This is a genomic window from Bhargavaea cecembensis DSE10, assembly GCF_000348905.1.
GTDB classification, from domain to species: domain Bacteria; phylum Bacillota; class Bacilli; order Bacillales_A; family Planococcaceae; genus Bhargavaea; species Bhargavaea cecembensis.
Map to the genome: position 1 here is coordinate 1 of NZ_AOFT01000004.1, position 57,671 is coordinate 57,671.

50 protein-coding genes (1 of these 50 running past the window's edge) are annotated in these 57,671 nt (G+C 53.9%); 9 read left to right on the forward strand and 41 right to left on the reverse strand.

Annotated elements, in window-relative coordinates; translation table 11 throughout:
- Window positions 1–3: 3 nt before the first annotated feature.
- From rsgA to C772_RS04850, 9 genes are all read right to left on the reverse strand, one after another.
- Window positions 4–1,086, reverse strand: coding sequence for a ribosome small subunit-dependent GTPase A (gene rsgA, locus C772_RS04810; protein ID WP_008297858.1), 1,083 nt, complete (start codon window positions 1,084–1,086; stop codon window positions 4–6).
- Window positions 1,087–1,354: 268 nt separating this feature from the next.
- Window positions 1,355–2,557: an NRAMP family divalent metal transporter gene (locus tag C772_RS04815; protein ID WP_008297860.1), complete on the reverse strand. Its 1,203-nt coding sequence runs from the start codon at window positions 2,555–2,557 to the stop codon at window positions 1,355–1,357.
- Between the two features lie 51 nt (window positions 2,558–2,608).
- On the reverse strand, window positions 2,609–3,382 hold the full coding sequence (locus C772_RS04820) for a LamB/YcsF family protein (protein ID WP_008297862.1): 774 nt from the start codon (window positions 3,380–3,382) through the stop codon (window positions 2,609–2,611).
- Window positions 3,383–3,384: 2 nt separating this feature from the next.
- Window positions 3,385–4,392: a 5-oxoprolinase subunit C family protein gene (locus C772_RS04825; protein ID WP_008297863.1), complete on the reverse strand. Its 1,008-nt coding sequence runs from the start codon at window positions 4,390–4,392 to the stop codon at window positions 3,385–3,387.
- Window positions 4,379–5,077 (reverse strand): 5-oxoprolinase subunit PxpB, encoded by a 699-nt coding sequence (pxpB, locus tag C772_RS04830; protein WP_008297865.1) that lies wholly within the window; start codon window positions 5,075–5,077, stop codon window positions 4,379–4,381. Before pxpB ends, C772_RS04825 begins: the two co-directional genes overlap by 14 nt.
- 145 nt (window positions 5,078–5,222) lie before the next feature.
- The gene (locus C772_RS04835) at window positions 5,223–5,729 is read right to left on the reverse strand and encodes a DUF3231 family protein (RefSeq protein WP_008297866.1); all 507 of its coding nucleotides are present in this window, start codon (window positions 5,727–5,729) and stop codon (window positions 5,223–5,225) included.
- A gap of 70 nt (window positions 5,730–5,799) precedes the next feature.
- Window positions 5,800–6,246 (reverse strand): DUF4385 domain-containing protein, encoded by a 447-nt coding sequence (locus tag C772_RS04840; protein ID WP_008297868.1) that lies wholly within the window; start codon window positions 6,244–6,246, stop codon window positions 5,800–5,802.
- Window positions 6,236–6,988 (reverse strand): ABC transporter ATP-binding protein, encoded by a 753-nt coding sequence (locus tag C772_RS04845; RefSeq protein ID WP_008297869.1) that lies wholly within the window; start codon window positions 6,986–6,988, stop codon window positions 6,236–6,238. The genes C772_RS04840 and C772_RS04845 overlap by 11 nt, the downstream gene beginning before the upstream one ends.
- Window positions 6,985–8,076: an ABC transporter permease gene (locus C772_RS04850; protein WP_008297872.1), complete on the reverse strand. Its 1,092-nt coding sequence runs from the start codon at window positions 8,074–8,076 to the stop codon at window positions 6,985–6,987. The genes C772_RS04845 and C772_RS04850 overlap by 4 nt, the downstream gene beginning before the upstream one ends.
- 190 nt (window positions 8,077–8,266) lie before the next feature.
- Between C772_RS04850 and C772_RS04855 the strand changes: the two genes are divergently transcribed.
- The 4 genes from C772_RS04855 to C772_RS04870 all read left to right on the forward strand — a co-directional run bounded on the left by C772_RS04855 (window position 8,267) and on the right by C772_RS04870 (window position 11,604).
- On the forward strand, window positions 8,267–9,139 hold the full coding sequence (locus C772_RS04855; RefSeq protein WP_008297874.1) for a putative RNA methyltransferase: 873 nt from the start codon (window positions 8,267–8,269) through the stop codon (window positions 9,137–9,139).
- Between the two features lie 200 nt (window positions 9,140–9,339).
- Window positions 9,340–10,137, forward strand: a complete 798-nt coding sequence (locus C772_RS04860; RefSeq protein WP_008297875.1) for an ABC transporter substrate-binding protein — start codon at window positions 9,340–9,342, stop codon at window positions 10,135–10,137.
- A 92-nt stretch (window positions 10,138–10,229) separates the two neighbouring features.
- Window positions 10,230–10,895, forward strand: coding sequence for an amino acid ABC transporter permease (locus C772_RS04865; protein ID WP_008297877.1), 666 nt, complete (start codon window positions 10,230–10,232; stop codon window positions 10,893–10,895).
- A complete protein-coding gene (locus tag C772_RS04870; protein WP_008297880.1) occupies window positions 10,882–11,604 on the forward strand; it encodes an amino acid ABC transporter ATP-binding protein in 723 nt (240 codons plus the stop codon). The genes C772_RS04865 and C772_RS04870 overlap by 14 nt, the downstream gene beginning before the upstream one ends.
- A gap of 353 nt (window positions 11,605–11,957) precedes the next feature.
- Here the strand turns inward: C772_RS04870 and C772_RS04875 are convergent, their stop codons facing one another.
- Window positions 11,958–12,953 (reverse strand): ornithine cyclodeaminase family protein, encoded by a 996-nt coding sequence (locus C772_RS04875; RefSeq protein WP_008297882.1) that lies wholly within the window; start codon window positions 12,951–12,953, stop codon window positions 11,958–11,960.
- A 28-nt stretch (window positions 12,954–12,981) separates the two neighbouring features.
- Entirely contained in the window at window positions 12,982–14,295 is a 1,314-nt protein-coding gene (locus tag C772_RS04880; protein ID WP_200858840.1) for an MFS transporter, read from the reverse strand.
- Window positions 14,296–14,442: 147 nt separating this feature from the next.
- On the opposite strand from C772_RS04880, the gene C772_RS04885 reads away from it, so the two are divergent.
- Window positions 14,443–14,985, forward strand: a complete 543-nt coding sequence (locus tag C772_RS04885) for a helix-turn-helix domain-containing protein (protein ID WP_008297886.1) — start codon at window positions 14,443–14,445, stop codon at window positions 14,983–14,985.
- Window positions 14,986–15,031: 46 nt separating this feature from the next.
- On the opposite strand, the gene C772_RS04890 is transcribed toward C772_RS04885, so the two are convergent.
- From C772_RS04890 to C772_RS04960, 15 genes are all read right to left on the reverse strand, one after another.
- Window positions 15,032–16,003 carry a bile acid:sodium symporter family protein gene (locus C772_RS04890; protein ID WP_235046373.1) on the reverse strand — a complete coding sequence of 324 codons (972 nt, stop codon included), beginning with the start codon at window positions 16,001–16,003 and terminating at the stop codon, window positions 15,032–15,034.
- Between the two features lie 58 nt (window positions 16,004–16,061).
- Window positions 16,062–16,328, reverse strand: coding sequence for a Zn-ribbon domain-containing OB-fold protein (locus tag C772_RS04895; protein WP_235046374.1), 267 nt, complete (start codon window positions 16,326–16,328; stop codon window positions 16,062–16,064).
- 38 nt (window positions 16,329–16,366) lie between these two features.
- The gene (locus C772_RS04900) at window positions 16,367–17,503 is read right to left on the reverse strand and encodes a thiolase C-terminal domain-containing protein (RefSeq protein WP_008297893.1); all 1,137 of its coding nucleotides are present in this window, start codon (window positions 17,501–17,503) and stop codon (window positions 16,367–16,369) included.
- Window positions 17,500–18,981: a class I adenylate-forming enzyme family protein gene (locus C772_RS04905; RefSeq protein ID WP_008297895.1), complete on the reverse strand. Its 1,482-nt coding sequence runs from the start codon at window positions 18,979–18,981 to the stop codon at window positions 17,500–17,502. The genes C772_RS04900 and C772_RS04905 overlap by 4 nt, the downstream gene beginning before the upstream one ends.
- 1 nt (window position 18,982) lies before the next feature.
- Window positions 18,983–19,468, reverse strand: a complete 486-nt coding sequence (locus C772_RS04910; protein WP_008297896.1) for a PPC domain-containing DNA-binding protein — start codon at window positions 19,466–19,468, stop codon at window positions 18,983–18,985.
- The gene (locus C772_RS04915) at window positions 19,461–20,207 is read right to left on the reverse strand and encodes an SDR family NAD(P)-dependent oxidoreductase (protein ID WP_008297898.1); all 747 of its coding nucleotides are present in this window, start codon (window positions 20,205–20,207) and stop codon (window positions 19,461–19,463) included. Before C772_RS04915 ends, C772_RS04910 begins: the two co-directional genes overlap by 8 nt.
- An 18-nt stretch (window positions 20,208–20,225) precedes the next feature.
- Window positions 20,226–21,548, reverse strand: coding sequence for a TRAP transporter large permease (locus C772_RS04920; protein WP_008297900.1), 1,323 nt, complete (start codon window positions 21,546–21,548; stop codon window positions 20,226–20,228).
- Window positions 21,545–22,057: a TRAP transporter small permease gene (locus C772_RS04925; protein WP_008297903.1), complete on the reverse strand. Its 513-nt coding sequence runs from the start codon at window positions 22,055–22,057 to the stop codon at window positions 21,545–21,547. The genes C772_RS04920 and C772_RS04925 overlap by 4 nt, the downstream gene beginning before the upstream one ends.
- Window positions 22,058–22,069: 12 nt before the next feature.
- Window positions 22,070–23,074: a DctP family TRAP transporter solute-binding subunit gene (locus C772_RS04930; protein WP_035001567.1), complete on the reverse strand. Its 1,005-nt coding sequence runs from the start codon at window positions 23,072–23,074 to the stop codon at window positions 22,070–22,072.
- A gap of 31 nt (window positions 23,075–23,105) precedes the next feature.
- Entirely contained in the window at window positions 23,106–24,413 is a 1,308-nt protein-coding gene (locus C772_RS04935; RefSeq protein WP_008297905.1) for a (Fe-S)-binding protein, read from the reverse strand.
- Entirely contained in the window at window positions 24,406–25,812 is a 1,407-nt protein-coding gene (locus C772_RS04940; RefSeq protein ID WP_008297906.1) for an FAD-linked oxidase C-terminal domain-containing protein, read from the reverse strand. The genes C772_RS04935 and C772_RS04940 overlap by 8 nt, the downstream gene beginning before the upstream one ends.
- 154 nt (window positions 25,813–25,966) lie before the next feature.
- Window positions 25,967–27,049, reverse strand: coding sequence for a CdaR family transcriptional regulator (locus C772_RS04945; RefSeq protein WP_008297907.1), 1,083 nt, complete (start codon window positions 27,047–27,049; stop codon window positions 25,967–25,969).
- 250 nt (window positions 27,050–27,299) lie between these two features.
- On the reverse strand, window positions 27,300–28,250 hold the full coding sequence (locus tag C772_RS04950; protein ID WP_160162835.1) for a DUF7309 domain-containing protein: 951 nt from the start codon (window positions 28,248–28,250) through the stop codon (window positions 27,300–27,302).
- 205 nt (window positions 28,251–28,455) lie between these two features.
- A complete protein-coding gene (locus C772_RS04955; RefSeq protein ID WP_008297909.1) occupies window positions 28,456–29,760 on the reverse strand; it encodes an MFS transporter in 1,305 nt (434 codons plus the stop codon).
- Window positions 29,761–29,866: 106 nt separating this feature from the next.
- Window positions 29,867–31,057, reverse strand: a complete 1,191-nt coding sequence (locus C772_RS04960) for a MalY/PatB family protein (protein ID WP_008297910.1) — start codon at window positions 31,055–31,057, stop codon at window positions 29,867–29,869.
- Between the two features lie 775 nt (window positions 31,058–31,832).
- Here C772_RS04960 and C772_RS04965 point away from each other — a divergent pair.
- Both C772_RS04965 and C772_RS04970 read left to right on the forward strand, forming a co-directional pair.
- On the forward strand, window positions 31,833–33,737 hold the full coding sequence (locus C772_RS04965) for an ABC transporter ATP-binding protein (RefSeq protein WP_407637184.1): 1,905 nt from the start codon (window positions 31,833–31,835) through the stop codon (window positions 33,735–33,737).
- A 23-nt stretch (window positions 33,738–33,760) separates the two neighbouring features.
- A complete protein-coding gene (locus C772_RS04970) occupies window positions 33,761–34,597 on the forward strand; it encodes a serine/threonine-protein kinase (RefSeq protein WP_008297916.1) in 837 nt (278 codons plus the stop codon).
- A 63-nt stretch (window positions 34,598–34,660) separates the two neighbouring features.
- Here the strand turns inward: C772_RS04970 and hemG are convergent, their stop codons facing one another.
- Window positions 34,661–36,043 (reverse strand): protoporphyrinogen oxidase, encoded by a 1,383-nt coding sequence (hemG, locus tag C772_RS04975; protein ID WP_008297919.1) that lies wholly within the window; start codon window positions 36,041–36,043, stop codon window positions 34,661–34,663.
- 161 nt (window positions 36,044–36,204) lie between these two features.
- Between hemG and C772_RS04980 the strand changes: the two genes are divergently transcribed.
- Window positions 36,205–36,750 carry a phosphoribosyltransferase family protein gene (locus C772_RS04980; RefSeq protein ID WP_008297922.1) on the forward strand — a complete coding sequence of 182 codons (546 nt, stop codon included), beginning with the start codon at window positions 36,205–36,207 and terminating at the stop codon, window positions 36,748–36,750.
- A 155-nt stretch (window positions 36,751–36,905) separates the two neighbouring features.
- On the opposite strand, the gene C772_RS04985 is transcribed toward C772_RS04980, so the two are convergent.
- From C772_RS04985 to C772_RS05025, 9 genes are all read right to left on the reverse strand, one after another.
- Complete coding sequence (locus C772_RS04985) at window positions 36,906–37,814, reverse strand: DNA-3-methyladenine glycosylase family protein (RefSeq protein WP_008297923.1); 909 nt, start codon at window positions 37,812–37,814, stop codon at window positions 36,906–36,908.
- A 42-nt stretch (window positions 37,815–37,856) separates the two neighbouring features.
- Window positions 37,857–39,029, reverse strand: a complete 1,173-nt coding sequence (nagA, locus tag C772_RS04990; protein ID WP_008297924.1) for an N-acetylglucosamine-6-phosphate deacetylase — start codon at window positions 39,027–39,029, stop codon at window positions 37,857–37,859.
- A gap of 220 nt (window positions 39,030–39,249) precedes the next feature.
- Window positions 39,250–40,617: an SLC13 family permease gene (locus tag C772_RS04995; RefSeq protein WP_008297925.1), complete on the reverse strand. Its 1,368-nt coding sequence runs from the start codon at window positions 40,615–40,617 to the stop codon at window positions 39,250–39,252.
- A 57-nt stretch (window positions 40,618–40,674) separates the two neighbouring features.
- On the reverse strand, window positions 40,675–42,183 hold the full coding sequence (tcuA, locus tag C772_RS05000; protein ID WP_008297926.1) for an FAD-dependent tricarballylate dehydrogenase TcuA: 1,509 nt from the start codon (window positions 42,181–42,183) through the stop codon (window positions 40,675–40,677).
- A gap of 18 nt (window positions 42,184–42,201) precedes the next feature.
- On the reverse strand, window positions 42,202–43,695 hold the full coding sequence (locus C772_RS05005) for a tripartite tricarboxylate transporter permease (protein WP_008297927.1): 1,494 nt from the start codon (window positions 43,693–43,695) through the stop codon (window positions 42,202–42,204).
- Between the two features lie 15 nt (window positions 43,696–43,710).
- Window positions 43,711–44,160, reverse strand: a complete 450-nt coding sequence (locus C772_RS05010; protein ID WP_008297928.1) for a tripartite tricarboxylate transporter TctB family protein — start codon at window positions 44,158–44,160, stop codon at window positions 43,711–43,713.
- A 39-nt stretch (window positions 44,161–44,199) separates the two neighbouring features.
- Window positions 44,200–45,174: a tripartite tricarboxylate transporter substrate binding protein gene (locus C772_RS05015; protein WP_008297929.1), complete on the reverse strand. Its 975-nt coding sequence runs from the start codon at window positions 45,172–45,174 to the stop codon at window positions 44,200–44,202.
- A 159-nt stretch (window positions 45,175–45,333) separates the two neighbouring features.
- Window positions 45,334–46,002, reverse strand: a complete 669-nt coding sequence (locus C772_RS05020) for a response regulator (RefSeq protein ID WP_008297930.1) — start codon at window positions 46,000–46,002, stop codon at window positions 45,334–45,336.
- Between the two features lie 11 nt (window positions 46,003–46,013).
- Window positions 46,014–47,609, reverse strand: coding sequence for a sensor histidine kinase (locus C772_RS05025; RefSeq protein ID WP_008297931.1), 1,596 nt, complete (start codon window positions 47,607–47,609; stop codon window positions 46,014–46,016).
- Between the two features lie 370 nt (window positions 47,610–47,979).
- On the opposite strand from C772_RS05025, the gene C772_RS05030 reads away from it, so the two are divergent.
- A complete protein-coding gene (locus tag C772_RS05030) occupies window positions 47,980–52,530 on the forward strand; it encodes an endonuclease (RefSeq protein WP_008297932.1) in 4,551 nt (1,516 codons plus the stop codon).
- A gap of 103 nt (window positions 52,531–52,633) precedes the next feature.
- On the opposite strand, the gene C772_RS05035 is transcribed toward C772_RS05030, so the two are convergent.
- From C772_RS05035 to C772_RS05055, 5 genes are all read right to left on the reverse strand, one after another.
- On the reverse strand, window positions 52,634–53,710 hold the full coding sequence (locus C772_RS05035) for a YkvI family membrane protein (RefSeq protein WP_008297934.1): 1,077 nt from the start codon (window positions 53,708–53,710) through the stop codon (window positions 52,634–52,636).
- Window positions 53,711–54,031: 321 nt separating this feature from the next.
- On the reverse strand, window positions 54,032–55,162 hold the full coding sequence (menC, locus tag C772_RS05040) for an o-succinylbenzoate synthase (RefSeq protein ID WP_008297936.1): 1,131 nt from the start codon (window positions 55,160–55,162) through the stop codon (window positions 54,032–54,034).
- A 22-nt stretch (window positions 55,163–55,184) separates the two neighbouring features.
- Complete coding sequence (locus C772_RS05045) at window positions 55,185–55,985, reverse strand: GNAT family N-acetyltransferase (RefSeq protein ID WP_008297938.1); 801 nt, start codon at window positions 55,983–55,985, stop codon at window positions 55,185–55,187.
- A 20-nt stretch (window positions 55,986–56,005) separates the two neighbouring features.
- A complete protein-coding gene (locus C772_RS05050) occupies window positions 56,006–56,851 on the reverse strand; it encodes a MurR/RpiR family transcriptional regulator (RefSeq protein WP_160162836.1) in 846 nt (281 codons plus the stop codon).
- 348 nt (window positions 56,852–57,199) lie between these two features.
- A protein-coding gene (locus C772_RS05055; RefSeq protein WP_008297941.1) for an NAD(P)/FAD-dependent oxidoreductase crosses the window boundary here: on the reverse strand, window positions 57,200–57,671 show its end. It continues 593 nt past the right edge of the window; only the last 472 of its 1,065 coding nucleotides appear in the window; its start codon lies beyond the right edge, outside the window; the stop codon is at window positions 57,200–57,202.

The window sequence follows — 57,671 nt, forward strand, 5'->3', positions numbered from 1 at the left end:
GTTTCATCGTTTCTTCTGTTTTTGTGCGCGGCGCACGGCCTTGGTCAGGTCCTTGCGCTGCTTTGCGCTTGCCATCCTGGCACGGGCATCGGATTTCTGTTCGATATAGGCGATTTCCCGCTGGAGTTTAAAATAGCTTGTGAGCCTTTCTTCCGGCAGCCGGCCCTCTTCAACCGCTTCGCGGACCGCGCAGCCCGGTTCTTTTTTGTGTCCGCAATCGCGGTACCGGCAAGAATCTGCCAATTCATCAATATCACTGAAACCGGATTCCAATCCCTCGCTCTGATCCATCAGCTGGAGTTCCCGCATTCCCGGTGTATCGATCAGGCAGGCCCCGCCCGGCAGCGGGATCAGTTCGCGGTGGGTCGTCGTATGTCGTCCCTTTGCGTCATCTTCCCGGATGTCCTGCACGGCCATCATTTCCTTGCCCGACAGCGCATTCGTGAGTGTGGACTTGCCTGCCCCGGAAGAGCCGAGAAGCGCGGCCGTCACCCCTTCACCGAGAAAGGCGCGGACTTCGTCGAGCCCTTCCCCGGTCACAGCACTCACGAGCACCGTATCCACGCCGAACGCGACACCTCCGAGCTCATCCAGATAGTCGGACGGATTCTCGCACAGATCCTTTTTCGTCAGCACGATCACCGGCCTCGCCCCGGAATCCCAGGCTGCAACCAGATACCGCTCCAGCCTGCGGGCGTTAAAGTCGGCATTCAGGCTCATGACGAGAAAGACGATGTCCACATTCGCCGCGACGATCTGTTCCTCCACCCGCTGCCCCGCTTCCTTGCGTGTAAAGACCGAAGTCCGGTCAAGCAGCGCATGGATAATTCCTTTCTCCTCGCCGGGCATCTGCTCCACGAGCACCCAGTCCCCGACTGACGGGAAATCCATCCTTCCGGCTGAATGGAACGCAAAACTGCCCGAAACCGCCGAGAGCCATTCCCCATGCTCCGTCACCACGCGGTACATCCGTTTGTGTTCAAGGACCACCCGGCCCGGAATGCACCGTGAAAACTCGGGTGTCGCCATCAGGCTCTCCGCCTGCGTCTTGAACGGATCTTTAAAACCATATTGGGTCGTATTCAAATTCATTTCCTCCTGTTATGTCCGTGACCATAAGAAAAACCTCCGACAGCACCGTCAATCCGGCGGCTGTGGAGGTTCTCAGGCACGCGAAACAGGAGAACGCGTCAAAACGCGCCCCGCAGGCGTGTGATTCCAGGCCGACCGGATTGTTTCACTGCAATCTCTACTTTAGCCATCTCACATCACCTGCTTTCCGTTGTCTGTTAAATTTAGAATACCAAGTTGGGGCTTGTCCCGTCAATCGGGTTCTGAAAAATATTAGTCCGAATCACTTAAACAACTGAGGGATTCCATTGATCAGGGAATAACCGCCCATCAAAGCCATTGCGATGACCGTGATGATACCGAGTACTGTCAGCCACGCCGGATGCTTGTAATCACCGACAATCCGCGTCTTGTAGGCGGCAATCAGCATGACGCCGAGCGCGAGCGGCAGGATGAGGCCGTTGAGCGAGCCGACGAGCACGAGAATCTTTACGGGCTGCCCCACGATAACAAAGACGAGAGTGGAGATCAAAATGAATCCGATGATGAACTTTTTCGCATGCCGGTCGATCCATGTGCTGAACGACCGGATAAAGGAGACGGATGTGTAGGCCGCTCCTACCACCGACGTGACCGCGGCCGACCACATGACAACGCCGAAGATCTTATAGCCGATGTCCCCTGCCGCCAGCTGGAAGACGGATGCCGGCGGGTTGCCCGGATCCAGCTTCAGCCCCTGGGATACGACACCGAGAACGGCAAGAAACAGAAGGATCCGCATAAGCGAGGCGACCCCGATCGCGGTGACCGCACTTTTCGAGACAACGGGCAGATACTCCTTCCCCTTGATGCCGGCGTCAATAAGCCGGTGACCGCCCGCGAAGGTGATATAACCGCCGACTGTCCCCCCGACAAGCGTGACTATGGCCAGGACATCCAGCTCAAGCGGGGCCACCGTACGCAGCGCTGCTTCCCCGTATGGCGGCTGTGCGGTGAACATGACATAAAGTGTCAGCGCAATCATGACAAAGCCCAAAATCTGTGTGAACCGGTCCATGGCACGGCCCGCTTCCTTCACGATAAAGATGCCGATGGCAAGAAGGCAGCTGATGATGGCGCCTGTTTTCGGATCGAGGCCGAACAGCACATTGGCGCCCAGGCCCGCACCCCCGATGTTGCCGATGTTAAAAGCCAGGCCGCCCATAACGACAAGCAGCGCGAGCACATACCCCAGGCCCGGCAGCACATCGTTTGCGATGTCCTGCGCCCGTTTGCCGGAAACGGCGATGATCCGCCAGATGTTCAGCTGCGCGGCAATGTCAATCAGAATTGAAATCAGGATGACGAACGCAAAGCTCGCCAGGAGCTGTTCGGTAAATACTGTCGTCTGCGTAAGAAAACCCGGTCCGATGGCCGAGGTGGCCATCAGGAACGCGGCACCGAGCATGACGCTGCGGATTTGTTTTTGGTCCACTGTCTGATTCATTGGTCTCCCCCTACATTTCCCCTATTCTCTAGCGAATGTTTTACCGGACAGTCATGAAAACCGGCTGCCGATCTTCTCCACTTTTACCCCTTCCTCGGGCAGCAGGGCTTTGAGCCGGCGGGCAAACTCCAGTGCGGTGACGCCGTCGCCATGGATGCAGACGGTGTCCGCGCGCAGTTTGAAATCAGTCTGGTCGACTGTCTTCACTTTGCCCTCTTTGACCATCCGGACCACCTGTGCTCCTGCAGTTTCCGGATCCGTGATGAGCGCGTTCGGTTCCCGGCGGTTCGTGAGTGATCCGTTCGGCTGATACGTCCGGTCCGAAAAGACTTCGCTCGCAGTCCGGAGCCCGATTTTTTCTCCGGCCCTGATCAGTTCGCTGCCCGACAGTCCGAAAAGGATGAGTTCGGGGTTCACGGCATACACCGCTTCCGCAACCGCATCGGAAAGCAAAGCATCCTTTGCCGCCATGTTGTAGAGCGCACCGTGCGGCTTGACGTGCTGCATCACGCCCCCTTCCGAGCGGATAAACGCATCAAGGGCACCGATCTGGTACATCGTGAGGTCATACGCCTCTTCCGCTGAAATGGCCATGGCGCGCCGGCCGAATCCGGCCAGGTCAGGCGTTCCGGGATGGGCACCGATTCCGACGCCTTTTTCCATTGCCATCCGCACCGTTTTCTTCATGACGGACGGATCACCCGCGTGAAAGCCGCAGGCGACGTTTGCACTTGTGATCAGGTCAAGGATTTGTTCGTCATTTCCCATCGTATAGGCACCAAATGATTCTCCCATATCGCAGTTCAGGTCCACTTGATAATCCATGTTTATACCCCTTTCATTTTCAGCTCTACGGCCAGTTTCAGTTCCGCAAGCCGTTTTTTCCGTTGAATCAGAAGCTGTTGCGCTTCATCCACGGATACTTCCTTGAATCGGAGTTGGGCCCCCGGCTGCAGCTGGGCGACAAGCGGAAGGTCGACCGATGCCGCCTGGCCGATCTTCGGGTAGCCCCCGGTTGTCTGCCGGTCCGCCATGAGAAGGATCGGACTGCCGCCGGACGGCACCTGGACCGCCCCGGCCACGACACCTTCCGAAAGAAGCTCTCGCGGCTCGGACAAACGGAGCGCATCCCCTTTCAGCCGGTAGCCCATCCGGTCGGATTCCGAGGAGACGGTGAAGGTCCCACTGAAGAACAGTGACCTGCTTTCTTCGTCAAACCAGCGATGCTGCGGCCCTTTCATCATCCGTATTTCCGCCTGATTTCCGTAACGCGGAACGAGTTCATCCGAGACGGACCAGTCCGCGGCACAGAATTGCCTCTCTCCGGCTTTGGAAAGGGCTGTCGCGGCCCAATGCTTTGCGAGAATGGACGGCTTCCCGGCCTGAAGCATGTCGCCCTTCTTAAGGCACCGGCCTTCCACTCCGCCTATACGGGCTTTTGTATAAGTCGACCGGCTGCCCATCACTTCCGGCACATCGATTCCGCCGGCGACCGCGATATAGACCCGGCAGCCCGAGACCGGCTTTCCGAATGTAAGGACCGCTCCTGCCTTTACGGCAACCGGCCTCCACATCGGGACTGGTTCCCCATCAATACCCGGCGACAGGTCCCCGCCTGCAAGGGCAATCAGGCTGTCCATTTCAAAGCGGATGGACGGTCCGGCAAGAGCCGCTTCAATTGTGGCGCAAGTCTCGCTGTTGCCGGCAAGAAGATTTGCCACCCGGTGTGAATACGGATCCATCGCGCCGCCCGCAACCACCCCATACTGCTGGAAGCCCGGCCGGCCCAGGTCCTGGACAGACGTCTGGAGGCCCGACTTCTCAATGATGAGCATGGCGGTCCACCTCCATCTTTTTATATTCTTCGGTGGTGATCGGCCTGAACCTGACTTGGTCCCCCGGCCGCAGAAGGCTCGGAATCTCCTGATCCGGCAAAAACAGTTCGACCGGCGTCCTGCCGATCAGCTGCCAGCCTCCCGGCGTCCCAATCGGATACACACCGGTCTGCGCGCCTGCGATCCCAACCGTTCTTGCCGGAATTTCCAATCGCGGCGACGGCCTTCTCGGGGCCGCAATCCGTTCATCCATTCCTCCCAGGAACGGGAACCCGGGGGCAAAACCGATCATCTTCACGTCATAAGTAGTTCCGGAGTGGATCCGGATCACTTCTTCCTCGGTCAGACCGTTATGGTCCGCGACAAACGCCAGGTCAGGCCCGAACTCACCTCCATAGCAAACCGGAATCTCGACGGTGCGTCCTTCGCCTTTTCCGGCCGGCCTGACATCCGAAAGAATCTCGCGCAGCCTTTTCTCCATTGTTCTATACGTCATTCCTCCCTCTGCGTCATAGCAGACGGTCACGGTGACATAAGCCTGGATCACATCAGACACGCCGTGAATCTCTGCACGTGTGATTGCTTCTGCAATCGCCCGCACTAGCGCCGTGGTTTCGTCACTGATCGACTCACCGGCCGTCACAACAATGGCCCCGTCCCCCAGCGGGTGGTAGTTCAGCTCCATAGACATCCCTTCTTTCTACCCTGACTGTTTTGACAATTCGTGTCGAAACTCCTTCTCTGAGAAAGAATCTTGCCGATTGCCTTCTTTTGGAATGCCTTTAGGTATACAAAAAGAAATACGCCCCGCCGAGGCGGAGCGCATTCGTTCAGTTGCTTTTTTGCTGGTGGAGCGGCGGTGTGACAAGCCAGCCCTTTTGCTTCGTAAGGCGTAGCAGCTTTGCCCCTGCAGTGGCGCGGTCTGCATGGAACCGTGCAAAGTGCGCGGCCACATCTTCCCGGCTGCACTGGCCCATCACCTGGCTGCAGGACACGAGGCCCTGGCCTGCATTGACGCCGAGAATTGCGGCGATTTCCTGGTCAGAGAACTTGGCGCCTGTCGGAATGTCCTCGGAGGAAGCTTTTCCTCGGGACGGCATGGCCGGAGGCGGCGTAACGCCATTTTCCTTCAGGATTTTCTCGACGGATGTGTTCTCCGACTTCATCATCTTAATGGCGTCTTCGAGCACGCCGATCAGTTCCTTGTCGCCTGCATGATTCACAAACGCTTCGTACATGCTAATCAGACCATTGTTCGCAGCGACGTAAGCCCAAATACCGACGACCTCACCGTAATGCAGCGGTTCATTTTTCGGATTGTCATTCATGACACCCATTGGCGAATCCCCCATCCTTTTCGTAATCACATTCAGTATGGGGAGAATCCGTTTCCTTTATGCACAGAAATCAGCCGTAATTTTTCTGGTGTTCTTTTTTGCGGCCCAGATAGTCATCATCTTCCCGGATGCGGTCCCAGTATTCTTTGAAGATGGCGGCTGATTTCGCCTTTACCGGATCCTCGACCCGCTCGTGGGTCGTTCCGTCTTCTTTGTACTTCCGGCCGCCTTTGTAATTCGTGTAGCGTCTGGCCCTCGTATAGCCCATCTGGATGAATTTGCGTGCCATGTCCATGCCGACAAAGTCATCGTTCTTCCGATAGTCCTCGAACATCTCATAAAGCGTTTCTGCAGACTGCCTGGCAATGTCCGGCGTACGGAACCGCCAGTGCGGAAGGAGTTCACTCTTGTACGGTTCGACGAGGAGAACGCCCTGCTCGCCCCTGCCGACCCGGTACAGATCTGGACGTTCCCTGAAATCAATGTTGTCAAAATCCAGGTCATAGTCAAATGCCATCTTCATTCCCGCCTTTCTCCAGGAAATCCGTCCGCCCTTCCTCAAGCGGCTCAGCACCGCCTTTGTCGGCTTCGAGATGCAGGACACCATCAACCATTTTATAGACCTTGTCCACATAGTCAGTGAGTCGGGTATCATGCGTGACGACGATGGTTGCAGCATTTTTCTTCACTGCAGCGCTTTTCAGGAGCTTCATTACCTCGAACGCCCGGTCCGAGTCGAGCGATGCAGTCGGCTCATCTGCCAGCAGAAGAGACGGGTTGCTGTAGAGCGCCTTTGCAATGGCGACACGCTGCCGCTCCCCGCCCGACAGGTCGTTCGGATATTTTTTGGCGAGCTTTGTAATTCCGAGCTCTTCCAGCAGACCGTCCCGCTCATCCTTTTTCATGTTGCCCTTTTTGACTTTGTCCAGCAGCTTCAGCTGATCGGAAACCGTCAGGAACGGGACAAGGTTCGAGGACTGGAGGATGAACCCGACATGTTCCAGCCGGACTTTGGAGCGGTCCTTTTCTCCGAGTTCGGTGATCCGCTCGCCCGCAATCCGCACTTCTCCCCCGGTCGGCCCCTGCAGTCCGCCCGCAATCGTCAGCAATGTAGACTTGCCGGAACCCGATGGTCCGATGATTGCAATCACCTCTCCGCGGTTTACATCCAGTGAAGTCTTTTTCAGCGCCCGGACTTCCGTCCTTCCGGAACCGAATGTTTTCGTCACATCGTCCATCTGCAATACATGTTCCGTCATCCCGAAATCGCCTCCAGCGGGTCAATTTTCACAATCGTCCAGACCGACACGAGCGCCCCAAGGATTGCCACCACGATCAGGACGGCTCCATAGATCGCCATCATGCCATAGTCAAACGACACCGGTACGGCGGCCGGCAGGAACTGCCCGGTCAGCACCGTCAGGCCGAACCCGATCAGTACGCCGATCACCGCGAGGATGAAAGTCTGTGCGATGACCGAACGGGACAGATATGCGCTGGAGATGCCCTGCGCCTTCATGACACCGAACATGCTGATCTTCTGAACGGTGAGCACATAAAGGAAGATCGCCACGACCGCCGCCGATATGGCGAACAGGAAGTAGATCATGAACGTCAGTGTCAGGTTCTGCTCGGTGTAGCCCGGAAGGTTTTCGATGAACGTTTCGGACTCCATATACTCCAGGTCTTCCGGTACATCACCGGGCTGAGCGCCTCTGACGACGATTGCGTTCACCATGCCAGACTGCTCTTCCTGTCCCGCAATTTCATCCTGCTGCGCCAGTGCGGCGGCACCCGGACGCACCTTTTCAAAATCGTCCAGATTCATATACAAAACCGGTGCGGCGTTAAAACGGGCTTCGTCCGTGAATCCCGTGATTGTCAGTGTCTCTTCGGACCCGGAAAGGTCCAGTTCATCCCCGATGGAGAACCCTTCCTCCTTCAGGCTGTCCGAGGCGATCACTTCGAACTCCTCCGAGAACCCGTTGCCTTCGGTCGGCTCCGGCATGATGAACTCATCCGGACGGATGCCGAACAGCGCGACACCGCTCTTTACATCACCGTTGTCGGCGATCAGGTTCGTCTGGGCAAGCACCGCCGCTTCATCCGCCTCGACCTCATCGGCCAGGTCAGCCTCCATCATTGACTGCGTCAGACTCTTATCGGACTCATCGGTCAGGTAGATGCCGTCCGCCTGCCACTTGTCGACCGCCTCCCGGTTCAGCCCGGCTAGGCCGGATGCCAGCCCGGACAGGAAGAATACGAGATACGACACAAGCAGCAGCACGGCCGTCACAAGCGCAAACCGGAGTTTATTTTGTCTGATTTCTCGCCACGCCAAAAACATGTCCCCAACTCCTCTGATTCTTTGGAAAAACTTTCAACTCAGTACTTTTTACTTCTACCCCTGCCTGTGAAACGGAAACCGGAAAAGATGGAGAGTTTGTGTCGAAAATGGCGGGAATGCTTTGGACTCGGTACGGAACCTGATAAAATCAGGGCAACCCCATAAACTGTACGGAAAAGAAGGTGCACACATGTCAAAACGGACAGACGGCGCCCGGCGTGCGGCGCGGATCGAGCATGCGCTGAAATGCCCGGTCTGCGGAAATCCGATCCGTGTCGAGGAAGACGGACGGCTCCTTTGCCGGGATCATCATTCATTCGACTTTGCCAAACAGGGCTATGTCAACGTGCTGACCCGGCCTGCCGGCGGCCATTATAATAAGGAACTGTTTGAGGCGAGGCGCCGGATTATGTTGGACAGCGGATTGTATGCCCCGTTCCATGAAGCGGCGGCTGAATGGATCCGGCAGATGCCTGTATCGGATTCCCGGCCGGCTGTCGTCGCCGACATCGGCTGCGGCGAAGGAACACATCTTCACCGGATCCTGGAGAAGCTCGGCGGGCTGAATGTGGCCGGTGCAGGTCTGGATATCGCAAAGGAAGGCGTGCAGCTCGCAGCAAGAGATTTCCAGAGTGCTGTCTGGCTTGTCGGCGACCTGGCCCAATCGCCGTTTTCAGATGGCTCCATCCACGCCATCCTGAATATCCTTTCGCCTTCGAACTACGATGAATTTACCAGGATGCTCGCTCCCGGAGGCAGGCTTATCAAGGTCGTTCCAGGTGCCGGCTACCTGCGTGAGCTGCGGGAAGCCCTTTATACGGATGAGCGCCGGACGTATTCCAATGAAGATACAATTGGTCTCTTCGACCGGCATTTCCGCCGCACGGAAACTGTTCCCCTCCGCTACTCCGTCCGGCTCGAACGCTCGCAGCTTGAAGATCTGGTACGCATGACTCCGCTTTCCTGGTCGCCGGACCCCGAAGCGGTCAACAGATTTCTAGACCGCGAGTCGGCCGAAATCACAGTTGAGCTGGATCTCCTCGTGGGAGAGCCGAGAGACTAAGAGGCAGGTATGCCAACGTTGCAGGTGGGATCGTCAATGTCTTAATGAAGATGATCAACATCTCACCCGCTCTACCAGAGACCTGAAACCGATTTCTCATATGAAATCGGTTTTTTGCATGAATTTGCACTTTACAGAGTGGGACTAAGAGTCTATAATCATTTTAACGAATAAATATACATTCGACGGGGGTTTTATACATGTTTAAGAAAGCAATTTTTGCATCGTTCGCATCCGCAACACTGTTTCTTGCAGCCTGCGGCTCGGGAGGAGATTCCACATCCGGCGACACAACGGACGCGTCGGCGGACAGCGCTGAAACGAAAGTCCTGAAAATGGGCACATCCGCGGACTTCCCTCCATTTGAATTCCGGGACGAAGCGGGCAAGGAAATCGGCTTTGACATCGACCTTGCCAACCACATCGCAGACGAACTCGGCTATGAGCTGGAGATTCATGACATGAAGTTCGACGGCCTGATCGGCGCTCTCAACACAGGCCGCGTCGACATGGTCCTTTCCGGCATGAGTGCAACCGATGAGCGGAAACAGAACGTCGACTTCTCGACCGAGTACAACCGCTCCGGTGAATTCTTCGTCACCACTCCGGATTCAGACATCAAATCCATTGAGGATCTTGAAGGCAAGACCGTCGGCGTTCAGCTGGGAACGATCCAGGAAGATGGCGCAAAACGCCTGAAGGAAAATGAAGGGATCAACTTTGAACTCAAAGCGCTCGACAACTCCCTTCTTCTTATCCAGGAACTGAAGACTGGACGCATCGATGCCGCCTATATGGATAAATCCGTAGCGGTCGGACACGTCAAAGAACAGGGCCTTGGCGGATTCGATGACCCGACGACCAGCTCTCCGGGCATGGCCGTTGCCTTCCCTAAAGACAGCGACCTCGTCGAAGACGTCAATAGTGTGCTTGCCGAAATGGAAGAAGACGGCTCGCTCCAGGAACTCAAGGACAAGTGGCTGACCGACCAGGAATAAGCCTTTGGCAGGGGTTGCCCGCTCATCCGGCAGCCCCTTTTCCTATCCAAACTTCCCGCATGGCCGGGATGACAGAAAAGAGTGAATCCATCATGAATCTCGATTTCACGCAGATGACCCCTTATATCCCATATATGCTGGAAGGCATCTGGGTAACGCTGAAGTTCGTTGCGGTCGCCCTTCTGATCGGTGCCCTGATCGGTACGCTGCTCGCCCTGTTCAAAATCAGCGGTCCCGCTCCGCTCCGGGCATTCGCAGTTGCCTACACGTCCATTTTCCGCGGGACGCCGCTGATCCTCCAGCTGATGCTGATCTACTTTGCCGTCCCGCAGCTGACGGGATATGACATCACCCCGTTCCTGTCGGCGATCACCGCATTCGGGCTGAACTCCGCGGCCTATATTTCCGAAATCATCCGCGCCGGCATTCAGGCGGTTGACAAAGGGCAGGTCGAAGCTGCCCAGGCGCTTGGCGTCCCGTATCGTGCGATGATGAAGGACATCATCCTCCCGCAGGCATTCAAAAATATCCTTCCTGCGCTCATGAACGAAGTCATCACCCTCACGAAGGAATCCGCGCTCGTCTCGACAATCGGCTACCTCGACCTTATGCGCCGCGCGCAGGTCGTCGGTGCCAGCATGTACCGCCAGTTCGAGCCGCTGCTCTTTGTCGGACTCATCTACTGGGTCCTCGTCATGATCCTTACGCTCATCGGACGCAAGATTGAAAGGAGGCTGAAGGCAAGTGATATCCGTTAAGGGACTCGTCAAATCATTCGGTGACCTGGAGGTCCTGAAAGGGATCTCCACAGAAGTCGATGCCGGCCAGGTGATCGCTGTCATCGGCCCGTCCGGCTCCGGAAAGTCGACCTTCCTCCGCTGCCTGAACAAGCTGGAGGAACCGACCGGCGGCACGGTCGAAATCGCCGGTTTTAACATCACCGACAAAAAAGCCGATATCCGGGCCGCGCGCCAGGAGATCGGCATGGTATTCCAGCACTTCCACCTGTTCCCCCACCTTACCGTCCTCGGCAACCTCACGTATGCGCCGATGAAAGTAAGAGGTGAATCAAAAGCACAGGCAGAGGAAAAGGCACGCACCCTCCTCAAGCGGGTCGGCCTGTCGGATAAGGCCGATTCCTATCCGGCCAGCTTGTCAGGCGGCCAGAAACAGCGTGTCGCAATCGCCCGCGCACTCGCCATGGAACCGAAGCTGATGCTGTTCGACGAACCGACATCCGCCCTCGACCCGGAAATGGTCAAGGAAGTGCTCGATGTCATGAAGGACCTCGCAAAAAGCGGCATGACGATGATCGTCGTCACCCACGAAATGGGCTTTGCACGAGAAGTCGCCGACCGCGTCCTGTTCCTCGACCAGGGCAAACTGGTCGAAGAAGGCACACCGGACGAATTCTTCAGCAATCCGAAGACGGACCGGGCGAGGGACTTTCTCGAGAAAGTGCTTTAAAAATGATGAAAAGCGATGCCCGCGCGGCATCGCTTTTTCATATGACGGCCCGCCGGTGAGGCCACTGAAATTCAGATCAAGCGGGGGTTCCGTCATTCATGGGCACAATTTCGTCATTCCCGGGTTCAATCTCATCGTTCACGCTTCCGATTTCGTCATTCGCGGACAAATTGTCAGTCAATGACGAAATTAATCGGCCGAATGACGATACTTCAGGAGCGAATGACGAGATCGCAACAGGGAACCAAATGCCGCGCCAATGATATCTCTAAAAAGCTCTATCGCAAAAGCCTGCGGATAGCGTCCACATTCCTTGAAGTAAAAAGACCGGCATCGCTGCCGGCCCGCAGTTCTTATACCTCAACTTGTACACCGTGTCCCCCTGCTTCCGCTTTCCGGTAGACGCCCTTTGCCACCGCCAGATCGTAATAAGCGGCACCGACACACTTGAAGAAAGTGATCTCATCATCGTTCCCCCGCCCGGATACTTCACCGGTCACCAGGTGCACCAGTTCACCGTGCAGGTCATCAAATGACCAGGCACCAGAGCGGTTTGCGTGGATCAGTTCCCCTGCCTCCTCCTGCACACCATGCAGGTCATCCGCGATGATTTTCGAGCAGCGGCGGATGAACGTCTCGTCCACTTCCCGCATATGCGGCAGGTAAGATCCGACCCCGTTCACATGGGTACCCGGCCGCACGGCTTCACCGTCAAACACCGGCGTCTCGGAGCGTGTCGCACAGTTGATGATGTCCGCACGTTTCACCGCTTCATTGACGTCTTCAACAACTCTGACCCTTACATCCCCAGAAATCCTTCCTTCCCTGCGGAGACGCTCACCGAATGCTTCCGCCTTCGATCGGGTCGGATTGACCAGAAGGATCTCTCGGATATCCCGGACGGCCAGCACACCGAGCACCTGCTCATAAGCCATTCCGCCGGTTCCGATCACACAGAGGACCGACGCCTCTTGCCTGGCGAGACGGTCTGTTGCCAGACCACTCATCGCCCCGGTCCGCAGCCGCGTGAGGTACGACGCATTCAGCGTCGCCAAATGTCTGCCGTCCGTTGCATCGGTCACGAGGACGACGCCCTGTGTGGTCGGCAGTCCGTTCGCTTTCGGATTCTCGGGAAAGATCGAGACAGTCTTGCTAGCTGCTATCCCATCCTGAAGATCCGCACATGGCATGTACAGGACCGAAGCACTCCGCTCCGGGAACCCGATGACCGTGCGGAGCGGGTTGTCGATTTTCCCGTCGGCAAGCGACCTGAGCGTCGCTTCCACATCGGAGATCGCATCGTCCATCCCGTACATGTCCATAATCTGCTGTTCGTTCATGATGATCATTTCTATTCCACCTTTTGTGGCAGCCGAATCAGACCAGCTGCTTTTCTGTGATGTTCGCTTTGCCTGCAGCAGCAGGAACTTCCTCATCCAGCTGCTGGTTGCTCCTGTCACGCACGGCCCAGATGGCGACGAGTGAAACGACCGCCGTGAAGATGATGTAAAGCGCGACCGGCACATAGGAATTATTGAACTGCATCAGTAGCGCCGTTGCGATCAGCGGAGCCGTGCCCCCGGCAACCGCTGCACCGATCTGATAACCGAGCGTGATGCCGGTGTACCGAACTTCCGCCGAGAAGATTTCCGAGAACATGGTTCCGAGTACAGCGGTGATTGGTGCCCAGATGATGCCGAGCCCAATGATGGTCGCGAGGAACATCATGATATTGGACCCTTCATGGAGCATCCAGAAGTACGGGAAGGCAAAGAGGATCATGCCGAACGCTCCCCAGATGTACAGCGGCTTTCGGCCGACTTTGTCGGACAGCTTGCCCATGATCGGAATGAGGATCGTCGTGATGATGGTCGCGACCATGACCGCATTCAGCACTTCACTGTTTGTGTGGCCGACATTGCTTGTCGCATACGATACCACGAATGTCCCAAAGATGTAGAACGGCGCCGTCTCGACGACTTTAGCCCCGACCGCGATCAGCACTTCACGCCAGTGATGTTTGAGTGTGTGGACGAGCGGCACTTTCGGGACGGAACCTTCCGCCTGAACCTTCTTGAACGATGGCGTTTCCTCAATCCCCTTACGGATCCAGAGCCCGAAAATAACGAGCAGCGCACTCAACAGGAACGGCACACGCCAGCCCCAGCTCATGAACGCGTCTTCAGGAAGAAGCGTCATGACGGACAGTGCCAGTGTTCCGAGAACCATGCCGATTGTGACCCCCATTTGCGGCACGGAACCGAAAAAGCCCCGCTGTTCCTTTGGGGCATATTCCACGGCAAGCAGCATCGCGCCGCCCCATTCCCCGCCGATGCCGAGCCCCTGGATCAGACGGAGCGTGATCAGAAGGATCGGGGCCCAGATTCCGATTGCATAATACGTCGGCAGAAGGCCCATCGCAAATGTCGCAATCCCCATCAGGCTGAGTGTCAGGACGAGCGTCTTTTTCCTCCCGATCCGGTCCCCAATATGGCTGAAGATGACCCCGCCGAGCGGACGGATAAAGAACGACAATGCAAATGATGCATAAGCCAGAATCAATCCGATCGACGGATCTTCAGACACGAAGAACATCGTATTAAAGACGAGCGCTGCCACTGTTCCATATAGAAAGTAGTCGAACCACTCGATGGAGCTTCCGACGAGGCTGGCAATCAGTACTCGCCTCATGTCCTTGTCTTTCAAACGAATTCCCCCTAATCCCCTTATAAAAGTTGAAACTCCCCTAAATTGAAGTGTCACTTCAATTATGCTATTATCATAGGCAAGCCTGAAACCGTTGTCAATATAATTATTTGAAAATTAGGGGATTTTAAATTGAACAAAACACTCGGCCTGAAAATCAAGGCAATTCGCAAGGAAAAACAGAAGACCCTGAAACAGGTGGCGGAAGACACGGGCTTCTCCATCAGCTTCATTTCACAGCTGGAGCGCGGAAAATCTTCCGCTACACTGGAATCCCTTAAGAAAATCTCCGTTGCGCTGGGCGTCAGTCCGGGGCATTTTTTCGAAGAAGAAGCCGGCAATTCCAATCAAGACGGAAGCATGATCATGGCCGAACGCATTGCCGCATATGGCGTCCATTACCAAAATCTCGCGCCCGGCTTCAATGCCCCGGACTTCATGCCGATGCAGGTCACGCTGGAACCCGGACAAAATGGAGGCCGGCCGATTACCCATGCCGGCCAGGAGTTCGTCTACGTCCTGGAAGGCACACTTACTGTGGAAATCGGAGCCGGGCTGACAGAACTCGCTCCCGGCCAATCACTTTTCTATGACGCCGGAGAATCCCACTACTGGTACAACCGGAGTGGCGGGCGGACTGTGTTTCTCTGCATCAGCTCTGATACGAAACCATGAAAACTCCGGAAGGCGGCAACCTCCGGAGTTTTCATTTCAGGCCAAACTACTGCACCTGCTTTATTCTCGCTTTCGAAAGCTGCACTCCTTCCTCTCCCCGCTTCTGAAAGAAGTTGGCAATTGCAGCCCCCAGCGTCAGATTGGTCACCATATTCAGTACAGCCGGTACAGCAGACAAGGCACTGACATGCTCCAGAGCCAGTGTTGCGGCAAGGGCTGTGTTGCAGATGCCAACATGGAATAGCATGGAGCGGGCATGCTGTTCTTTCAAACCGATCATTCGGGCAATGAAATAGGCCCCCACCATCGGAACTGTAACCTGAAAAAACACCACTATGGCAATGACAGGGATTACGCTAAGGTTATCGCTCAGTACATTCTGCGCATTGGAAATCACCGAAAGCACAACAATGAATAATGCAAGCTGAGATAGCAATGGGGTAAACGGTCGAACCTTCTCTACCGCTTTAGTGAATTTCCATTTAAGGAACAATCCTGTGGTCAGCGGAAGCAGAACGATCAGAATAATATTGATGAACAGGGCCCAGAAACTCACGGGAATAAACTGACCTGCAAAAAACTGTGTGAGGACCGGCGTCAGCAACGGGGCCAGGAAAGTATCTGTTGTGGCCATTGCGATGCTGAGTGCCACATCCCCTCCTGCCAGAAGGGCGAACAGGTTTGAAGTAGTTCCGCTAGGTACAGTCCCTGCCAAGATGGTACCGGTTGCCAGCTCCGGCTGGTCTCTGAAAAAAAGGTAAGCAAGGCCGACAGAGATGGTGACAGTCATCGTCCACTTAATCAGGACACCGATCAAGACGACTTTTGGCTTTTTGACCGTCTCAACCAATTGGGAAGTAGCCAGAGACATTCCCATGAAGAGAAAAATTGCCCCAAGGCCAATCGATGTCCATCCACTGATCCCCGAAAAAGCCTTCGGGAACAGATAAGCGATGACCGCACAGAAGACGATCCAAAAAGGCAAGTACTTCGAAATGATCGTTTTAATGATATCCACTCGCACACTTCCTTCAATGGCGGACAGCCTGTACTTCAATTAAGTACAGGCCGCCTCGTCAAGCTTTCTTGTATACATAAGCCCCGTCTTCCACATTAAACAATTCCACTTTGTCCCCGATTGCGATGTCTTCGGTCATTCTCGCAGTGACTTTTGCGTTGGTCCCGTCCAGCTGGACCAGTGCCACATAATATGGCGCCAAATGGGCAAATTCGGATGGGGGTACATGGATTTTAGTAAAGCTGTAAATGCGCCCTTTATCTTCGACTTCCCGCTCTGAGATTCCATCTGTCCCGCATGTCGGGCAGTACACTCTCTTCACCACGGTCTCGTGTCCACAGCAAAAATAGACTTTCAGTTTCTTCACACCCTTTCCAGAATATGAACGGCGGAATATGAACCGGTACCGCCGAGGTTCTGTGCGAGAGCAATCCGCGCGCCCTCCACCTGGTTGGCCGCGTCGCCACGCAACTGCCGGACGAGCTGGTAAATCTGAGCGAGCCCGGTGGCGCCGATCGGGTGCCCCCTTGAGAGCAAGCCGCCGCTCGTATTGACCGGCTTTTCCCCGCTTGCTTTGGTGAGGCCTTTCTCAACTGCCTTCCACCCTTCCAGCCGCGGGAAAAAGCCGAGTTCTTCTATAGCAATCATTTCGGTCATCGAGAAGCAGTCATGGATTTCCACCACATCGATATCTTCCGGACCGAGGCCGGCTTTTTCATATGCATGACGGCCCGATTCTCCGATTGCCGGAATCGACAGCAGATCGGCTGCATCCTGCATCTGAGTCGGACCGGAAACCAGTGAAGAAGCTTTGATGTGAATGCCGCTTGGCTTCCTGGAGATGACAAGTGCTGCGGCACCGTCGGTCATCGGCGAACAATCAAAGAGTCCCAGTGGATCCGTGATCATTCTTGCGTTCATGATCTCGTCAAGGCTGGTTTCTTTTGTGAATTGCGCAAGCGAATTGTTCATCGCGTTTTCCCGGTTTTTCAGCGCCACCATGGCCAAATGTTTCTTGGAAGCTCCCGTTTCATGGAAGTAGCGATTGGCCAGCACTCCAAAAAACCCCGGGAATGTCAGGCCGGCACTTTTTTCACTGGAGTCCGTGTCCATCGCCGCATTGATGGCCTGTGTGACCTCGGCTGTCTTGGCATGCTTCATCTTCTCCACGCCCGCGACAAGGACCGTGTCATGCTCACCGCTCATCACAGCTAGAACAGCCTGCCGGAGCGCGATACCGCCCGAGGCACAGGCGCCTTCGACTTTCGCAGTTGGCACAAAACCGAGGCCGAGGTCATTTGCCACAATTGCCCCCAGAATTTCCTGGTTTGACATGCTCCCCGCGAGGAAGTTGCCCACGAAGACGGCATCCACTTTGGGTCGGCCGGCATCCTCCAAAGCCTGTCGGCTGGCATCCAGTAAAAGTTCTTTTAGTGTCCGGTCTACGTGTGTGCCGAATTTGGTCATTCCGATTCCGTGAATATATGTGTTCGTCGTCATGACTTAACCCCCGCATGCATTGCCTTCAGCTCACGCTTCAGTATTTTGCCGTAAGAACTCTTCGGCAGCGCATCCACAATATATATTTCCTTTGGCTTTTTAAAGCTTGCCAAATGTTCTTTACAGAGCGCTACCAGATCGCCTTCCGATACCTCACGCCGTCCGTTGGGCACAACATAGGCGACGACGCTCTCTCCCCACTTCTCATCCTCTACGCCGATGACACAGGTTTCTTTAACCCCGTCATGCTTATTCAGGACTTCTTCCACCTCTCGCGGGTAGATGTTGACACCGCCCGAAATGATGACATCCTTTTTCCGGTCAACGATGTGGAGATAACCCTGATCATCCCGCCATCCGAGATCGCCGGTATGCAGCCACCCATCCTTGAGCGTATCGTTAGTGGCCTTCTCGTTGTTCCAGTAGCCCTGCATGACGAGCGACCCTTTACAGATAATCTCTCCGACTTCACCGTTTTTCACTTCAGCACTGGAGTCATCCACTATTTTCATGTCCACGAACGGTCCTACTCTTCCGCAAGACTCCAGACGTCTCGAAAGCTCATTGCGGGGCATCATCGTGATGCACATCGGTGCCTCAACCTGCCCGTATGTCTCCACGAAAATAGTGCCCGCCTTGTCGAGTGCTTCCTGCAGCTTTGCAGCGGCAATCGGTGAGCCGGCCATGTTGATGGACTTCACATTGCGCAGCTTTTCTGCATCAAACGAAGCATCTTGGATCATCAGGTTGACGATGGTCGGAACCATGAAGATGATGCTGACCTGATCCGCTGCCAGTCGATCGAGGAAATGCTCTGCCTCAAACTTGTCATAGACGACCTGAGTCAGACCATAGAGCCATGAAACATGGCTTAAGAAATTGCTTCCGTGTGTAAGAGGGGCAACATGACCGACAATATCGTCATAGTCCACTTCGCATACCTGGGCAAGCGACAATGCCCCTGAAATCATATTTCGGTGGCTCAGCATGACGCCCTTCGGGTTTCCCGTCGTGCCGGATGTATACATAATTGCAAACAGGTCATCTTCATCAACTTCCTCAAAAAATGAAGCCCCCATATGATCACCAATTGCCTGTTCATAGGGTTCCCCCACCAGTAGCAGGGGGAGGTCATCGCTTAGTGTTTCAAGCAGGTCAGGTTCTCCGATGACAAGGGACACGCCCGCATCACGGACCTGGTAGTCCAATTCTTTCGGATGCAGCCTGTAATTGAGCGGTACTTTGACAATCCCCCCGTGTGCCAATGCCACATCCAGCTCAATATGTTCCAGTCTGTTTTTCATCAGGACAGCTACGCGGTCTCCCTTTGCGATCCCGCATTGGTTCAGGTAATGGGACAGCGCGAGCGTCCGGGATTTAAGTTCTCCGTATGTGATAGACCGTTCCCGGTCTTTCACCGCAACTTTTTCAGGATTGGCTTCTGCAGCCTTTAACGCAAGTTTACTCAGAGTTTCCACCTTACGCACCGCCCTTCGAAAATTGAAAAATAGGGACGCCATAGACTTCGTCTTTCCGGCGGGTGAGTTCCACTTCACTAATCGGGAAGAGAACAAATTCGACAGTTATAGCAACAGGATTCTCCCCGTCAAGAAAATGGCCGCCGTTCACTTTCCCATCACAATCAACAAATACACCATGCATATGGACATCTGTCTTTCCTGTTTCATCGGATCCGACAAATCCGCTTGCAGAAAGCAGTTCCACAGGAGAATCAGAAATGCGCCGCTCGGAATATCGGATACCTGCCGGCACCGCATCATCTTTGACAACCTGATAAAAAGCCGCTTGTGTCAGTGAGCCAATACACTGGAAATGACCAGCCTTTATGTCCATTTCTCTGCATACTTCTTTGAAGCCGCCAAATAAGTCACAGTCCTTTTTGAAGCGGCCGATGACCCGGTTCGTCTGCTCATCGTAGAATGCCTGAAAAAGGTGATTATCCAATACTGTAGCCCCCGTCCACCTTGAGAACCTGGGACGTGGTGTATCCGGCGTTTTTTGAGGCGAAGTAAAGGACGGCATCCGCAATATCATCCGGTGTGCCCATCCGGTCGATTACCTGGCCCGACGTGTCATATTTCACTCCTGCAGTAATGGCTGTAGCCGTAGCGCCCGGTGCAACGGAGTTTACCGTGATGCCGTACTTTCCGACTTCCTTTGCAACCCACTTTGTGAGTGCGATGACGCCCCCTTTTGAAGCGGAGTAGGCCGGGCCGGAGCGGCCATTTTTCTCACCGCCCGAAACAACACCTCCGTTCATGCCGGAAATGGAGCTGATATTGATGATCCGTCCATATCCGGCTTCTTTCATATGCGGGTAGATCACGGCCTGCATAAAGAGGAAGGTGGCCTTCAGGTTCGTGTCCAGATCCCGATACCACATTTCTTCCGTCATATCTTCAAGATCCAGACGGCTGGCGGTGCCCGCGTTGTTCACGAGAATCTGGACTTCTCCAAATGTCTCGATGGTCCGGTCCACCGTCGCGCGTACAAACTCCTTGTTTCGGATGTCGCCGAGGCACTCCAGATAATCAGCGTCCCCCAATTGCCTGATTGTCTGCTGGCAAGGATTCAGATCGACCAGCACAACCTTTGCCCCCTGTTGCGCGAGTTGGATTGCCACTGCCTGTCCGATTCCGCTTGCAGCTCCTGTTACAATGGCAACTTCCTTTGAAAATGTCATTTCCCCTACCCCCATGTCTTATTTAACGTTCAGCAGATCCGGCAGGAATGTTGAAATAGCCGGAATGTACGTGATCATCAGCAATACAATGATGCCTGCGACTATAAATGGCAATGCTGCTTTGGAAATATCGACAATACTAGACTTTGAAATACTTGCTGCAACGAACAGGTTCAATCCTACCGGAGGAGTGAACAGGCCGATGGCAAGGTTGACCGTCATGAAGACACCAAATACCGTAGGATCGACCTCAAGAGCAATCATGACCGGAAGAAGAATCGGCACAAAAATGTAGTAAGCTGAAATGGCATCAATGAATGCACCTGCAATCAGCAGGAGAACGTTGATCAGCAATAGGATAATGATTGGATTGCCCGATGCTTCCAGGAGTGCTGTTGAAATGTCCCTGGCAATCTGCTCGGTGGTAACGATGTAGGCAAATGCCGAAGCCGCACTGACGATGATCATGATCACAGCCGTCTGCAGCGCTGCATCGACAAAAATCCGATACATCCCCTTAAGGAGATTCCCCCTTAAGACGAACACTCCCACGACCAGCCCGTAGATCACGGCAACAACTGCCGCCTCAGTAGGAGTGAAGAAGCCTCCGTAGATTCCACCCAGGATAATGACTGGAATGAAAAGACCCGGCAGCGCTTTGACAAAAGCATCCCATTTTTCTTTACCGGTTGCTTTCCGGACCGCTCCTTCATCAGCATGGAAAATCCCTTTTTTCTCTTCACGCCACCGCACATATAAAGCCGCTATGATGAACGCTGTCCCGATCAGCAATCCCGGGATGACACCGGCCATAAACATCCGGTTGATGGTGACCGGAATCTGGTCACCCGCTACGACTGCAAAAACGATAAAAGCGATGGATGGCGGAATAATGATCCCGATTGCGCCTGAACTCGCGAGGAGCGCACCCGCCGTTTCTTTCCGATAGCCGCTTTTCACCATTGCTGGAATCAGGATGCCGCCGATTGCCGCCACTGTCGCCGGCCCCGAACCTGAGATTGCTGCAAAAAAGATGGCAACAAGGACGGTTACGAACACGATCCCGCCCCTGACATGGCCGACCATGGCTTGCGCAAAGTCAATCAGCCGCTTTGAAATCCCGACGTGCTCCATGATCACGCCTGCCAGGATGAAGAAGGGGATGGCCAAGAGCGTGAACTTGGCAACACTCGTGTACATGATGTCCGTGATCGCTTCCAGGCCGAATGCCCCATTATTGGTAACGAGGACGATTAATGAAGAGATGCCGAGGGAAATCGCAATCGGAACTCTCAAGAAAACCAGAAGGAAAAATACACCGAACAATAAGAGTGCAGTCATTGCATTTCCTCCTTCCCGGTTTTCTCACGATTGGCCGGAGCCGGATCTGTGCCATCCAACTTCCATTCAATCAGGCTCATTTGCACAGTGCGGATCATACAAAGCAAGGCTCCAAAAGGCAGCGCCATTGTCAGGATCCATTGCGGCATCCCGAGAGCCGGCGTTTTTTGACCCATTTCTATCTGGAACATCACCGTCTGGATTCCATACCAGAACAGCACGCCAAACAGTACCAGTCCAGCAATCGTGGAAATAGCAATCATGATTCTCTTAACAATCGCTCCACCTATGTCATAAAAAAGGGTAAAGCCGAGGTGCGCAAATTTGCGCACCCCCATGGCTGTCCCCACAAAGGTAAGCAGAACGAATAAGTTAATGGTCAGTTCCTCCGTGAAAGAGAATGAGAACTCCGCGAAGTTGCGGGCGATGATGTTGGCAAATGCAATGACCGTCATAGCGAGCATGGCAATTGCGATGATGAACTCCTCCACATGATCTAGGACCTTCATTTCGTTCTCCCCTTATCGTTCCTGGAATGCTTTCAGCAGGTCCGCTCCCCAGATATCTTCATACTTTTCATAGACAGGCTGGACAGTTTCACGGAATGCGGAAATTTCTTCCTCAGTCGGTTCATAAAGTTTCATGCCTGCAGCTTTAAGTTCTTCAATCTGCTCAGCTTCACGTTCACGTGCGATCTTTACCTGGTATTCAGCCGCCTCCTTGCCGAGACGGTCAAAGAGTTCCTGGTCTTCCTCACTCATGGAATCGTAGAGCTTTTTGTTGATGCCGAGAACTAGCGGATCATAGGAGTAGTTCCACATTGTCATGTAGTCCTGAACTTCATTGAGTTTCGAGGAGTAGATGACGTCAACCGGGTTTTCCTGGCCGTCGATGGTGCCCTGCTGAAGTGACGTAAAGACTTCGGAGAAGGTCATCGTGACAGGATCTGTACCCAGTTCCCTGAACAAATCTGTATACATCGTGATGCCAGGGATTCGGAGTTTCATGCCCGAGAGATCCTCCGGCCCTTTTACTTCCTTGACACTGTTCGTCAGTTGACGGAATCCGTTCTCGCCATATCCGAGTGCATGGACCCCTTTTTCTGCGAGAATATCCTTGAGCATTTTGCCGCCTTCGCCGTCAAACACTTGATCCACTTCATCGTGCGTGCTGAACAGGAACGGTGCCGAGGCCACACCAAAGCGATCATCCAGGATGGAATAAATGATGGTGGAGTTAAAGGTCAGATCGATCGTTCCCTTAGACAGACCTTCTACCGCCTTCCCGGAATCCCCGCCCGAAAGTTGTTCATTGGCATAGAGCTCAATATTGATGCGGCCGTCTGTTTCTTCCGCCAGGTCGTTTTTCAGTTTCTCGGCAGCTTCGTACCAAGTTGAGCTGTCTGCGACTGTTACGGACATTTTCAGGTCATAGTTTTTCGCTTCTCCGCCGGCACTAGCCTCATCTTCCGAAGATGCCCCGCCCCCGCATGCTCCGAGTAAGAGCATTGCAGACAAGCCAATCATGCCGAATACCGATCTCTTCGTTTTTTTCAATTCATCTCGCCCCTTTTGTGGTTGTTTTCATGGATTCATAGAGGAAATCCACAATGTGCACTGCTTCCATCTGTCCGGCCAACCCTTCGCGTTCGATCCCCACTTTCATCTGCAGCAGACAACCCGGATTTGAAGTCACAATCACGGATGGCCCGACCTGCTTCACCCCTTTCATTTTCTCTGCCAGAATCTTCCCCGACATTTCCGGTTGCAAGAGATTATATATACCAGCGGACCCGCAGCAGCCGGCCGCATTCGGCATCTCAATAAAGGTGAATCCGGGAGCGGATCCGATCAATGTTCTTGGAGCTTCCCAAACACCATTCACGTTTCTGAGATGGCAGGAATCCTGGTAGGTGACGACCGCTTGGGCTTCTTTGCTGACGGCATTTAATTGTCGGTCGAAGCCCGCTTTCATCAAAAGTGTAGAGATGTCGACAATCTTGTCGGAAAATACTCTCGCCTCATCTGTATCCAGCAACTTCCCGTATTCACTGAGAAATGCTCCGCAGCCCCCCGCATTCTGGACGATAAAATCATAGTCCTGATGATTAAATGCCAAGATGTTCTTTTCTGCATTTTTCTTGGCTTTCGGGACTTCTCCGCTGTGTCCGTGAAGAGCGCCGCAGCACTGCTGGTCCTCGGGAATGTTAACCTCGTAACCTGCCATTTCAAGCAGCTCAATGGTCCTGCTGTTGGTTTCCTGAAACATCGTATCCATCAGACACCCGGTAAAGAAAGCAACCTTGTACGTCTGATTTGGCTTGGCCGGTTTCAGCTTCTGCCGGATCGGCGGCAAGACCCGTTCCATTTCGCTCATCTGCTTGGGTAGAAGCTTCATCACACCGGATACCCGGGCGACTTTTTGGATTCCCGTAGCCTGATAGAACCGGATCAGTTCCACTGTGCGCTTCATCTTTTTCTGGTCAGCGAACAATCCGTCAAACACGATCTTCCGGACGACTTTTTCTTTGATTCCGGGCCGTTTGGCGTCGAGTACCGCATGACGTGCTTCCTCTAGCAGCGTACCGTATTGGACACCTGCCGGGCAGGCCGGCTCACAGGCCCGGCAGCCAAGGCAGACGTCAAGCGAATCTTCAATGCTGCCGTCCCAAAGGACTTGTCCGTCCCTGAGGGCTTTCATCAGAGAGATCCGCCCCCTGGGCGAGTGTGCCTCATCTTGATCAGTCATCAGATAGGTTGGACATGCGGGCAAACAAAAACCGCACCTCATGCAATCTGTCAGCAACTCCTCGCTGACATGCTCAACAAAGCTTTTTTGCATCCTTTCCTGAAGGGCGCTAACCATGGGCCACCACCACCCTCGGTTTGTTTGCCTTCGCAAACATCTTGCCGGGATTACAGATATTCAGGGGATCGATCGCCTGTTTGATCGTTTTCATCAACTCAATCCCCTCATCGCCAATCTTCCATTGAAGATAAGGCGACTTCATTTCTCCGACGCCATGCTCTCCGGTGATCGTGCCCCCCAGATCTATGGCGGCTTCAAATATTTCAGCGAAGGCACGTTCCACACGAACCATTTCCTCGTTGTCCCGGATATCAGTCAGGCAGGTCGGATGGAGGTTTCCGTCACCCGCATGTCCGAACGTATGGATTTCAACCTGATTCCGCTCAGCGATCTCCCTGATTTTCCGGACCATATTCGCGATTTCTGATCTGGGAACGGTAGCATCCTCCAATATGGTCGTTGGCCGCTTTCTTGCCAGTGCCGAAAGCGCAGCCCGCCGCCCGGCCTTAAGCTGGCCCGCTTCTTCTTCCGTTTCAGCCACTGCCGTTATCACTGCACCGTTTCTGACCGAAATGTCAATCATGGCTGACAGATCACGTTCCACCTGCCCGGCTTCCCCGTCCTGCTCAATCAGCAGCATCGCCTCCGCTTCTTCCGGAAGACCAAGATCCATAAATCGTTCTACGGCGTCCATCGTCCCGCGGTCCAAAAATTCCAATGTGGCGGGGATGATACGCTTTGAGATGATTTCGGAGACAGTGGCAGCCGCTGCTTCAAGAGATTGGAAATAAGCGATGCCGGTTCTTTGATGTTCAGGTTTTGGAATCAATTTCAGGAGAATTTCTGTAATCACACCAAGCGTTCCTTCCGCACCGACCAAAAGCGCCTTCAGGTCATAACCTGCAACGTCTTTGGCTAGTTTTCCTCCCGTCTTGATGACCTGTCCGTTCGGCAATACAGCAGTCAGGCCAAGAACATAGTCTTTGGTGACACCATATTTAAGGCCTCTGAGCCCGCCGGAATTCTCGCTGACATTGCCGCCGATTGTCGAGATCTTCATGCTGCTCGGATCAGGGGGATAAAACAGGCCGCGGCCTTCCACGTAATCGCACAGATCCAAAGTGAGGACGCCCGGCTGTACCCGGACACATAAATTATCTTCATCCAGTTCCAGGATTCGGTTCATCCGATTAAATAGCAGAACGACCCCGCCGCTTGTCGGCGCTGTTCCTGCAGCCAGATTTGTGCCGGAACCTCTGGGGACCAGCGGAACTTGATGCTCTCGGCAGATCTCCATGATTTGTCGGATCTCCTCAGTTGAACCCGGTGAAACGACGGCATCGGGCATCGCCTGAAACCCGGCGGTCGCATCGTAACTATAGGCCAGCAGATGGGCAGACGACGTCCTGACATGGTCACTTCCGACAACTTTCTTCAGAGAGTCCATCCATTCCATGCTCCCTTTGGCCTCCTTTCTGTAAAGGCTTTCAATAATGGTATAAAATATTCTGAACATTTAATACGTCCAAAAAGCTAACATTTCAGAAAAGAAAGAATGAAAATTTGTCCCATAAAACAAAAATGACCATCCCCAGTCTTGGGATGGTCATTTAGTATTGACGATACAAACTGTATGCGATATATAACTCTGTCAGGTGCTCTTTATTCTGCAGGTGAATGCCCAACTGATTTTCTATTTTTGTCAGCCGGTATTTTAATGTGTTTTTATGGATATATAAGAGATCCGCCAGTTCCTGAAGACTCCCCTCATTGAATAAATAGGTCTCCAAAGTTTCCAGCAGTTCTTCATCTTCGGTGATTGGTGCAAGCGTCCGCTGAATGAACTTCCAGCCCACATCTTCCGGCAACTCCTGAAAAAGGAGTTCCAGCTTCAAATCCTCTTCAAATATGATACGTTTCTGACGCGCTGATACAGCCAGGGCAATCTTGGCTTGCTTGTATGACCGCTTCAGACTTCCCGCCTGTCCCACACCAATCGGCTGAAACTCGTTCATTGACTTGGTCGCCCGGGCTTCTATTAGTTCCAACCCTGTCCTCAGGGATTGACGATCGACATCCGGTATCAAAAAGATGAGCTCACCAATACCAGATCTCACCACTTCGAGGTTTTGGTGGATTGTCTGAAAACTTTTCATCCGTTCAACCAGGCCATCATCCAAGTATTTGGTGGCCTGGAACACAGCAACACTCGTGTAATTCTGGATGGGAAAGCTGAGAAGTTCTGCTTGCCTGTATGCTTTTTCCTGATCGATCTCACCGTTGAGATAGTCAGAAATAAAGTATTCAAGCTCCCGCACGCTCCGCTCCCGCTGCTGCCTGGACATAAAGTCCGCTACGAACAGTTCCACGACCTTTCTTACAAGCTTTCCGTATTTTTCTACAGTATAAGGAGGGCCCGTGATTCCGATGACTCCGATTGACTGATCCTGAATCATGATGGGCAGGACGATACCCGGCATGACTCCTTTTAATTTACGGCTCAGTTCCTTAGTCATCTGAAGTTGTTTTTTTTCTCTCATTGCCATGGCAGCCCCTTCATGATAATTATTGAGGCGTTCGGGATTGGTGCTGGCAATGATAAATCCATTCCGGTCTGTTACAACGATACTTTGTTCAACCAGCGAGGATATTTCATCGACGATTTGGCTTCCGATTACCTGCAGATCGAACATTCTACTCCCCCTCGTCTCTTTTATATAACAAATCATACGTCTATTAATTAATTGATACAATAGTACGACAAATTAATTCTCATGCATGAGTAAATCCCTAATTTTCCATGTTTGTATGAAATGAGTGCGAGGTAACAGGTTACGATATAGCAAAAAAAGGCGGGATTGGATGATTTCAACCTCGCCTGCTTTTCTACGCACTAAAGAGATCCGCTACTATGCTCAATCTCCCAGTATTGCCCAAATGCGTTCAGTCATCCACCGCAGGAGTGGTAAACTCCGAAACGTCACGGATCTGGGTTTTCATCTCCCAGCTTTTGAATGCCGCTATTTTCTGTTCCTTTGCAGGTACCGGGATCTCTTGGCCTTTTCTGGCTTTGCTGCTCATTGATCGTACGCAGGAAAATAGCCATATCAATATTTTGGCTTCATCCGGGTCGGGAAGCCTGGGCTCTTCCCCTTCCTGAAGGACCCGCAGCTTCGGCCAACGTTTGCCTACGAATGAGCAATTGAGTCTTTTGAAAAAGCAGAGATCCTCTTCCGTCATGTCTTGCCGCTCTTGAAACGTCACGACCAGTCCGCCGGGTTCCGGGGAAGGTCCTTCCCTGTTTCCGAGCAGATACCGGAAGCCATCCCATTCCCGGTATATCTCAACGCCGAGCTCCTCTCCCTCATGGCCGGTAATCGAGACGAAAAACATTTCTTTATGATAATCCTCACAAAGGAAAATCTGATTGCTTGGCAGCACAGTCCACGGCTTGTCACTGGCGACCTTTCTTGCTTCTTTCAACAGCTCTTTAAACTGAATGTCAGGGTTCGGCTTTTCCTGCCGCGGCCAATAAAACTCATCATCGTAATCAAAATCCGCATAGCCGTAGTATTCGCCGTATTCATCAAATTGTCTTACCAGAGGGCGGTGGTCCGCGACAGGTCCGGATCCTTGCCGTTGCAGACTGACCTCTGTTTCGCCACTAAAGACAGTTCCGGGCTTTTCTCTGACGGGGCGGAGGGTGAGTACGACCGTCCATTCATCTAGCTTGGTGCTTTCCCGGCCAAAGGCGGTCTGTAAGATTCCTTTCAATACTTTAGCTGGCAATTCGTCATTCAAATTGATCGTTTTATTGATCTGCGGCGAGGAGTTCAGCAAAGTCAGTTCCAGTTCATGGGACATTCCATTAGCTCCCTTCCAATTTGCCTTCATTGTAGCCGTCTGGCCAGAGACGGACAATGGAGCGGAAGGATGAAGCCGAAATGAGGAAATTCATGTCGGAAATTGAATTTTGGCTGCGCTTATTTAGTCGGATTTTGTGGGTCCTTCGTCCATGCAACCCAGATAAAAACGAATAACCGGAACAGGATGGCACTTATACCCTGCTCCGGCCGGTATTACATGGATTTTTAACTTATCAGACAGCCACCTGTTTCCCCCGCCCTCTCACCGACCAGACAACGACCGGAATCAGAAGCAGTGACAGGATCCCTCCGCCGAGGGCCAGGGCGCCAAATCCCGTATGGGCTGCAATGACGCCCGACAGCATCCCGCCGGTTGCACCGGACAGCGCGACCAGAACATCGACCGACCCTTGCGTTTTGGCTCTGACCGATGGGGCTGTTGCATCGACGATCATCGCCGTGCCGCTGATCAGCCCGAAGTTCCAGCCCAGTCCGAGAAGACCCAGCGCAGCGTACAGGCCGAAAAGAGAATCCGGCGGAGAAAATGCCCCTGCGACACCCGCCGCAAGAAGCGTCACACCTGCTGCAGCCGCCATTACGTTCCGACCGATCCGGTCGACCAGGATGCCGGTCAGGAGCGACGGAAGATACATCAGCGCAATATGAACGCCGATCACAGAGCCGACTGCGGACAAGGTGTGGCCGTGCTGTTCCATATGCACCGGTGTCATCGTCATGACCCCTGTCATAATCAGCTGGGTCACCACCATGACCGTCGCCCCGGCAATGACTCCTCTCCGGTCGGAGTGCCCGGCAGCGGGAGCTTCCCCATTTTCCTCAGCCGCTGCCTGCCTGCTCGATTCAATCGCATTGGCCACGAGCAGCGGGTCAGGCCGAAGCAGGATCAGCATCACCAGGCCGGCAGCCAGGTAGGCGGCGGCCGCGAGGATGAACGGGCCGGCAAGCGGCGGAATGCCAATAGAGGAAGCAAACTCTCCCATCACCCCGACCAGGTTCGGCCCTGCGACTGCTCCGACCGTCGTCGAGACAAGCGCAATGCTGACGGCAGTCGCCCGCTGCTTCGGGCCGGCAAGGTCGGTCCCGGCATAACGGACTTGCAGGTTGGTGGCCGATCCCGCCCCGTAGATGAACAGCGCAGCAAACAAGAGCCAGATGCTTTCCATCATAGTCGCCGTGATGACGCCGACAGCGCCCAATGAACCTGCAAGGAACCCCCCTGCAAGGCCGAAGCGGCGCCCCGAACGCTGTGAAAACCGCCCGACGATCAGTGCGGACAGCGCGGCGCCCAATGTAAACAGCGCTGTCGGCAGGCCGGCCATGCTGTCGGTCCCCAGCATATCCCGGGCGATCAGCGCCCCGACCGTGATTCCGGCAGCGAGCCCGGCCCCGCCGAATATCTGGGAGAGGACGACGATGGATAAAGTCCTCTTATACAGCTTGCGGACCTGTTCCGGTGATTCGGTGTATGCCTCATACCGATGGTTTCCCGGCCCCGGCTTACGATTCCCCTTTCCCATTCAAGCCCTTCTTTCTGATTTTCTGTTTCCCTCACTTTAGCGGTATAGTTGCTTTCTGTCCATGGCATTTTAAAAAGAAAAGACCGGCTGCTGCCGGTCCTTCTGGTTATACGGTCGTGTCCCGTTGTTTCTTGACCGCTTCGTCTATTCTCTTGAGCGCTTCCTCAAGTGTCTTCCTCGTGCAGGCCAGGTTCACGCGTACAAACCCTTCCCCGCCCGGGCCGAAGATATGACCCTGATTCAGGCCAACTTTGGCCTCTTTGGCCATGAACGTCTCAAGTGCTTTGTTGTCCAGTCCGAGCTCTCGGGCGTCCACCCATGCAAGATAGGTCGCCTCGAGCGGGTACACCTTCAGTTCGGGAATGTTGGCTTCCGCATAGTCTTTCAGAAAGCTGTAGTTGCCCCGGACATAGTCGAGGAGGCCTTCCAGCCATTCCTCTCCATGGCGGTAGGCTGCAATGGTCGCCGCCGCCCCGATCGGTGAGGAACCGCCGACCGCAAACTTGCCAATCTGCGCATTGAAGGCCTTCCGGCCCGCTTCATCAGGGATGATGATGTTCGATGTATGCAGGCCTGCAAGGTTGAACGTCTTGCTTGGCGCCGTGCAAGTCACGCTGATTGCGGCAAGCTCGTCCGAAACTCTTGCAAACGGCGTGTGCGGCTGGTCACCGAGGATCAGGTCCCCATGGATTTCATCAGAAACGACCGTGAGGCCATGGCGGACACAGATGTCACCGAGCTGCTTCAGCTCCTCAGGCGTCCAGACACGACCGGACGGATTCTGCGGGTTGCACAGGAACAGGAGCTTCGCGCCGCTTTCCGCGACCTTCGTCTCCAGGTCATCAAAGTCCATTTCATATCGCCCGTCCCGGTCAATCAGCGGGTTGTTGACAACTTTCCTGCCGTGATTGTTGATGGCTTTCATGAACGGATAATAGACCGGCGGTTGGACGATCACCGAATCACCGGGCTCCGTATAGGCAAGCACAGCCATGTTGAGGGCGTTGACGATGCCCGGCGTCTGGGTAATCCAGTCTCCTTCGATCTCCCAGCCATGGCGCTTCTCCATCCAATCTTTTACCGCTTCCTTGTATTCTTCGGAACGGAGTGTATAGCCGAACACCCCATGGTCCGCGGTCTTCTTGATCGCATCGACGACCTCATCGGGCACACGGAAATCCATATCCGCGACCCAGAGCGGAAGTACATCTTCTGATCCGAAAAGATCCTTCACTGCGTCCCATTTTGCGCTCGCTGTCCCGCGGCGCTCGATCGCCTCATCAAAGTTATAAGCCATCTTTGCTGCCCCCTAACCTAAATAAAAAATCCGGTCCCGGGTAACCAGGAAGCCGATTCCGCCTACTTTACACTTTACCTCTTTTCAGCCTTCAATAGCCACTTTGCCTGTTTGAAATGACAGAAATACAATCCATTGCTAAATCAACTTCAGGACGCTGAATCCCTTTCATTCTAAAAAACTAGCAAACTATTATTTTTCTCATAATTCTCTAATGTTCCGCTCAGCACCTTCTAATCTTCGGGTGGAATACTGTAACCAAGCCAAAGGAAAGGAGGTTACCGACATGACATACTTCGACATCGCGACACCAGCCGCTTCCACTGAAGAGTCCACGATCAGCTACAGCTTCGAAAGCGAAAGCAACAGCGTCAGCGACAGTGACAGCAACTCTTAATTGGCCCGCCCCAATCATTTTCATCACAATTGAAAGGAGAACTGAACCATGACTTACTTTGACATCGCAACACCGGCCGCTTCCACAGAAGAGTCCACGATCAGCTACAGCTTCGAAAGCGAAAGCAACAGCGTCAGCGACAGTGACAGCAACTCTTAATTGGACCGTCCCGATCATTTTCAATTGAAAGGAGAACTGAACCATGACTTACTTCGATATCGCAACACCGGCCGCTTCTACTGAAGAATCCACGATCAGCTACAGCTATGATAGCGAAAGCAACAGCGTCAGCTATAGCAACAGCGATTCTTAATTGCAACAGGGCAGAACCCTTGATGAGCGGCTCCTGATCCATGGGGGCCGCGTCTTCATTCAGGAGTGAGAAGATTGGAAAAGAGAACTCAACGAACAAAGCGGACATTCAGGGAGCGCCTGTCATTTCAGGAATTCGGAAAGCTTTGGAACGTGGAAAACACAGGCGGACACCTGATTTCCAAGTCTCCCCCGGTTCCGGTTCGGGAGATTTTCCGCAGATTCTGGCCGTATGTCCGGTCTTACCACATCTGGATCATTGTCAGCCTGCTGCTGATCGCCTTGCAGCCGATGGTGCAGTCTGCCACGGTCTGGCTGATGCAGGTATTTATTGACCAGGTGCTGATCGCCGAGGATTTCAGCCCGATCAAATGGGTGATCACCGCCTACCTGGGCCTTGCCGTGCTCCGAGGCGTCCTGTATTTCAGCGGAACGTATCTGTCCAACTGGGTCGGGCAGAATTTCATCCTCAACCTCAGGAAAAGCCTGTTTGAACACCTGCAGGGGCTGTCGCTGTCCTTTTTTGAGGGACGCAAACTGGGTGACATCTTATCGAGGCTCTCCAGTGATATTTCTTCCATTGAACGGCTGATCATCACCGGCCTGACCTCAGCCGTTTCCTACATCTTTCAGCTGCTTGTCTTTATCGGTATGCTGTTTTACATGCAGTGGAAACTGGCGCTTGTATCACTGATTGTCGTCCCGCTGTTTTATGCGGTCACCCGCTTTTTCTCCAGCCGGATCAAACTGGCTTCACGTGAACGCACCCGGAGGGAAGGCGCCATCAACTCCATTTCCGAAGAAAGCTTTTCAAATATCGCACTGATGCAGGCCTATAATCAGCAGAGTGCAGAAAGCGAACGGTTCGGCGTGCAAAACCTCCGCAGCTTCGAGGCCAAGATGCTGAAAGTCCGGCTGAAGGCCGCGTTTACGCCGGTCGTCAGCCTGATCGAGACGGGAGGAACCGTTGTCGTAATGGGTGCCGGCGCCTGGCTGCTGGTCAACAATGAAATCACGGTCGGTGCCCTCGTCGCCTTCATCATGCTGCTCGGAAAACTGTACAGCCCCGTGCGCAGCCTGAGCAAATTGCTGAATACCATCTTTTCCGCTTCCGCAAGCGCCGAGCGCGTCATCGAATTTATGGAAGAGCAGCCTCAGGTCAAGGAATCGCCTTATGAATTGGAGCAAGCCGAAGGCCGGATCGAGTTCAAGAATGTCTCCTTTACCTACCCGGGCAAATCGAAGCCGGTCCTGTCGGATGTGTCCTTCACCGTCTCGCCCGGCGAATCCGTTGCGCTTGTCGGGGCCAGCGGAGCCGGCAAGTCCACCATTGTCAAACTGCTGATGCGCTTTTATGACCCGTCTTCGGGCACGGTCCTTCTGGACGGCTTTGCCCTTAAGGGGCTGAAGGTCGATTCACTTCGGGAAAACGTTGCGGTCCTGTTCCAGGAGTCCCTGATCTTCGACGGGACCGTCCGGGAAAACATCGCCTACGGAAAGCCGGATGCGACAGATGAAGAGATTGTCCAAGCGGCCAAGGCGGCCGATGCCCATGGCTTCATCATGAAACTGGCGGACGGCTACGACACACCGGTCGGCCAGAAGGGCCGGAACCTGTCCGGCGGCCAGCGACAGCGGCTGGCAATCGCGAGAGCCATGATCCGGAACGCTCCGATCCTCATACTGGATGAGCCGGCGGAAGGCCTCGACGCCAATTCGGAAATGCTGATCGCAGAACCGATGAACCGGCTGATGAAAGACAGGGCCACCCTGATGATCACCCATAACCTGAGGAGCGCCGCAAAAGCGGACCGGATCCTGTATCTGAAAGACGGTGAAGTGGTCGAAAGCGGGTCCCACGAAGAACTGCTGAAACGAGGCGGCCCTTACTCGGAACTCTACCAAGTGCAGCAGGGGGCAAAAAAACCGCTCGCCGCAGTGCCTGCATCCAATGTCGTGAACCTTGAGTAAAATTATGAGGAGCTGAAGTCATCATGGCCAAGAATATCCATGCCGTGTCCACAGAACCTCTCCAAAAGGGAGAGACGCTCGTCCCCGGCTATACGGTCATCTATCATATGAGGCGAGGCAGAGAATGTGACGTCTATTACGTCTGGAGCGAGGAGCGACTGACCGGCTGCATCGCCAAAACCATCCAGCCCGAAGCCCCGGATAACGAGATCATCCGAAAGCGCCTCGTAAAGGAAGGCGAAACCCTGACCGCCCTTTCCCATCCGAACCTCGTCCGCGGCTATGAGGTCGTCCCGGAACCGGTCCCGGTGCTGATCCAGGAGACCCTCACGGGAGAAACGCTGTCCCATCTGGTCAGGAATCTGGCCAAGCAGGGCGAGGAATTGCCGGAAAAGCAGATTGCCCATCTCGGCATGCAGCTGTGCTCAGTTGTCCACTACCTCCACAGGAACAATGTACTCCATCTGGACATCAAACCATCCAATCTCATTTCACAGCCGCCTCTGGCAAAACTGATCGACCTGAACCTGTCGGCGTCCCCCGGCGATGTGCGAAAAGGGGTCGGGACCAAGCAGTACATGGCACCTGAACAGGCAAGGGGCAATGCCCTTACAACAGCCGCAGACATCTGGGGAATCGGCGCCGTCCTTTTTTTCGCCGCCACCGGCAAGCGGCCGTTCCAATCGCTGGACGACGGCCGTTACGAACAGCTGGAACGATCTGCGGAACCAGTCCGTACACACCGGGACATGGATGAAGGCTTTGCGGATCTCATTGACCGATGCCTCCAGACCGATGTGGAAAAGCGACCGGAGCTAAAAGAGATTCATGCCTTTCTTTCCTCTTTTGTGAACGCCTGAACACCCCTTTCTCACTTCTGAATGAAGACGAAACGGTCAGCCCCTTGTGGGACTGACCGTTTTTTATTTCCCAACTGCCTTTTCCGCCTTTTCCCGGCCGTCCGCGATGCAGAGGCCGATGCCGACACCGTGGAATGAGGCTCCGGCGACATACACATTCGGATAGGATGCTGCGAGGAACTGTTCCAGCTCTTCCACCGCCGCCCGGTGCCCGAGTCCGTATTTCGGCATGAGGCCGAACCATGGCGTGACTTCCACAACCGAAGGCTCTGCGTCCAGTCCAAGGCTCTCCTTCAGATCCCGGCGCGCGAGAGCAATCAGTTCCTCTTTCCCCATCGAGGAGATTTCCCTAAATTTCGGATTGGCGTTTTTATAGAACAGCCTGACGAGAAGGCGGCCGTCAGGCGATGTATGTGTCCATTTCCTGCTTGTCCATGTACAGGCATCGCAGACGACCTGCCCTTTTCCGGCATTGATGAATCCGGTGCCGTCAGCCGGGAGTTCCGAATCCGGCAGGTCATAGCCGAGGTACATCGTCAGGATCGAGGCATTGGTGAACGTGTCGAACACTTTCTTTGGAGCCGCCTGGCCGAGCAGCCCGCGCACCTGGGAATCCGGCAGGGCCAGGATGACCCCGTCAGCCCGGAGTCCCCCCTGACCTTGAACCGATACAAGATAGCCGTCCCCGTCCTTTCCAAGACGCTCCGCCTTGGCCCCTTTCAGGATCCGGACGCCTGACATCTTTTCTTCCATCCGGTCGATCAGGACGGACAATCCCCCGTCGAACGACAGGAATTTCTTGTTCGCCTGGGACTGGAACTTTTCCCGGTTCGCGCCGAGCCCGCGGATGATGCTTCCGTACTCATTTTTGTAGTCCAAAAGATAAGGCAGTGTAGAACCGAGCGTCAGTGAATCAAGGGAACCCGAGTAGACGCCCGACAGCACGGGGGCCACCTGCCGCTCCACCAGCTCATCGCCGAGGAACGCCCGCAGGAACGCGCCGATCGGGCTGTCCATGGTGAAATCATGATCGGCCTCTTCAAAATCTTTAAGCGCGGCCTGCTTACCTTCTTCGGAAACAAGTGTGGACGCCATGAGAGACTCTTTGTCCATCGGAATGCCGAACACCGTATCCGCCGGGATGGCATGCAGCTCCCCGTCCCGGTAAAGATAAGAAATGCCCGTCGCATTATGGACGACATGGTCCTGGAGGCCGAGTTCGTCAACAAGCGTTCCCACCGCCTCGTGCCGTGCCACAATCGAGTCCGCACCCGCCTCCATGATGAATCCATCCTCATGAAGAGTCCACAGTTTGCCGCCGAGCCGCTCCTCCGCTTCGACAAGTGTGATTTGGATCTCTTCTTCGGAATCGTCCGCCAGCTGATGCAGCCGGTGCGCAGCGGATAATCCGGTGATGCCCCCGCCGACCACGATAAACTGTTTCATAGTCACCCGCTCCTTTTAACAACTCTCTACCGCAAGTGTACACCGTTTTGCGCAGCCGATGCGACTTGTGCGCAGACAGTTTTGTGACAGAGACCGGCAATAAAAGGGTAAACTGATGGTGAACCAAATCTTAGATAAGAAACAAGAAAGGACGGGGCTTTATGCGGAATACGTACAAACTGACCATCGGAACCGTCACCCGCGAACTGCCGCTTGTCTGGGTTTCCGAAGAACTCCGGATCGCCAGCTTCGTCATCCTCGGAGACAGCGAAATCGTATCGGAAGCCGCATCCCTCATCGAGGACAAACTGCCTGAAGTGGACTTCCTCGTAACCGCCGAAGCCAAGGGCATCCCGTTTGCCCATGAAGTCGCCAAGCTCAAGGGAATGCCCCGTTATATCGTGGCCAGGAAAAGCGTAAAGGCATATATGGAGGAGCCGTTTGTGGCGACCGTGACCTCGATCACGACGCATAAGCAGCAGAAGCTTGTCCTCGACGGTCCGGACGCTGCGCTTATTAAGGGAAGACGAGTCGCCCTGATCGATGACGTCATCAGCACCGGCGACTCCCTCCGTGCGCTGGAAGCCCTCGTCACAGAAGCGGGTGCAGAAATCGTCGCCCGTGCAGCCATCCTGGCCGAAGGCGACTCGGCGAATCGTGAAGACATCATCTTTCTCGAAAAGCTGCCGCTGTTCCCAGTTGAATAACGACGTGAAAGCAGGCGGTTCCGATTATGCGGAACCGCCTGCTTATGTTGAAACGTTGATGATGTTGAATGAGATGTTGACTATGTTTATTGAGACGTTGATTATGTTGGTTGAAACGTTGACGATCTTCATTGAGGCGTTGATGAACTCTCAGTTCAGCCCTGCTCCGATTCGCTGCTCAGATAGCGCCACAGATAAAACGTCGCATAGGCGCGCCAGCCTTTCCACGGTTCGGCGAATGCCTCAACTTCCGGCAAGGTCGGCTTCCGGTCAAGACCTGCAACAAGCTTCAGGGCATTATGAAGCCCGACATCAGCAGCCGGGTAGGCATCGGGTGACCGGAGGCAGCGCATGAGGACATAGTTGGCCGTCCATGGCCCGATGCCCCGGATGGCGGTAAGCCGGTGCTCGACCGTCCGGTCATCGCCAAGGGCCAGGAGCCCTTCCTTTGTGAGTTCCCCGGCCGCGATCAGGCGCGCGATGCCGATGATGTATTCACTCTTTCTTCCGGTGATCTTCAGCTCGCGCAATGCCTCCGGATCTAGTCCGGCCACTTTCTCCGCGGAAGGGAACAGATAATGGATCACACCGTCCGCTTCAATGGCCTGGCCGAATGTCTCAACGAACCTGCGCTTCAGAACATAAGCGAACGCAACGGTGATCTGCTGGCCAAGAATCGCCCAGACGAATGTCTCGAACAGATCGGGGATCCCGACGACACGGAGTCCGCGGTGCCGGCGGACAGCTTCCCGGAGAAGCGGGTCCCTCTCGCCCAGTTCATAGAACGGCATGAGGTCCCGGCCGAGGTCAAGCCAATCGCGGACAAACTGCTCCACACCGGCTTTCACTTCATCCCCTTCCCCGGTTAGGGTCACCAGAATGCCGTCCGGATTCTCTTCCATCACAAACAGCACCGGCTTTCCATCTACTTCAATTGCACGCGTCACCCTGCTATCTTGAATATGGAACATGCACTCATCCGCAGAGCGCGACAGGTACTCCAGGTTCTCCGGAAAACTGAAGTCATCCGGCGTGCGGATCAGCAATTCTTGGTGATTTGACATGTTCATCCCCCTCTGTTCACGAAAGAGCAATCGGCATCAGCCTCAGTCCACCTGCTCGTCTACAAACGCCACTTCCCCCCGGCAAAGTGTCAGCCGGACATTCAGGTCATCATCCACGAGGATCAGGTCCGCGTCTTTCCCTTCCCGGATTCCGCCTTTCCGGTCATCGACGCCCAGCTGGCGGGCAGGGTTGGCTGATGCCATTGCCACGATATCCTCCATCGTGACACCGTCGAAACCTAGCATGCGGCGGGCGCCTTCGTTCATTTTCAGGATGCTGCCCGCAAGCGTCCCATCCGCCAGTTCCGCACGGTCTTCGGTCACCCTGACAGGCTGCCCACCCAGTTCATAGTCACCCGACGGAAGGCCCTTTGCCCGCATGGAGTCGGTGATGAGGATGAGTCGCTCGGGGCCGATGTTTCGCCAGATCAGACGGAGCATTTCCTTCTCCACATGGATGCCGTCCGCAATCAGTTCAGCTTTCAGCGAATCCAGAAGGAAAGCCGCACCGACCACGCCGACGTCACGGTGATGGATGCCCGGCATGGCATTGCACAGATGGGTCACCTGGCTGACGCCGTGCGCCGCAGCTTCCTCCACCCCGGCAAATCCCGTATCGGTATGTCCGGCCGAGACGACCACACCCGATTCTGTAAGTTCCCGGATGAACGCACCGTCCGCGTCATGCTCGGGCGCCATCGTGATGACTTTGATCAGCCCGCCAGCCATCCGCTGCCACTTTCGGAAAAGCGCCGCGTCAGGTTCTGTTATGTAGGCTTCCGGCTGTGCACCGGCCCGCTTTTTCTCGACGAACGGCCCTTCCAGATGGACGCCCAGCACTTCCGCCTGGCCAGACTTGTTCTGATATTCTGCAACGTTTTCAAGTGCGTTGCCGATGCTTTCATGAGATTGGGTAATCGTCGTGGCGAGGAATGAAGTCGTCCCTTCCGCAGGCAAAAAGCGGGCCATCGAATCAAGCGCCGCTTCTGTCGCATCCATGACATCCGCGCCGTCCGCCCCGTGGATATGGCTGTCGATGAATCCCGGAAGCACGTTCAGGGAAGAGCCGGCGATTTCTTTCACCTCTTTGGGGAGCCCTTCCGGACGCTCGGCTGACGCCACGGCGATTCTGCCGTCCCGGACGAGCACATAGCCCCCTTCCAGAACGCCTTCTTCGGCATAGACTCTGGCTCCACTGATCAAAATCGGCTGCATTTTGCTCATCCTTCCCATGTCACTACAGTTTTCCGTATCTATTCGGCCTCACATTTCTACTTCTATTGTTAGCTTCGTTTCTTCAGTTGTCCATTAAGAAACGAGAAAAACCTATGACTGGTGTTTCTCCTCTTCTGACTAGTTATCCGTGATAATGCATTCCATCTGCAGATACACTTTTGGGCTTGGATGACCGCAGTGATACATTAATGCCTGTAAATCACCACCAGGCAAGTGTGCTGAAGAGGATCAGCAATGTCCAGATCAGCATGGAAGGAAGCCCGATTTTCAGCAGGTCACGTTCGGAGAAATACTGATAGGAAAACGAAATCAGGTGTACCGGCGACTGGATGATAAACAGGAATCCCGGAATACTTGCCAGGAAAACCGCCATGGCAACGGCCATCGCCGTGTCTCCCGGTAGCGATTGCCCCACTGTGATAGCAAGGGGGAGCATAATGGTGAGCAATCCGAGTATATTGACGAAAATCAGGCGGAGCAACATCGTCAGCAACACCATCAATACGATAATGAACAACTTGGAGTGGCCGCCCAGCATGTTGACAAGCAGATCGGACACCAATTGCAGAGTCCCCGTTTCGATCAGCATTTCAGAGACCATGATCGTCGCTGCGAAAAAAAGCATCATATCCCAATCAATTCGGGTCCGGGCTTCTTCCCAATTCCAGACCCCGATTGGCGGCAACAGGGTCAGGACGGCACCCAGCAGGCCGACAAGCGGAATGGAGACTCCATGCAAGGGCTGCGTTACCCAAAGCACTAATGTCAGGCTGATGATGATCATCATCCTCCATTCCCGAGAGGATAACCTGCCCTTTTCATCAGCCTTCCGGTCAATGATCTCCATCAATTTCCGGCGATCAACTTTTTCCGGCGGGAATAAGACCATTGCCAAGATCCAAAGAAAGAACAGAAAAAGCAGAACAGGAAGGGAAAATGCCCACAACCATGACAAGTAATCAAAGCCTGCCCCCTGCTTCTCCATTAATCCAAAGGCGTAGATCGTTGAACTGGCACCGGTAGCCACTAGCGCACCTGAAATAGGCACGATGTAGGTGAGTCCGATAAACATGGACTTCCCAGTATTCCGCATGTCTGCAATGGGACCCATGTTTTTCAGAATACTGTCATATACCGAAGCGGCCAGACTGGCTTTTCCCACGTTTGATGGCAGAACAACAGATAGAATCGCGCTCAGAACAAATGAAATCAGAATAAGCAGGCGGCTGGAACCCCTTGACCAGCCCAATACAAAGAGCGAGACTCTCGTCGCCAATCCTGTAGAAATGAATGCCCCGGAGAGAAAAAAGGTAGAAAACATCAGCCAGACAATAGGTGACGCAAAATACGATAAAGTTTTTTCATACGAGAAAAAGTGAAGTGACAAAATCAAGATCAGAATCAGTGCCGAAAGGGCGAGCGGAAACACCCGGCCAATCCATAGAATTTGGACAACAACCAGTACGACCAGGGCTTTGAGTTCTGCCGGAAAGGGTGTATAGCCCGGTATAAAGACCAGATAAAACAGCAATGCCAAAATGAACAGACCGATTTTTCCTTTTTTCATTGAATCAGCCACTCTTCCTGAAACAGAAAAGCCGCCAACATGCTTGGCGGCTTCTGGTTAGATTGTTTGCACGGCCTGAACATGGCGGCCGGCGCTTGTTCCGGCAATTTTCCCGTATACAGCTCCTGACATCAGTCCGGATCCGCCAGGGTAATTATGATAGAAGATGCCGCCGACCATCTCGCCTGCTGCAAACAAGCCCGGAATCGGCTGTTCATTCCGGTCCAGCACATGTCCTTCCGTATCCACGTGCACCCCGCCGAACGAGAACGTGATGCCGCATGTGACAGGATAGGCATAGAACGGTCCTTCATCAATCGTATTGGCCCAGTTCGTTTTTGGCGGTTCAATGCCCTTCGTGCCTTTACCGTCTTTCACGGACGGGTTGAATTCGCCGTCCTGCACGGCTTCGTTATACTCCCTGACGGTGGCCAGGAAGGCTTCCTTGTTCACTGGAATCTTGTCAACGAGTGCTTCAAGTGTATCAGCTTCTACGACAGTCGCTTCCTCAAGGTCATATTCCGGACGGAGAAGAGGACGAACTTTGGAATCGTAGATCTGATAAGCGATGTGGTCAGGCTGCTTCAGCACTTCCTTGCCGTACTTGGCATAGGTATAGTTCCGGAAATCTGCGCCTTCATCGACAAAACGCTGTCCCTCTTTGTTCAGCATGATGCTGAGCGGATATGAGTGCTTTTTAAAAATGTCCCCAGGCTTGTTGAAGTCCCCGACTTTCGGCACATTCGCATCGGTGCCAATGGAGTGGCACCCGTCCCATTGCCCGAAACGGACCGCTCCAGCCTTAAGTGCCATGTCAATCCCGTCACCGGTGTTATATTCGGTTCCGCGGACGGCGGCCGCTTCCCACTCTTCACCGATATATTCCTTGCGCATTTCCTTATTGGCTTCAAAGCTGCCGCAGGCCAGGATGACACTTATGGCGCCAAACGTCTTCACTTCTCCGGCCACATCAGCTTTCAGGCCGGACACCCGTCCCTCTTGCCGGACAATTTCAAGCGCACGGGATTCATACAGAACATCGATTCCGAGTTCTTCCGCACGGTTGAACAGGGAGCGCATCAGCCCGATTCCCTTCTCTTTCGTCTTTAGCGGAAGGCCGCCCCAGAAGATTCGCTTTCCGTCTTCGACGAATGACTGGTTTGCTTTGTTCAGTTCGAATTCCACGCCATGACTGTTCATCCAGCGGATTGTATCAAAGGATTCCGAAACCAAAGTGCGGGCGAGATCAGGATCACTCTCATTTTTGGTGACGCGCATGAGGTCATCATAGAAATCATCCTCGGTATATTCCGGCATCACCGTATTCGCAGCTTCTTCATCTGTCAGTTCCGGCATGACTTCACGGATCTGATCCAGATTTCCGTACGCCGCGCGAATCGCGCCGTCTGTAAAGAAGGAGTTTCCGCCGCGTTTTTCTTTAGGCGCACGTTCCAATACGAGCACATGGCCGCCCTGCTCTTTCGCAGCAATTGCAGCACAGAGAGCGGCATTTCCGGCTCCGACAACAATTACATCATAATCAGTTTTCACATTTTGATTTGTCATTTGAAATCCACCCTTTGTTTACGAAATAGGATCGGCTTTGCGGCGTTGGAACGCCTTGACAATCAGTGGGTAGCAAAGCGATAGAATGATCAGCACCAACAGCGCGATGGATACTCCCGAATTGAAGAAGATTCCGAGACTGCCATTCGATGCAGAGAGAGCCATCCGGAAATTCTGTTCCATGTCGCCCCCGACAATGGCCGCGAGAATCAGCGGTGCCAGCGGGAAATCAAGAATCTTCATAACCAGACCAAAGTATCCGAAAAGGATCAGCAGGAAGAAGTCGAATGCCGTGTAGCTGAGCGTGTATGTACCGATGAATGCCAGCATGACGATGAGCGGATAAAGAATTTTCGCCGGTGTATCAAGAATTTTCACCAGCAATCCGACAAGGACAATGTTAATAATGACGAGTGCAACGTTCCCGATAAACATACTGTTGACGAGTGTCCAGACCGTTTCGGGCTGGTTTTCAAAAAGCAGAGGACCCGGCCGTATCCCGAGCATAATCAGTGCTCCAAGCATGACCGCAGTCGTACCGGAACCCGGAATGCCCATCGTAAGGAGCGGAATCATCGCGCCTACCGAAGCGGCGTTATTTGCTGACTCCGGAGCAGCAAGCCCTTCCGGGGCACCCTTCCCGAACTCTTCCGGCTTTTTGGAAAGTTGCTTTTCCGACGAGTAGCTGAGCATCGATGCGATCGTTCCGCCGGCTCCCGGCAGTACGCCGATGATGAATCCTAGCGGACCGCTGCGCAGCATCGGCATACGTGACCGTTTCCACTGATCTTTCGTAAACCAGATCTTGCCGACCTTTTTCCTCTCTTTTTTACTGTCTTCATCAATAGTCAGGAAGTTGAATAGCACTTCCCCCAAAGCGTAAATCCCGATAATGACAATAAGGAAATCGAGTCCTTCACTCAGTTCGGTAATTCCGAAAGTGAAGCGGTAAACGCCTGATTGGGTATCAATTCCGATTGTGCCGATCAGAAGCCCCAGGCTCATGGAAATGAACCCTTTGACCATTTTGCCCATCGAAAGCGAGACGATCGCGGATAATGTCAGCAGCATGAGCAGGAAATACTCGGCCGGGCCGAACCTGAGCGCAAAGTTTGCCAATGGCTGGGCCAGGAGAATGAAACCGAATACTGCCATAATGCCGCCTACGAACGAAGCCACTGCGGAAAGTGCCATCGCTTCCCCGGCCTTGCCCTGCCTGGCCATCGGATATCCGTCGAAAGTGGCCGCGATGGCCGATCCGTCACCCGGCGTGTTAAGCAGAATCGAACTTCTTGAGCCGCCGTACATGGCACCATAGTAGATGGCCGCCATCAGAATGAGGGCACTGACCGGATCCATCCCGAATGTGACAGGAATGAGGACGGCAACAGCTGTTGCGGGACCCAGTCCCGGGAGCATCCCGACAACCGTACCCAGGAAGCCGCCGATCACTATCCACAAAATATTCATTGGCTGGAGGGACGTTGTGAGTCCTTCAATAAATGCATCCATGCTGTTTCCCCCTCCTTAAGGCAAGCTGACGCCCAGCAATTCGCCGAACGCATACCAGGTCATGAATGAGAATGCGAGTGTCACAATAATATTTGAGACCCATTTCCTGGGGCCGTTGACGACGAACAGCAGTGCCCCGAGGAACAGAATCGTCGAAACGAGAAAGCCCAGCGTTTCAAATATCAGTGCATACACGACACCCAGTACAATCGTGCTGAGGATCAGCACAGGGGTCCGCCCGGTGAACAATTCCCTGATATGATCATTGGCTTCACGGGCTTTTCGGAGTTCCTGGATCAGATAAATCACAGAGAGCACAATCAGCAGGATGCTGATGCCGACCGGAAAATAAAGCGGGCCGTTCGGATTCCCCAGGTTTGCTTTCGGCAGATTAATCGCAGAGATCAGGAATGCCAGACCCACAATCATCAGGAAGACCGGCATCCCGAGCTTAAACCATTTCATACCCATTCCTCCTTATTCGAAAGGAAAAGCAGGTAAGGGTCATTGACCCATGCCTGCATCCTCTACAAGGCTTTCATACATTTCTGTCTGTTCCTTGAGAAACGCTGAGGTTTCTTCGCTGTTCATGTAATAGCTATCCCAGTCATTGTTCTCAACGATCTCCTGCCACAGCTCGGTTTCCGCCATGGCGGCCAGTTGCTCATCCCAGTAAGCAATTTCTTCTTCCGTCATATTCGGAGGGCCCATGATTCCGCGCCAGTGAGGAAAGACCATGTCGACCCCTTGCTCCTGGTACGTTGGAACATCCTCCAGATCTTCTACACGCTCCTCGGAGGAAATCCCAAGAATCTTCAGCTTTCCGGCGAGGTGCTGCTCCTTGACTTCGGACATGGAAGTGGTCACAAAATCGACGTGGCCGCCCAGCAGTGCCGTGACGACATCACCGCCGCCCTCATACACAAGGAAGTTCAAGTCTTTGGCATCAATACCGTATTCGCCCGCCAATTGAACAAGTGACAGATGGTCGTTATTGCCCAGTGCCGGTCCTACACCAATCTTGATTGACTTGGGGTCTTCCTTAATTGCATTCATCAGCTCTTCAAGGTTTGAGTATGGCGAATCCGGAGCCACTGCGATGGAAAGCCATTCCGTGGAAAGGATCGCCAGTGGAGTGAAATCTTCATGGGTTAATTCACTGGTACCCAGCAGGTTATTGGTAATCAGAAGACTGGAGTTGACGGCCAATGTGTGAGCATCTTGCTTTTCAAGATACTTCCATCCCACTTCTCCGCCGCCGCCAGGCTTATTCTGAACGTTAATATTTTCGGTGACGAGTTCATTATCCTGCAATGCTTTCTGGACCGAACGCGCAGTCAAGTCCCACCCGCCTCCCGGCGATGCGGGCGCGACAATTTCAACATTCTTGTTCGGAAAATCTGCCCCATCTTCGGCATTGCTGTTTCCGCAACCGGCCAATGCAAGCGTTGCCCCTGCGATAAGCAACCATTTCTTCATATCTATCCGTCCTCCTCATTAATCTCAGTTACTTTCTGAATTGAATAACTAAATCTTAATAGCCCGACTTATCCATGTAAACGTTTGCAAACTATTGTGTTTTATTAACGTTCTGTAAATAAAGTTCATAAAGTTCAAGGAAATAAAAGAACGGCGGAATTAACCGCCGTTTGGAAAATATCGTCTTTCGGGTCTTCCTACAATGCCATACACGCTTTCTGAACGTACCTTGCCGATTCCCGTCAGGTATTCCAAATAACGTCGGGCCGTTGTCCTGGAAGCTCCAAGCAAACTGCCGGCCTGTTCGGAAGAAACACCTTCCGGATGTCTTTCGATCAATTCGGTTACCTTTTTCAAAGTGACGGAGTCGATTCCGGACGGAAGGTCTTCAGTAGAGTTGGTTCCGGTACCGAACAACCGGTTCAAAGCATCCGGGTCAACCCGCTCCCCTTTAAGGAGAGTCCGCTTTTTCTTGACCTCATTTAGCGCTTCTCTGAATTCCTCTTTATCCACAGGCTTGACCAGATACCGGTACACGCCATAATCCAACGCTTTGCCGATAATTGCCGTTTCGTCCGCCGCAGTAATCATGATGATATCAACGCCCGGATGTTCTTCCCGTATTTCAGACAGCAAATCGGTCCCGAGCCGGTCCGGCATATAGACATCGAGCAAGACAACGTCAATTCCGCCATTTTCCAGAAACTGCAGGGACTCTGCTGCATCACGTGCTTTGCCTGCCAGCCTGAATCCGGGAACCTGTTCAAGAAAACTTTCATGAATTTGCGCAACACGGAAATCATCTTCAACGATCAGGACATTAAGCATTTCCAGTCCTCCTATCTGTTTTTCGGAAGAAATACTGAAAAAGTGGTTCCTTCGGGATTGGACTGGACTTCAATCTCTCCTCCAAGCAACCCCACTTCCTTTTTCACATTCGCCAGTCCATATCCCCTTCCCGGCCCTTTTCCGGAAATCCCGCGTTCGAATATCCGGACGATGGATTTTTCCGGAATGCCCGGACCATTATCAGACACTTCGAAAAGGATGTCCGTTCCCATATCGCTCACGAACAGGACAACCTCTCCATTTTTCTGTTTTCTCACTGCCTCCACCGCATTGTCGATCAGGTTCCCAAGAATCGTAACCAATCCGTTTAAATCGATAGAATCAGGCAGACTCGCCAGGGACGAACCCGGGTCTATCTTGAAGGAGACATGCTGTTCGGAAGCCTTCGCCAGTTTTCCGAGAATGATTGCCTGCAGTTTTTCATCACGGATCGACGATGAGACAAGCCTGACATAGTTCTCTTGGCTTTGTGTTTCATCGCGAATAAAAGATATCGCCTGTTCGTTTTTGTTAAGCTGGATCAGCCCCAAGATGACGTACAGCTTATTTTTATATTCATGTGTCTGGGCACGCAAGTCTTCAGTTACGCGACGGGTCTCAGACAGGGAAGCAGACATTTTCCTGAGATCTGTTTTATCCCTGAAAGTTAAGATCGTTCCCGTTATCCGGCCTTCTGTCCGGATGTGCTGCCTGCTTGCAATGATTGTAAGATCACCAAGTTCGAATTCCTCGTCTCCTTGAAATCCTTCTTTTAGGAAAGGGAAGTCCGAATCACCGATTACTTCCGTGATCAGCTTTCCTCTTACGGTTCCTGTGACCCTAAATAGCCGTTTTGCTGCCGGATTCATCATGCGTACCCGTCTTTCTTCGTCTGTCACAATCATCCCGTCAGTCAACGCAGAGAAGACCGTCTTCCGCTCTTGATATAAGAACGCAATCTCTCTCGGCTCGAGCCCCAGTGTATCTTTCTTGATATCTCTGGCAAGCAGGAAGCTTCCGAGCAATCCAACGATTAAAGCGATTGATGAAACAGTCAGTATAGGTATGGACTCCCTGATTACACTTTTTATGATCAGCCTTCCGTCATAAATGACCATGATGGTACCGTCAATCTTCTTGTAATCCCCGTAATCAACTAAGAGGGGTGATACACCAACCAAAGTCATCTTATTGGTTCCTAGTCTCTCTATGTAGGAGCTGCCAAAAATAATCGCCTTGTCTATCGGCGGATGATCAAAAACCTTTAAGATCATCTCCTCATCTCCTGCGGTAACAAAGAACCGCTCGCCTTCGGTCATCACTACAGCAGATGCATTTGTATCACGGAGCAGGTTATCCATGATATTTCTCAGTTCCGGTATATCCTCTTTATCTTGGAGACTTTCCTGCACCGTCGGCATATAAGACAGCGCTCTAGCTGTCTGATAAGCCATCTTTTCCGCAGCCTTAATGTCTTCCCTATACTCAAAAAAGATGAAAATTCCCGTGATGGTCACAACGATAAACAGGATCAGGGCCGTGACCAGCCCTAATATCTTCAATTGAATCGACACGGAACTCTGTATTTGTTCGAACAGTTTTTTCATTAAAATTCAACCAATTCTTTTTATCTCATCATATCATATCTGCGATTTACAACGCCGGCCACTCTTTATAAACAAGCCTACTAAAGCCCTCCCCAGACTGGGCCTATCTGCCCAGATTTGTGTCCACCCTCTCTTTTCACTGATTCAAAACGAATAGTTTAATAGAATCAAAAGTCCAAACTTTAGCAAAAAGCATTGTCACGCCTTTTAGCCCCCGCCATGATAAGCAGGAAGGGAGGAATCGGAGTTCATTAAAAGGCTGACGTTAAGATTCTGTAAGCTTTGCTAAGATTCCATTGATTCTATTGAACTGTCCCTGATTCTCACCCACGATGCATAGTGGACACTCACAAAAAGGAGCGAAATCTAAATGGACCAAAAGCGTTGGCGCAGGCCGCTGAACGGCCTGCTGTCCGCAAGCCTCATGCTGAGCCTGATGGTTCCGGCGATTCCGGCAACCGCAAATGCGGAAACTGCTTCGGAAGACCTGCTAATCTCGGAATACATTGAAGGCAGCAGCTACAACAAGGCACTCGAGCTGTACAATGGCACCGGTGCTGAAGTTGACCTCGGGGCTTATTCCCTCGAACTGTATGCAAACGGTTCAGCCTCACCGAGCAACTCACTGAAACTTTCCGGAACACTTGCACAGGGCGAGACCTATGTACTGGCACATAACCAGGCGGCCTCCGATATTACCGGTAAGGCCGACCTGCTGAACCAGACCGTCATCAACTTTAACGGGGATGATGCGGTCGTCCTGAAAAAGGACGGGCAAGTCGTTGATTCCTTCGGACAGGTTGGCACAAGGGCGAACTTCGGGACCGATCTGACACTTGTGCGCAAAGCGGCTGTTTCATCCGGGGATAAAGTCATCGATGATCCATTCGACCGTAACGTTGAATGGGATGCATTCGGTAAAGACGACTTCTCTAATCTCGGCAGCCACCTTCAGGAAGGCGGACCATCTGATCCTGAAGAGCCGGTTGACACCATCTCCATTGCGGATGCCCGTGCACTGCCTCTCGGCGAAACCGTTACCATCAAAGGCGTGGTCGCTGCCAATCTGAAAAACACGATCTCCGTCCAGGATGAAACAGGCGGCATCGCAATCCGCCCCACTTCCCTCGGTCTTGAAGTCGGCGAAGAAGTGACCCTGACCGGAACACTCGCCGACTACCGCGGGCTCCTTCAGCTTGACGGCACGACTGTAGTCAGCCGCGTGGACGCGGAAGCACCAACGGCAAAACCCGTCACGGGCGACCAGATCGGCGAAGCGATTGAGTCGCAGCTGGTCACCGTGAGCGGCGTCACGCTCGGCGAGATGTCCGGCGGCAGCTCGTGGGCAAACTTCACCGCAACCGACGGCAATGGCGAGTTCATCGTCCGTGACGAAACCAACCAGCTGGGCCTCGAGGAAGGCATGGCCTACGAGTCGGTCACCGGCATTGTCCAGCAGTTTGATGACGGGTATCAGATCATCCCTCGCGATGCCGAAGACATTGTCGCTGACAGCACGATCCTTCGTCCGGCATCGGCAACTCCGGGATCCGGCACGTATGTCGGTACCCAGGAAGTGACCCTATCGACGACTACTGCGGATGCCGACATTCTTTACACAGTGGACGGCTCCACTCCGATTGAAAACGGTACAGTCTACGAAGGACCGGTCACCGTCAGCGAAGACACTGTCCTGAAGACTGTGGTCCGGAATGCGGACGGCGAATTCAGCGAAGTGTCCACATATGAGTACACGATCACCGACGCGCTCCGTATCCATGACATCCAGGGCGCCGACCACTTCTCGTCCTTCGACGGCCAGCGGGTCGAAGGTGTGGAAGGGATTGTCACGTACCACTATGAGCTAAACGGCTCGCATTATTACCACGTCCAGACACCGGACGGGCTTGCGGATGAAGACCCGCACACATCCGAAGCGATTACACTCTACGCAGGAAGTAAAGGCTGGCCGGTCCAGGTCGGCGATCTTGTTTCTGTCTCCGGTGAAGTGAGCGAGTATGCCATCGACGGCTACTCCGACCGTCATGAATCCGATCTCCCTGTCACACAGATCAATGTGCGCGATGATCGCGGCGGGCAGGTGACTGTTCTCGAGCGCGGACTCGACCTTCCTGAACCAGTCGTGATCGACGAGTCGAACCTCCCTACCGAGACCGTTGACGATGACGGGCTCACCGTCTTCGATCCGGAGTCCGATGCCATCGATTTCTGGGAAAGCCTTGAAGGCATGCGCGTGACAGTCGGTAACGTCCGTGCGGTCGGGCCTCAGGAACACGGAGACCTTGTCACCGTACTTGAAAACTGGCCTGAGGAAACAATCCACGGCGGCATCCTTTACAAGGAAGGCGACCAGAACGCGGAGCGCATCCAGTTCCGCCTCGAGCCAAACGACTCCGCGCGTGACTTTGAAGTTGCGACAGGCGACCGGTTCGAAGGCCCGAACACCGGCGTCGTCGGCTATTCGTTCCAGAACTACAAGATCTTCGCTTCCCTCGATGAGATGCAGGCGAACCATGTAGAAGGCGACACTTCGCCTGAACAAACGACAATCGTTAAAGATGAGGACAAGCTCACAATCGCCTCCTATAACCTTGAGAACTTCTCGAACAACACAAAGACCACCTCCGATGACAAGGCGCGCAAGCTCGCCCGCGCATTTGCCGTGGACATGCAGAGCCCCGACATCATCGGCGTGACCGAAGTCCAGGACAATAACGGCCCGGATGCCGGTGACTCCGATGCATCCGAGTCATACCAGCGCCTGATCGACGCCATCGTCGAAGCGGGCGGCGTCCGCTATGAGTACGCCAACATCAACCCGGTCAACGATGAAGACGGCGGCCAGCCGGGCGCAAACATCCGTGTCGGCTTCCTCTACAACCCGGAACGCGTCTCACTCACTGACGGCATTCCTCACGGCGACGCGACAACCGCTGTCGGCTACGAAGACGGCAAGCTGACGCTGAACCCGGGCCGCATCGCTCCGAACGACCCGGCATTTGAAGACAGCCGCAAGCCGCTTGCCGCCCAGTTCGACTTCCAGGGCGAAAGCGTCGTCGTCATCGCGAACCACTGGAATTCCAAGAGCGGCGACACGCCGATCTTCGGCAAGGTCCAGCCTCCTGTCCTCGGCAGCGAAGCGCAGCGCATCGAAATCGCCAAGCTGGTTCATGGCTTCGTTGAAGACGTGAAAGCGGACAACCCGGACGCAAATGTCGTCGCGGTCGGTGACTTCAACGACTATCAGTTCGCTGAACCGCTCAAGATCCTTGAAGGCGACATCATGACGAACATGATCCACCATGTCGAAGCGCCCGACCGCTACACGTACATTTATCAGGGCAACTCGCAGGTGCTTGACCATATCGTCGTCTCGAACAACCTTGTTGAAGATACGGAGATTGACATCCTGCATGTAAATGCGGACTTTACCGACATGGCGGGCCGCGCAAGCGACCACGACCCGCTCATGGTCCAGATTGACCTTGCTGAAGGAATGGAATTCGAACCGATCGAACCAAAAGACCACTATGTCTTTGACAAGCCCGGCAAGAAAAAAGTGACAATCGGCAAACAGAGCGTCTCCGTCACGATTGGTGAACGCGGAGTGATTCCGAACGGTCTTCACCTGAATGGCCGCTACGCAGAACTCCACGGCGAAGGATTCAAAAACCAGACGGTCTACGTAAAACCGAAAAAAGACGGCACGATCATTGATGCCAAAGGCACCGGAGTGAAGGAACTGATCATTGAAGGTGCGAAGCCGCTTGAAATCCGTGGCGGAGAAAACATCCAATCAATCCAATTTGAAAAGAAAGCTTCTCCGGAGCTTCTGACCCTCTATGACTCCAAAGGCCGTCTGATCGGCCTTCCGGGCGAAGACAAGCCGGTTCCTGAAACGAACCGGGCGCCTGAAATATCTGCTAAGTTTGAAGACAAGACTGTAACCGAAGGCGAGCCAGTCTCCATCGACCTGTCGGAACATTTCACAGATCCTGACGGCGACTCGCTCTCTTATTCTGCGACAAAAGGAACCATCTCCGGCAGCACACTGACGCTCGACCTGGAAGCCGGCACGCATCTCGTTGCGGTCACCGCAACGGACGGCAAGAAAAGCGCAACTGCGCGCTTCAGCGTGACTGTGGAAGAGGCCGAGCAGCCGGTGATCCCGGAGGAACCGGTGAATCCTGACGGCTATTACAGCGGAACGGAAGGTCTGGAGGGTGAAGCCCTTAAAGCCGCCCTCCACGACATCATTTCTGAACAGGAAGTCCTCTCCTATTCCGAGGTGTGGGAAGCGCTGCGCCTGACGGATGAGGACCCTGACAATCCGAACAACGTCATCCTGTTCTACTCCCAGCAGTCCCGCTCCAAGGACCGCAACGGCGGACAGGTCGGTGACTGGAACCGTGAGCATGTCTGGGCAAAATCCCATGGTGATTTCGGGACATCCAAAGGCCCCGGCACAGACATTCATCATCTGCGTCCGACAGACGTCCAGGTAAACAGCTCCCGCAGCAACCTGGACTTCGACTACGGCGGCAACCCGGTCAACAACTGCAGCGGATGCCTGCGCGACGGTGATTCATTTGAAGCGCCGGATGAAGTCAAAGGCGATGTTGCCCGGATGCTCTTCTACATGGCAACCCGCTATGAGGAAGGCGACCGTGTCGACCTTGAACTCAACGAACAGGTAAACAACGGCAAATCCCCGTTCCACGGCAAACTGTCTGTCCTGCTCGAATGGCATGAGATGGACCCGGTCAGCGAATTTGAACGGAACAGAAACGAGGTCATCCACGATATCCAGGGCAACCGCAACCCGTTCGTCGACAACCCGGAATGGGCGGAGTCGATCTTCGGCAACGGTGCAGAAAACCAAGTGGACCCGGCAGCATAAGCAATAGAAAGGAAGGCCCGGCATTGAGCCGGGCCTTCCTATTGATTAAAAAACAGGGAGGCCGCATCAGCCGGCGCCTCCCTGTTTTTGTATGATGGAACCCTTATGATACAGTTTCGCTTCCAACCCTTGCGCCAAGTGCGACTTTCCTCACCCAATAGATGACGACCGCGGCGATGAGAACCAGACCGAGATAGCCCGTAATCGGGTAAAGCGTACCGACGAGGCTGACAAATCCGACAAAGCTGAGTGCAAAGCCGCCGATTCCAAACAGGACAACCAGGGCTTTAAACCGCTTCGTGCCGGCTTCCGACACCCGTGCAGTAAAGGAATACAGCATCCCGACCGCAGTATTGTAGATCATGCAGAGCAACACCACCGCCATGATATTGGCGAGAATCGGGGAGATCTCTGCGGCAAGCGCCAGTGTCGGCATCGCCGCTCCGCCGACCGCATCCAGTTTGGTCAGCATCGCCACGTTCACAAGCAGGATCAGGACACCAAGAAGCCCCCCGCCGATCGCTCCTCCGAGCGCAGCCGTCTTGCGGTCCTTCACCGTACCGCCCATGACTGCCAGCATCGATGCACTGCACGCAATGTTAAACGATACATACAGGAAGGCACTCAGGAGCCAGTGAGGCGCAGCCGCGTCCTGTTCCTGTGCCAGGCGAGCAATCTCTGCTCCGGAGATATCTGCCGTCATGACCGAATAGCCCGCCAGGAGAATGATCATGGCAACCAGGAATGGCGTGACAGCCCCGATCACCGTGATGATTTTCTGGACATTCAGCAGAACGGTCACCATAGTGGCCACGACCATGAACAAACTGCCGACAACGGCAGGAATCCCGAACTGTTCCTCAAAAAGCGAACCTGCGCCGGCATACATGATGACCGCCACTCCAAAGAGGAAGAACGTGATCACGGCATCCACGAACATGCCGATCGGCTTTCCGCAGATTTTATAGATGATTTCCTTATGGGACTTCGACTTGAGTGAACTCCCGATGCTTGCCAGATTCATTCCGATAAATGCAAAAACTGCCATGGCGGCGATTCCGCCGGCAACCCCCCATAATCCGAAGCTGGTGAAAAACTGAAGAATCTCCTGGCCCGAGGCAAATCCTGCCCCGACCACTACCCCTGCAAATGCTGCGCCTAGACGGATACTCTCTTTCAACTTGCATTCCCCTCCGTTGTCGGGAAGGTTACCTGTCCATAATCCATAAAACAGTCCATCCCCCGGTTGTTTTTCTGCGTTGTCGATGATTCCGTGACCAAGTAAGCGTTTTCTATTATTTAAACACGATACTCCGAAAACTCTCAACATTCAAGTAGTCTTGGGGAAATTGCATCATATTAGATCAAATTACCCATGCAAATCCCGTTTTGCTGTGCCCTCTAATGGTCGTACAAGGAGGCGGAATATTCAGTCCTATAGCTTAAAAGGAAAGCGGTGCCTGCACTGCACCGTCAATTTCCTCCAGGCCTTACGCTCCCCTCAGCGGGCGGCCTCTGTCCCTTCGGCACGGAAGACTTCTTCCCCGACCGTGTACTTGTTCACTTTTTCAAGATCCGGCTCGTAGCCGATTCCATATCCGGAAGGAACGGTGATTTCACCGTCCACAGCCTCAACTGCGGGCGTGATGATGTCTTCTTCCCAGTATCGGTCGGATCCTGCCGTATCCCCCGGCAGCGTGAATCCGGGAAGCGTCGTCAGCGCGACATTGTGCCCGCGCCCGATACCCGCCTCCAGCATCCCGCCGCACCAGAGATCGATGCCTTTCCCGACACAGTAATCGTGAATCTTCTTCGCTTCGGTCAGACCGCCGACCCGCCCGATTTTCACATTAATGATCTTGCAGCTGCCGAGTTCGACCGCCTTGCGCGCATCTTCGAGTGAGTGGATGCTTTCATCCAGGCAGACCGGCGTCTCGAGCTCTTCCTGAAGCTTTGCATGATCGATAATGTCATCATGTGCAAGCGGCTGCTCGACCATCATGAGATCGAAGTCATCCAGCATCTTCAGAAGTTCGATATCCTCCAGCGTATAGGCGGAGTTGGCGTCCGCCATGAGCGGCACGTCCGGGAAGGCCTCTCTGACCGCCCGTAGAATTTCGATGTCTGCACCCGGCTTTATTTTCAGCTTCATGCGCTTGTACCCCTGTTCGATAAAGCCGCGGACCGTCTCAACCATCTTCTCCTTGCTGTCCTGGATGCCGATGGAGATGCCGACGTCGATCTTCTCCTTATCACCGCCAAGCGCTTCCGCAAGCGTCAGTTTGTTCCGTTTCGAATACAGATCCCAGACGGCGCCCTCTACCGCGGCTTTCGCCATATTGTTTCGGCGGATCGGAGCGAAAATTTCATTGACCTCATCTGGATGGCTGATTTCCCTGCCGATCAGCAACGGAACGAGGATGTCGCGGATGACGTGTACGTTCGTCTCGACCGTTTCTTCCGCATACCAGGGATAGGAAAACGCGACCGACTCCCCCCAGCCGGAATTCCCTTCCTCGTCAATCGCCTCGATCAGGAGGAACGGCTTGTCCTGCATCGTCCCGAAACTCGTCGTAAATGGATGTTTCATGCGCATCTCCATGCGCCGCATTCGGATCTCTTTGATGATCAAACTTCCCATCTCCCTTCCAGTGTTAAAGCCGGACATGCTCTTTTTTGAACAGCACGTATTCGTTCAGGCGGCCGTCCTTTCTCCTGACGTCGGCCAGCACGTAGCCGGTCCCGAATGCCTGTGTGAAGATCTTTCTCGTCTTCTCCCGCCAGTCGATGGCAAGCGCCATGTCTTCCTTCCTCATTGCCTGGAAGTCGGCGGGGACCGGAACGGTAAAAGCCTCTGAATCCGGCACATTGCCCGGCTGATCCAGGACAGGCTGTCCCGAGCCGCTGAACGACACTGTGTACGGCTGCGCCTCAGCCAATTCCGGCTGGCGGATACCGTCCGTCACGCGCTGGCTGCTGATCCACCAGTCCAGCCGGAAGCGGTCCGTCGGGAGCCCTGCGTTCAGCGGATCCTTCATCTCGCCATAACAGTTTTCCCAGTAGGTGCTGACCACGCCGCCGAGCTTTCGGATATTGAGGTAGGCATTGCGGCTCTCGAGCGGGTCGAACGTCCATTGGATCCAGTCATAGCCGATTTCCCTCGCCATTTCCGCCTGGCGCCGCTTTAGCGCTGCTCCGAGTCCCGAGTGCCGGTATTCGGGCAAAAGCGCCAGCATATGCGAGCAGAGATACGGCTTCTGTCCATCAAAACCGGCAAAACTGTATTGGAAGCCCACTGCCCGGTCACCGATGAAAGCACCGATCAGGAGACCGCCATTCTTCATCGCCGTCATGAACTGCTGGGGCGGCGTGGAACCTCCCCAGACGGCCCGCTCCAGCTCAGAGGCCTGGTGGACTTCCTCCTTTTCAAATGGCCGGATCACCGGCTGCTCCATGTCCATTCCTCCCCTGCGTTTCAGATGCCTTCTACATAGTAAAATCCGCTATCGATTTCCCGTGCCGCTTCCTGCCGCTTTTTCACTTCGGCAGGGTTCTTCACGCACAGCGCCGCTACAAGCGCATTCAGGAACGAAAAAAGAGGCGCAGCCTTGTCGACTGTCGAGGCCCCCGACTCGATGGAAAACAGGACATCGCAGGATGCAGATACCGGGGCGGACAGTGAATCGCTGATGCCGATCACAAAAGCCCCTTTCTTTTTCGCGAGGTCTGTGATTTCGAGTGTCTCTTTCAGATAGCGATGAAAGCTGAAGACGATGACGACGGAGCGGCTGTCTGTCAGGGCCATCGAAAGGGCCGGATCCTCCGCCTGGGGATGCATGACATGCACACCGTCACGTACAAACCTGAGCATCAGTGCCAGCCATGAGGCAGCAGGATAAGAAGCCCGGAGACCCAGCACGGATATGTTCTCGGCTGTGAGGATCTCTCTGACAGCCCTGTCCAGCTGAACCGGGTCGATGCCTCTGGCCGTCTCGGCAATCGCACGCTGGTCGCGCTCCATGACCTTCTCAAAAATCCGGCTTTCCTCGCCGATCGTCAGCTTGTCATCCTGGTAATCCGAGAAGCTGCTTTCAGGCGTATACAGTTCTTCCCGGATCGCCTTCTGCAGCGCCGGGTAACCTGTGAATCCCATATTGTAACTGAAGCGGATGACCGTCGACTCGCTTGTTCCGGTCCGTTCCCCAAGCTCGGAACCCGAACAGACCGCCACTTCATGAGGGCGTTCCATTACATACTCGGCCACTTTCCGCTGCCCCCTCGGCAGCTTCAGTATCTCCCGGTGGACCAATCCCTTCAACATCATCCCGTACACCCCATTCGACTGTATGTAATCACCGCAACATCAAGAAGCCCGCAAGCGGGCGGGACAAAGTTGAGCCGGGCCTGCAATGGTTGCCCGAACTGCTTTGAAGGAATTCCTGCAAAACTTTTCCATAATGAAGGAAACCCTTCAACCTGGTTTTACACTAACATGATTAAGAGAGTGACGCAATATATTTCTGAATATTACCTTTCCTTTATGTTGATAGAGGGATGGAGGAAATTCCATAACCTAACCAAAAAACGGACAGATCTGCATTTTATGCAGAACCTGTCCGTGTTATTTCCGTTCCTCGCCGAAACGTGAACCCTTATGCGGCTGCGCCCCTTACCCCTCGGCTTTCACTCCATCCGCCAGCTGCCTGATGAGGGTACGGTTCCGCTCTTTAAATCGCTCGTTGTGCGAAGAGACCATGCCGCGGTCGTGGGCATCGGGCTCAACATAGGTTTTGGCGCGGTTGACAGCATTTACGGCATCCTGGAACGCACCAACGAGGAGGTTCACCTTGCCCGCATAAGACAGGCAGTCGCCTGCCGCAAAAATACCCGGGACAGAAGTTGCGGCATCCGCCCCACCCTGGAAGAAGTGGCCGTCCTTCCGGAGCGGTTCAGAACCGGCTCCGAACTCAAGCGCCGCATCCCGCTCGTAGCCATGGCTGACGACGACATCATCCACTTCGACACGGGTAAAGGCGCCCGTTTCCGTATCCTTCAGCTCCACCATCTCGATCCGGGTTTTCGCTCCATCGGCAAGCAACCGGTGAATCGCCACATTCAGCAAGATGTCCGTGCCGCTCCGC

Coding starts and splice junctions, on each gene's coding strand:
- C772_RS04985 (WP_008297923.1), bottom strand. CDS start 37,814: ATGTCAAATCACCAAGAATTGCTGATCCGCACGCCGGATGACTTCAGT.
- C772_RS04845 (WP_008297869.1), bottom strand. CDS start 6,988: ATGACGGAACATGTATTGCAGATGGACGATGTGACGAAAACATTCGGT.
- C772_RS05045 (WP_008297938.1), bottom strand. CDS start 55,985: ATGGAGCAGCCGGTGATCCGGCCATTTGAAAAGGAGGAAGTCCACCAG.
- C772_RS04840 (WP_008297868.1), bottom strand. CDS start 6,246: ATGGCATTTGACTATGACCTGGATTTTGACAACATTGATTTCAGGGAA.
- C772_RS05025 (WP_008297931.1), bottom strand. CDS start 47,609: ATGAAAAAACTGTTCGAACAAATACAGAGTTCCGTGTCGATTCAATTG.
- C772_RS04875 (WP_008297882.1), bottom strand. CDS start 12,953: ATGATCATCATGAACGAACAGCAGATTATGGACATGTACGGGATGGAC.
- C772_RS04900 (WP_008297893.1), bottom strand. CDS start 17,503: ATGACGACGAACACATATATTCACGGAATCGGAATGACCAAATTCGGC.
- C772_RS05050 (WP_160162836.1), bottom strand. CDS start 56,851: ATGTTGAAGGGATTGGTCCACCGGGAGATACTGAAGCTGCCGAGGGGG.
- C772_RS04955 (WP_008297909.1), bottom strand. CDS start 29,760: ATGGGAAAGGGGAATCGTAAGCCGGGGCCGGGAAACCATCGGTATGAG.
- C772_RS04945 (WP_008297907.1), bottom strand. CDS start 27,049: ATGTTCGATCTGCAGGTAATCGGAAGCCAAATCGTCGATGAAATATCC.
- C772_RS05015 (WP_008297929.1), bottom strand. CDS start 45,174: ATGAAGAAATGGTTGCTTATCGCAGGGGCAACGCTTGCATTGGCCGGT.
- C772_RS05020 (WP_008297930.1), bottom strand. CDS start 46,002: ATGCTTAATGTCCTGATCGTTGAAGATGATTTCCGTGTTGCGCAAATT.
- C772_RS04835 (WP_008297866.1), bottom strand. CDS start 5,729: ATGGGTGTCATGAATGACAATCCGAAAAATGAACCGCTGCATTACGGT.
- C772_RS05010 (WP_008297928.1), bottom strand. CDS start 44,160: ATGAAATGGTTTAAGCTCGGGATGCCGGTCTTCCTGATGATTGTGGGT.
- C772_RS05005 (WP_008297927.1), bottom strand. CDS start 43,695: ATGGATGCATTTATTGAAGGACTCACAACGTCCCTCCAGCCAATGAAT.
- C772_RS04980 (WP_008297922.1), top strand. CDS start 36,205: ATGCGGAATACGTACAAACTGACCATCGGAACCGTCACCCGCGAACTG.
- C772_RS04880 (WP_200858840.1), bottom strand. CDS start 14,295: ATGAGGCGAGTACTGATTGCCAGCCTCGTCGGAAGCTCCATCGAGTGG.
- C772_RS04920 (WP_008297900.1), bottom strand. CDS start 21,548: ATGACTGCACTCTTATTGTTCGGTGTATTTTTCCTTCTGGTTTTCTTG.
- C772_RS05030 (WP_008297932.1), top strand. CDS start 47,980: ATGGACCAAAAGCGTTGGCGCAGGCCGCTGAACGGCCTGCTGTCCGCA.
- tcuA (WP_008297926.1), bottom strand. CDS start 42,183: ATGACAAATCAAAATGTGAAAACTGATTATGATGTAATTGTTGTCGGA.
- C772_RS04820 (WP_008297862.1), bottom strand. CDS start 3,382: ATGGATTATCAAGTGGACCTGAACTGCGATATGGGAGAATCATTTGGT.
- C772_RS04970 (WP_008297916.1), top strand. CDS start 33,761: ATGGCCAAGAATATCCATGCCGTGTCCACAGAACCTCTCCAAAAGGGA.
- C772_RS04825 (WP_008297863.1), bottom strand. CDS start 4,392: ATGCTCATCATTGAGAAGTCGGGCCTCCAGACGTCTGTCCAGGACCTG.
- C772_RS04865 (WP_008297877.1), top strand. CDS start 10,230: ATGAATCTCGATTTCACGCAGATGACCCCTTATATCCCATATATGCTG.
- C772_RS04995 (WP_008297925.1), bottom strand. CDS start 40,617: ATGAAAAAAGGAAAAATCGGTCTGTTCATTTTGGCATTGCTGTTTTAT.
- C772_RS04940 (WP_008297906.1), bottom strand. CDS start 25,812: ATGGAATGGATGGACTCTCTGAAGAAAGTTGTCGGAAGTGACCATGTC.
- C772_RS04860 (WP_008297875.1), top strand. CDS start 9,340: ATGTTTAAGAAAGCAATTTTTGCATCGTTCGCATCCGCAACACTGTTT.
- C772_RS04960 (WP_008297910.1), bottom strand. CDS start 31,057: ATGGCTTATAACTTTGATGAGGCGATCGAGCGCCGCGGGACAGCGAGC.
- C772_RS04850 (WP_008297872.1), bottom strand. CDS start 8,076: ATGTTTTTGGCGTGGCGAGAAATCAGACAAAATAAACTCCGGTTTGCG.
- C772_RS04815 (WP_008297860.1), bottom strand. CDS start 2,557: ATGAATCAGACAGTGGACCAAAAACAAATCCGCAGCGTCATGCTCGGT.
- hemG (WP_008297919.1), bottom strand. CDS start 36,043: ATGAAACAGTTTATCGTGGTCGGCGGGGGCATCACCGGATTATCCGCT.
- nagA (WP_008297924.1), bottom strand. CDS start 39,029: ATGCAGCCGATTTTGATCAGTGGAGCCAGAGTCTATGCCGAAGAAGGC.
- pxpB (WP_008297865.1), bottom strand. CDS start 5,077: ATGGAGCTGAACTACCACCCGCTGGGGGACGGGGCCATTGTTGTGACG.
- C772_RS04950 (WP_160162835.1), bottom strand. CDS start 28,250: ATGAAGGCAAATTGGAAGGGAGCTAATGGAATGTCCCATGAACTGGAA.
- C772_RS04855 (WP_008297874.1), top strand. CDS start 8,267: ATGTCAAAACGGACAGACGGCGCCCGGCGTGCGGCGCGGATCGAGCAT.
- C772_RS04915 (WP_008297898.1), bottom strand. CDS start 20,207: ATGACATTTTCAAAGGAAGTTGCCATTGTAACAGGAGCTGCAAGCGGA.
- C772_RS04935 (WP_008297905.1), bottom strand. CDS start 24,413: ATGGTTAGCGCCCTTCAGGAAAGGATGCAAAAAAGCTTTGTTGAGCAT.
- C772_RS04925 (WP_008297903.1), bottom strand. CDS start 22,057: ATGAAGGTCCTAGATCATGTGGAGGAGTTCATCATCGCAATTGCCATG.
- C772_RS04930 (WP_035001567.1), bottom strand. CDS start 23,074: ATGATTGGCTTGTCTGCAATGCTCTTACTCGGAGCATGCGGGGGCGGG.